The following is a 55,053-nucleotide window of genomic DNA, read 5'->3' on the forward strand; positions in this document are numbered from 1 at the left end:
CCTCCGCTATCTGGAACACGCCCTCCCCTAACCCCTCCCGCAGGCGGGAGGGGAGGTAAAAGGGTGCCCTGGCTTACGCCGGCACGGTTTCTTCTTCCACCGGCTCCAGCACGATGTGGCCGATCGCGGTGTTCGAGCAGGGGATGTGGTAATGGCGGTGCAGCAGGCGGGTCTTTTCGCCCAGCGCGCCGCGCATGATCAGCCACATGACCATCTCGATCCCTTCCGAGCCGGTTTCGCGCAGGTATTCGATATGCGGAATCCAGCGCGCCGCGTCGGTATCGCCGATCAGCATGTCCAGGAACTTGTTGTCCCACTCACGATTGAGCAGGCCGGCGCGCTTGCCCTGAAGCTGGTGGCTCATGCCGCCGGTGCCCCAGATCTGCACGTTGAGATCTTCGGGGAAGCTTTCCACCGCGCGCTTGATCGCCTCGCCCAGCGCCCAGCAGCGGTTGCCCGAGGGCACCGGATAGGTGACGACGTTGACGGCCAGCGGGATGATCTTGGCCGGCCAGGCTTCGGGCTGGCCGAACATCATCGACAGCGGGACGGTCAGGCCATGGTCGACATCCATCTCGTTGATGATGGTCATGTCGAATTCATCGAGGATCAGGCTCTGCGCAATGTGCCAGGCCAGATCGGGATGGCCTTCCACGTCGGGCACCTGGCGCGGGCCCCAGCCTTCGTCGGCCGGCTTGTAGCTCTCGCCACAGCCGATCGCGAAGGTCGGCACGATCTTCATGTCAAAGGCAGAGGCATGGTCGTTGTAGACCAGGATGATCACATCCGGCTTCTGTTCCTTTTCCCACTGCCGGGTCCATTCATAGCCGGCAAAGATCGGGCCGAAATAATCGTCATTGGATTTGCCCTGGTCCACCGCCACGCCCAGCAGGGGCACGTGGCTGGAACCGACGCCTGCGGTAATGCGCGCCATGTCAGTTGTCCTTCCCGGTTTCCTGCGCGCGCGCGGCGGCGGCGGCCAGGTTTTCCTTGATCGAGCGATTGCCTTCGGGGCTGCGGCCGCCGTCGAGCATCATCTGGCGGTATTCCGGCCAGGTCATGTCGGTCATCGTCGAAACCGCCTCGGCAAAAGGCAGGCCATCGGACGAGAACAGCTTGGACAGGAAATAGACGTTGCCGCCCATGTCGAGCAAGGCGTTGTAATCGCGCGCGAGCAGGGCCTGCTTGGCTTCCTCGCTGATCTTCCATTCGTCGAGATAGGCGCGCTCGTCCGCCTTGAAGCGGGCGCGGTTTTCCGCCTTCATCAGGCTCATCGCGAACTGGTTGATGTGATAGCCCTTGCGCGCGCGGGCTGCCGTGTAGACGCGCGTGCCGGGAATATCGTCGAACTCGGCCAGGTATTCGTGGATGTTGAGCGGCGCCTTGGCCGGCGCTCCCTTGTCAATCGTCACAGGCCCCTCTCCTTCAGCTTTTCGTCCAGGCGCGGGAACACGCGGCGGGCATTGCCCTCGAAGATCGCGTGGCGCTGCTCGGGCGTGATGTTGAGCGCATCGACATAGCGCTTGGTGTCGTCGAAATAGTGCCCGGTCTGGGGATCGATGCCGCGCACCGCGCCGACCATTTCCGATCCGAACAGGATGTTCTTGGTCTCGATCACTTCGGCCAGCAGGTTCACGCCGGGCTGGTGATAGACGCAGGTATCGAAGAACACGTTGTTCATCAGGTGCCCGTCGAGCGCCGGCTTCTTGAGCATGTCGGCCAGGCCCCGATAGCGCCCCCAGTGATAGGGCACTGCCCCGCCACCATGCGGGATGATGAAGCGCAACGTGGGGAAGCGGCTGAACAGATCGCCTTCCAGCAACTGCATGAACGCGATGGAATCGGCGGCGATGTAATAGGCGCCGGTGGCATGCATCGCCGGGTTGCAGCTTCCCGAAACGTGGATCATCGCCGGCACGTCCAGCTCCACCATCTTTTCATAGAAGGGGAACCAGAATTCGTCCGTCAGCGGCGGATGCTTGAAGTGCCCGCCGCCCGGATCGGGGTTGAGGTTGCAGCCGATGAAGCCCAGCTCCGTCACGCAGCGTTCCAGCTCGGCGATCGAGCTGGTCATGTCCGCTTCAGGCGACTGGGGCAGCATGCACACGCCGGCAAAGGTTTCCGGATAGAGCGCCACGACGCGGGCAATCAGGTTGTTGCACGCCTGGGCCCAGGGCACGGCCACGCTCTGGTCGCCCACATGCGGGGCCATGGCGCTGGCGCGGGGGGAAAAGATCGTCATGTCCGCGCCGCGTTCCTTGATCAGGCGAAGCTGGTTGGCCTCGATCGTCTCGCGGATCTCGTCGTCGCTGATCTCGGGATAGGGCGGCGCGGCTTCGCCCGCCTTGAACGCGGCCTTCTGCTGCTCGCGCCAGGCATCATGCGCCTTGGGCAGCACGGTATAATGGCCGTGGCAATCGATGATCATGGTCATTGCGCCAGTTCCTTGGCTTTGATTTCAAAAGGGATCGGGTGGCCGGCCTGTTGGCGCTGGCGCGCCACGGTGCCGTTGGTCATCAGCGGTTCGACGCCGAGCCCGGCGAGAGTCTTGGCCGATTCCTCCATCTCGGCAGCGCGGCGTGCCCCATGCGTCGTCATCCGCTCGATGTTGTAGGCCGCGCGGGTGAACCAGCTTTCGCTCTTTTCGCTGGCATCGAGCGAGGCCAGCACTTCGTCCACCACCCCGGCGCGGGTGGCGGCGAGCATCATTTCGGCAGTCAGCGCTTCCACGCCCTTGACCATGACCGAGCGGATCATCTTGATCGCGCTGGCCCGGCCAACGTCGTCACCGACCACGCGCACATTGGTGAACCCGGCTTCCCGCAGCGCCTCTGCGGCATCCTGCGCGGCCGGGCCGGAGACCAGCAGCGGCACCTTGAGGCGCGCGGGGTTGACCGGAGCGAGCACGGCGACATCGACATAGCGCCCGCCCGCTGCTTCGACCGCCAGCGCGGCAGCGCGCTTGGTATCGGGCGCGACCGAGTTCATGTCGCAGAACAAGGCGCCCGGCGCGAGGCCGGCGGCATGGTCCTGCGCCACGGCCAGCGCGCTGTCGGCCGTCACCAGACTGAGCACCAGCCCGGCGCCACCCAGCACATCGTCGGCCGTGGCGGCCGCCACGACACCGGCTTCTTCCATAACGGCATGACGCGCGGGATCGATGTCGAACGCGCTGGCCGTGGCTTCCCAGCCAGCCGCCTTGGCAAAGGTCGATCCGGCTTCGCCGAACCCGATCAGGGCAAGTGTTCTCTCCATGGCGCACCTGTTGCGACCCTTAAGCAATGCATACAAATGCAAAGAGCGCCAGGGCCATAAGTTTATGCGAAGCCTTCCTCTGCCACCTGTCGCAGCAGCGCCAGGAACGCGGCCTGCGGCGCGGTTGGCCGCCAACCCGCCCGGTGCGTCATGCCGATGGTGCGGCGCACCGGCACCGGCGGGGGGCGCGAAGCCAGCAGGCCGACATCGAGTTCCACCGCCAGTTGCGCCGGGCTGAGCAGGGTGAGCGCGTCGGACCCCACCAGCAATTGCCGCACCGTCAGCACCGAACCACACTCGATGCCCACGTGCGGCGGGGCATGGCCGGTGGCGCTGTGCATCATCGCTTCCCAATAGTGCCGCAACGGCGTGTCACCGCCAGGCAATATCCACGGATAGTGCCGCAGCGCCGCCGGATCGAGCGGCACGCCCGCATCGGCCAGGGGATGCCCGGCGCGCATGACCAGCGCGGGGCGATCCTCGAACGCGGCTTCCTGGACCAGATCATCGAGCATCGCCGTGTCGCGCAGCGCGCCGAGCATGAAATCGATCTCGCCATCGCGCAGCGGGCCGACCAGTTCGGCATGGCTGCCTTCGACCACGGCCACATCCACGCCGGGATGGGCACCGATAAAGCGCAACAGCGTTTCGGGCAGCCAGCGCGCCCGCGACAGCGGCATGGCGCCGATCACCACCCGCCCCGCCGCCTTGCCCTGCCACGCCGCCACTTCAGCCAGGCCAGAGCGCAGTTCGGCCATGGCCAGGCCAAAGCCCCGCGCCCGCCGCGCGCCGGCCGGAGTGAGCAGCACGGTGCGCCCGCGCCGGTCGATCAGCCGCTGCCCCAGCGCCACGCCCAGATCGGCCACGGCACGGTGCAACGAAGCGGCGGATAGCCCGGTATCCTGCGCCGCCCCGGCATAGGAACCGGCGCGCGCCAGGGCGAGGAACGCGCGCAACTGCGTGCCGGTGACGCGCGGCGAGCCGATATGCTCGATCGCCGCTTCGGCGCGCGGGGCCAGCAGCAGGGCCGGTTCGGTCGCAGTCATGCCCCCGGCGCCGCGCTCGAACAGCAGGCAGCCCAGGTCTGCCTCCAGCCGGGCGATGGCTTGGGTCAAGGCGGGCTGGGTCAGGTTGATCGCCCGCGCCGCGCGCGTCACGCTGCCGTGCCGCACGGTGGCGGCGAACGCGGCAAAGTGCCGGATGTTGAGCGCGGGATCGGAACGGTTCATCCATCCACGCTTAGCATTTCCTTATGACACACGCCAAACATTGCATTTGGCGCTGCGCCGCCCCGGTTCCACATGCAGCACATTGCCATGCTTTGTAGGGAGACAAGCGCCATGTCCGGTATCGTCGTGCAGCACATCGAACGGGCCGATCCCGCCGTGATCGACGGCCTGGCCGCCTGCGGCGTCGCCACCGTGCATGAAGCGCAGGGCCGCACCGGCCTGCTCGCCAGCTATATGCGCCCGATCTATCGCGGCGCGCGCATTGCCGGCTCGGCCGTGACGATCAGCGCCCCTCCGGGCGACAACTGGATGGTCCACGTGGCGATCGAACAGCTCAAGGAAGGCGACATTCTGCTGCTCGCCCCAACCTCGCCCTGCGAAGACGGCTATTTCGGCGATCTGCTCGCCACCTCGGCCCAGGCGCGCGGCTGCCGCGGCCTGGTGATCGATGCCGGCGTGCGCGACGTGCGCGACCTGACCGAGATGCAGTTCCCGGTGTGGTCCAAGGCGATCTATGCCCAAGGCACCGTCAAGAACACGCTGGGTAGCGTCAACGTGCCGGTGGTATGCGCCAATTGCGCGGTGAACCCCGGCGACGTGATCGTGGCCGATGACGACGGCGTGGTCGTGGTGCCGCGCGAAAAGGCCGCCGAGGTGCTGAAAGCCGCGCAGGCGCGCGAAGCCAACGAAGGCGAAAAGCGCGAGAAGCTGGCCAATGGCGTGCTCGGGCTGGACATGTACAAGATGCGCGAACGGCTGGAGAAGGAAGGCCTGAAGTACGTTTGAGGTTGGAGCGCACATGAAGCCCCCTCCTCTTCGCAAGGAGGGGGTTGGGGGTGGTGCGAGACCTTGCGCCAGATTTCCACCACCCCCCGACCCCCTCCTCTGAAGAGGAGGGGGAGATGAGCTTCTCCTTCTTCGCCACCTCTCCTTCCTCCCCCGCACCCAAGGAGCAAGACCCATGACCACCGGTATTTCCGCGCCCTGCATGTGGATGCGCGGCGGCACGTCGAAGGGCGGCTATTTCCTGAAAGACGAGTTGCCCGCCGACGTGGCCACGCGCGATGCGTTCCTGCTCTCGGTGATGGGCTCGCCCGATCCGCGCCAGATCGACGGGATGGGCGGCGCCGATCCGTTGACCAGCAAGGTTGCGGTGGTCAGCAAGTCCGCCCGCGAGGGGATCGATGTCGATTACCTGTTCCTCCAGGTCTTCGTCGACCAGGCAATCGTGACCGATGCGCAGAATTGCGGCAATATCCTGGCCGGCGTTGGCCCCTTTGCCATCGAGCGCGGGCTGGTGGCGGCGACCGGTGACGAGACCCGCGTGGCGATCTTCATGGAAAACACCGGGCAAGTGGCCGTGGCCACGGTGCAGACGCCGGGCGGCACCGTGACTTATGCTGGCGATGCCGCGATCGATGGCGTGCCGGGCACCCATGCCCCGGTGCCGCTGGAATTCCGCGACACCGCCGGGTCCTCGTGCGGGGCGCTGCTGCCCAGTGGCAACGCGGTGGACGTGATCCAGGGCGTGGCCGTGACGCTGATCGACAATGGCATGCCCTGCGTGGTGATGAAGGCGCAGGACCTGGGCATCACCGGCTATGAAGACCGCGAGTGGCTGGACAATGCCACCGACCTCAAGGCGCGGATCGAGGCGATCCGGCTGGAAGTCGGCCCGCTGATGAACCTGGGCGACGTGAAGGAAAAGTCCGTGCCCAAGATGATGCTGGTGGCTCCGCCCAAGCATGGCGGCGCGGTAACCGTGCGCAGCTTCATCCCGCATCGCGCCCATGCCACGATCGGCGTGCTCGGCGCGGTTTCGGTGGCGACGGCGTGCCTGCTCGAAGGCTCTCCTGCGGCCGAGGTGGCGCAGGTGAGCGAGGGCGCGCGCAAGACTTTGTCGGTGGAGCACCCGACCGGCGAAATGAGCTGCGTGCTGGAAGTGGATGACAGCGGCGCGGTGAAGACCGCGGCCCTGCTGCGCACCGCGCGCAAGCTGATGGACGGGGTGGTGTTCGGGTAACGCTGCCCCTGGCTTCCGCCCTTCGACAAGCTCAGGGCGAACGGAGTGCGAGATTTTCAGATGGGATGCCGTTCGGGCTGAGGGCGAACGGTGGCGTGAAATTGAATTGAGAGAATGCCGTTCGGGCTGAGCCTGTCGAAGCCCGGGAGCCTGGCACAACAGCAAAAGGCAAGGATGACATGACCGACCGTATCGTTTCCTGGCACGGCAATCCGTCGAAGCCGCGCTACACGCCGCCGGCCGGCGCGATCGACGCGCATTGCCACGTGTTTGGCCCGATGGCGCAGTTTCCATTCAGCGCCAAGGCCAAGTACCTGCCCGAGGATGCCGGGCCGGACATGCTCTTTGCCCTGCGCGATCACCTGGGTTTCGACAAGAACGTGATCGTCCAGGCAAGCTGCCATGGCACCGACAACGCCGCCACGCTCGATGCCATTGCCAAGTCGAACGGCAAGGCGCGCGGCGTGGCCGTGGTCGATCCGGCGATTTCGGAAAGCGAGCTGGCCGCGCTGCACCAAGGCGGCATTCGCGGCATCCGCTTCAATTTCCTCAAGCGCCTGGTGGACGATGCGCCCAAGGACAAGTTCCTCGAGGTGGCCAAGCGCCTGCCCGGGGGCTGGCACGTGGTGATCTATTTCGAGGCGGACATTCTCGAAGAACTGCGCCCGTTCATGGACGCTATCCCCGTGCCTCTGGTGATCGACCACATGGGCCGGCCGGACGTGACCCAGGGACCGGACGGCGCGGACATGAAGGCGTTCCGCCGTTTCCTCGATTCGCGGCCCGACATCTGGTTCAAGGCCACCTGCCCCGACCGGCTCGATCCTTCCGGCGATCCGTGGAACGCCTTTGCCGAGGCCGTGGCGCCGCTGGTGGCCGATTACCAGGACCGCGTGCTGTGGGGCACCGACTGGCCGCACCCCAACATGCAGGATGCCATTCCCGATGACGGGCACCTGGTCGACATGATCCCGCGCATCGCCCCGACGGCAGACTTGCAGCGCAAGCTGCTGATCGACAACCCGACCAGGCTCTATTGGGCGGATTGACCAAAAGGGGGCGATCACCTCGCCCCCTTTTTTTTCATGCTCAGAACGTGTAGCCCACGGTCAGCACCGCCGAGCGTGCCTCACCGGGCACGGCCCAGCCGTTGTTGCGGATCGAGGTGTAGTACTTCTCGTTCGTGAGGTTCTGCACGTTGACCTGCGCGGTGATGCCGTTGTCGAGCTTGTAACCCAGGCTCACGCGGTGGGTGAGATAGGACGGCGCCTTGTACATCGTCGCCCCGGTGGCGTTGGTGAGGTACCAACTGCCCTGGTAGGTCAGGCCATAGCCGGCCTCCAGGCCGAACGGCAGGTGATAGCTGGTATAGAGGCTGCCCGACCAGGTGGGCGTGTTGGTCAGCGGGTTGCCCGCCTGGGTATCGCTGGTGGGGCAGGTCACCGTGCCGCCGGTCGGCAGCGTCTGCGTCGCGCCCAGGTGGGCCTTGCAGTAGTTGGAAATCGACTGCTTGACCACGCTGTCGAGATACATGGCATTGGCAAAGATGGTCCAGGCCGGAGTGATCTTGCCCGAAAGGCCGAGCGACACGCCATCGACCTGGCTGCGCCCGTCGAGCACATTGGTGGTGCCGACCAAGGGATCGTTGGCGGCAACCGGATAGTTGGTGCGCGCGTTGCGGAACACCGAGGCGGTCAGTTGCAGCTTGCCCTGGGCCAGATCGATTTTGCCGCCCAGCTCGAAATTGGTCGCGGTCTGCGGGGCGACGTTGCAGGGATCGCCCAGCAAGGTGGTGCTGGTCACGCCGCAGCCGCTGCGCACGGTGGACGAGGCGGGCGTTTTGCTGTTGCCATAGGCGACATAGAGGCTGGCATTGGCGGCCGGCTTGTAGACCAGGCCGACGCGATAGCTGAACAGGTCGTCGGTGTTGTTCTGCGCCGCGCCGGTGGTGACCGCGCCGCTCACCGCCACCGTATCGGCGCGATAGCGGGCGCGGTTGTTTTCCCAGCGGATGCCGCCGTTCACTTCGAAGCCGCCGCCCAGCTTGATCGCATCGAAGGCATAGAGCGCGATGTTGCGGGTGGAGCCGGTGCCCAGTGCGGTGGTGATGTAGTTGATCGGGCCGGTGTAGACCGGGTTGGGATTGGCGATCGAGATCGGCGTCATCGTGGGCGTGGTGCCATCGGCATTGCGCAACCCGCTGCCCGACGAAACGTCGTAGTCTTCCTGCGAATAGGCCGCGCCCAGGTTAAGCGTGTGCTCCAGCCCCATCGTGGCAAAGCGGGCCGACAGGTCGAACTGATCGTACCAGATCGAGGTGTCGGTCAGGCGGAAGGTGCCGCGCGGGCCGCTGGGGTAGAACGTGCCGGCCGCCTGGGTTGACGAACAGGCCGTCGCCGCGCCGGTGGCATTGGCCACCGTGCCATTGGCCAGGCACCAGGTGCCCTGCGGCGGATCGACATACGTGTCCTGCTTGACCTTCTGATAGCGCGCCAGGTTGCGGATCGAGACAGCATCGGAGAAGCGATGGTCGAGGATCGCGGTGGCCTGATCAATCGTCTGTTCCTGGCGGTCGTAGTTCTTGTAGCCGTAATAGCCGGCATAGCGGGCGCCGGGCAGCAAGCTGCCATAGACCGCGTAATAGGGCACACCATATTGCGGGATGTTCTTGTCCTGCTGGTGCAGATAGAGCAGCGTCAGGCTGGTGTCGCCGGTCAGGCCGAACTTGACCGAGGGCGCCACGCCCCAGCGGCGGTTGTGTTCAAAATCGCGGCCCGGCACGTCGGCGCTGTGGCCCATGGCGTTGAGCCGCACGGCCACGTCATCGCCCAGCTTCCAGTTGCTGTCCACCGTGCCGCGCCAATAGTTGGCCGTGCCCACCCCGCCCTGCACGGTGGTGAGGTTTTCGTCCTTGGGCCGCTTGGTCACCAGATTGATCGTGCCGCTGATCGAGCCCGACCCGCCGAACACCGAGTTGGCGCCATTGGTCACTTCCACCTGTTCGATGTTGAACAAGTCGCTGCGCGAATATTGCGCGCTGTCGCGCACACCGTCGATCTGGATATCGGTGTTGGCGCTTTGCCCGCGCAAGTTGATGCTGTCGCCATAGCCACCGCCACCTTCGCCCGCGCCCAGGGTAATGCCCGGCAGGATCGAGAGCGCATCCTTGAGCGAAAGCAGGTTCTGCGCTTCGAGCACGGCGCGGCCCACCACGGTCACCGTCTGCGGCGTATCGAGCAGCGGGCGGACATACTTGGGCGACTCCGCCCGCTCCACCTTGATCGGTGCTTCGGCAATCGCGGTGTCGGTCACGGTCACGCCGCCCAGCACGGTCTGCGCGCTGTCCTGGGCCTGGGCCGGCACGGCCGCGATCACGCCGATGCACCCGGCGGCCAGGAACGCGGGGCGGGCAAGCGGGCGCGACGCGGCGGCGTGGCGCACCCCTGAACGGCGGGCGAGGGGCCGGGCTGGATTGGGCTGCGACGGGCTGGTCATGGTTGGATTTCCCCTTGTGCGCGGACGGGCCGTGTCGACCCTGTCCGGATGCGCGACGCTTTATTGCGATTGATTTTCATAAGCAACCATGATGATAATGATTCGCATTTATTTGTATTGCCCGGCGATTGGCAGGTGACAGCTGGCGCGAGCCGTGTCAGGCTGAGAGCGCCATGAGCCCAACCCCGCCCCCAAGCGACTCTCCCGAACGCGCCTCTCTGGCGATTGGCCTGCGCCAGGCCAGCACCGAATTGACCCTGTCCACACCGGGGCCGGGCCTGCACGAGTTCACGCGCGAAGCGACGGCCTGGGTGGCCGCGCAAGGCATGGCCAGCGGGCTGCTGACGGTGTTCTGCCGCCACACGTCCGCTTCGCTCTGCATCCAGGAAGATGCGGCACGCGAAGTGCGCGGCGACGTGCTGCGCTGGCTGGACCGGATGGCCCCGGAAAACGCGGGCTATGCCCATGACGATGAGGGGCCGGACGACATGCCCGCCCACCTCAAGAGCATTCTCACCGGGGTTTCGCTGTCGATCCCGCTGCTGGGCGGCAAACTTGCGCTGGGCACGTGGCAGGGGCTCTATCTGTGCGAACACCGCCGCCAGCCCCATCGCCGGCAGGTCGTGCTGCATCTGCTGGGCGCCTGACCATGGCGGCGCCGTTTTCCCTGGCCTTCACGGCCCGGCCCGAGCACATCGACGAGCTGGGCCATGTCAACAACGCCGTCTGGGTGCAGTGGATGGAAGCCATTGCCACCCGCCATTGGGAAGCCGTGGCGCCGGCCGAGCACCAGGCCGCCTATGTCTGGGTCGTGACCCGGCACGAGATCGACTATCGCGGCAACGTGCGCGAGGGCGAGAGCGTGACGGCCACCACCTTCATCCCCGATCCGCCCCATGGCGCGCGGTTCGACCGCCGCGTGGATTTCGCCGACGCGACGGGCAAAGTGATCGTCAGCGCCCGCACAACCTGGGCCTTGATCGACAAGGCCAGCGGGCGGCTGGCCCGCATTCCGGCAGACGTGGCTGCGCCGTTCTGGGATGGAGCTGCGGCTTAGGTTGCTGCCCTGGTGCAGTGATTGGGGTGCGGCTGAAAGTGGTGGGAAGCGGCCTTTGCTCAAACCACTGAGCGGGGCCCCGCGTCAAGCCCGGGGCGACGTTAAAACATTAAGATAAAAAGCTTTTCCCGTCGCGTCGGACTTGATCCGGGGTCCAGGCTTCCACCTCGTGCAGGGATCGAGGGCATTGCCGGCCTTCAAGCTGCCCCCCCCCGATCACGTCCGGGGCGCCGCCTTGGCGGCTTGAGCACCATGCGATCGCCCGCTCAGATCACCTGGCGCATGCGATCGGCGGCATTGCGCGCGAGCAGGGCGCAGGCTTCCTGTGGGGGCAAGGCCGGCCAGAACAGGTGGCCCTGCACCAGTTCGCAGCCGGCGGCGTGCACCAGGCGGCGTTGCAGTTCGGTTTCCACGCCTTCGGCCACCACTTTCATGCGCAGCGTCTGCCCGAGGGCGACGATCGCCCCCAGGATCGATTGCGCATCGTGGTCGGTCTCGATGTTCTGCACGAACGAGCGATCGATCTTGATGCGGTCGAACTGGAACGAGCGCAGATAGCTGAGCGAGGAATAGCCGATTCCGAAATCGTCGAGCGCGATGCGGAAGCCCATGCCCTGCAACGTGCGCAGCGACTGCGCAACATGCTCGCTGCGGTCGAGCATCACCCCTTCGGTCACTTCCAGGATCACCCGGCGCGGAGAAATGCCGGTTTCCTCCACCAGCGCCTGGATCGTTTCGACAAAGCCCTGCGCCATGATCTGGATCGGCGAGAGGTTGATCGAAATGTCGCAGGCGGGCCAATCGCGGCACTGCGTGAAGACGCGGCGCAGCATCCATGTGCCCAGCGGCACCATCAGCCCGGATTGCTCGGCAATCGGCACGAACACGCCCGGCCCGATGTCGCCGCGTTCGGGATGCGGCCAGCGCAGCAAGGCCTCGAACCCTTCGATCTGCCAGGTGGACAGGTCCACGATCGGCTGGAAATGGGCCTGCAATTCGTCGTTCGCGATCGCCCGGCGCAGTTCCAGTTCCAGTTCGCGTGCCAGCCGTTCGGTGGCATCCATGCCGTTGGTATAGCAGCGATAGCGGGCGCGCCCGCCCTGCTTGGCGCGGTAGAGCGCAATGTCGGCGCGGCGCAGCAGTTCGGCCGCATCCTCGGTCTGGCCCGGCCCCCAACTGATCCCGCAGGAACAGGTCACGCCCAGGCTGTGCCCGGAAATGATGAACGGCTCGGCCATCAGGCCCACCACCTGCCGCCCCAGCGCGTTGGCGGCGCCCAGCCCACCGGTGGTGCGGCGCAGGACGACGAATTCGTCCCCGCCGAAGCGGGCGATCAGGTCGGTCTGGAGCAGCCCGTCGCGCAGGCGCCGCGCCACCTGGGTGACCAGTTCGTCGCCCACGTGGTGACCCATGGTGTCGTTCACGGTCTTGAACGCATCGAGATCGATGTAAGCGACGAACACGTCACCCTGCCCGCCCTGCGCGCGCTGCCGGATCGCGCACGCCAGTTCCTCGCGCAGTCGCTCGGCAAAGTGGAGGCGATTGGCCAGGCCCGACATCGGATCGTGCAGCGCGTTGTGCTGCGCCTGGGCCTCGCTGAGTTGCAGGTGCTGCGTGGTCTCGCGCATGCGCCGTACGATCATCACGCCCCCGGCCAGAACCGCCAGGAACAGGAAGATCCAGGTGGCCAGCAGGGGCGCCGTGCCGCGCCAGATGGTCGGCCCCGGCAATTGCGGTGTCCACACGAAATAGCCGACTCGCGAACCGTCGGCGCTGAAACGCGGCAGGACATTGAGCGAGATGCCCGGCGGCACGCTGCGCACGAAGCGGAAATCGGGCAGCAGGAGATCGGCGCCGAGCGCGCGCATGACCGCTGCATCGATCACGCGCGTGGTGACGAGATAGCGCGGCTCGGCCGTGAGCAGGGCATAGTCGCGATCGGGCACAATCGCGGCCACGGTCAACAGCATGGGCCTGCCGTCTTTCCACACCAGCGTCGACGCCCAGCGCGAGAGTGGCGCGCCGCGCCGATCTTCTGGCCACAGCGTGTCACCAAGCCGGGCGAAGCGCGCCACCGTGCCATAGACCCGGGCATTGCTGCGGGCCTTGGCCAAAGTGGCTTCCACCTGCCAGCGCGCCTGCGCATAGGGATAGTCCGGCGCGGGACGCCCCTCCTTCCACGCGCGCACCAGGGTTCCGTCGTGATCAACCAGCATGGTTTCGGCAGCGCCCTGGTTGGTCCACGGGAACATGCCGAGTTCGCGATCCATCCACGCGATATCGTTGTCGAGCACGGCGTGGCGCATCGAATCGTCCCACACCAGTTGCCCGGTCTGACCGATGATGACCGTGCGCACCCGGGTATCGAGATAGCGCGCCACCATCTCGCGCTCGTCCTTGCGCGTAAATGCATCGGCAACGTGGATGGAATGATTGAGAGCCGCCATCAGGGCGCCCGACAGGGCCAGCAGCGCCGCGAAGGTGGCACCGACAATCCAGCCTGTGCGCTGTTCCTCGCTCAACCTACCTGTCCCCCGGCCCCGTGAAGCTGGCACGGCCCGCACCAACCTATTAGGAAGCGTGGAGGAATATTACCAAGAAATGGTTAGCAAGGCCGCAGCCGGCACAAATTCGCGACAGCCGTCATCCTGTCTCTTTGGGAACCAGCACCCCGATCCGTCGTTAAGCCGGCATACAAGGATGCCAATCCGCGCCACCGTGAAACACGGGGCGCCCCGTTCCAGGAGCCTCCCATGCTGTTGACCATCGCTCTCGTGCTGCTCGTGCTGTGGGCGCTGGGTGTGTTCGCCTTCAAGGTGACCGCCGGCGTCATCCACATTCTGCTGGTCCTTGCCATCATCGTGGGTCTGGTGCAGCTCTTCACCGGTCGTCGAACCGTCTGACCGGACACGCCGCGCCCAAAAGTTTGGTCCACGGCGTGAAACCTTCCCTTTTTGCCGCCCACAAGCGGCCTTGCCATCGCGCTTTCCTCCGCCTAAAAGTTAGCCAACCTAACTTATTGGATCGGAGAAAGCGCGATGCGCGAACGCCTTCAGCATTACATCGACGGCCAGTGGGTCGATAGCCAGGGTGGCCGTCGCCATGAAGTGATCAACCCGGCGACCGAGGAACCGTGCGCCGCGATCACGCTGGGCACCCCAGCCGATGTCGATGCCGCCGTCGCTGCCGCCCGCCGCGCCTTCAAGACGTTCAGCCGCACCACGCGCGAGGAACGGCTCGCCCTGCTTGGCCGCGTGGTGGAAGAATACAAGAAGCGCATTCCCGACCTTGCCCACGCCATGGCCGAGGAAATGGGGGCGCCGCTCAGCTTTGCCAGCACCGCCCAGGTCGGCGCGGGCATCGGCGGCTTCATGGGCACGATCGCCGCGCTCCAGAATTTCCAGTTCGTGGAAGACAACGGCGCGTTCAAGGTGGCCTATGAACCGATCGGCGTCGTCGGCCTGATCACGCCCTGGAACTGGCCACTCAACCAGATCGCGTTGAAAGTGGCGCCGGCCCTGGCGGCGGGCAACACCATGGTGCTCAAGCCGTCGGAAGAATGCCCGACCTGCGCCGCGATCCTGGCCGAAGTGATGGATGCCGCCAGCGTGCCGCCCGGCGTGTTCAACCTGGTCCAGGGCGATGGCCCCGGCGTGGGCACCGCGATCAGCAGCCATCCCGATATCGACATGGTCAGCTTCACCGGTTCGACCCGCGCCGGGATCATGGTGGCCAAGGCGGCGGCCGACACTGTCAAGCGCGTGCACCAGGAACTGGGCGGCAAGTCTCCCAACCTCGTGCTGCCCGATGCCGATTTTGCCAGCCAGCTTCCCGCCACGGCCTCTGGCCCGCTGGTCAATTCGGGGCAGAGCTGCATCTGCCCCTCGCGCATCCTCGTCCCGCGCGAGCGCCAGGCCGAAGCCGCCGCGTTCGTCAAGGCGATGTACAGCGCCGCCAAGGTGGGCAATCCGCTGGAAGAAGGCGGCCACCTCGGCCCGGTGGTCAACAAGGCGCAGCATGACAAGATTCGCGGCCTGATCCAGTCCGCGATCGATGAAGGCGCCACGCTGGAATGCGGCGGCCCCGATCTGCCGGCCGAAGTCAACCGCGGCTATTACATTGCGCCGACGCTGTTTTCCAACGTCACGCCGGACATGCGGATCGCCAAGGAGGAAATCTTCGGCCCGGTGGCGACGATCATTCCCTACGACAGCCTGGACGAAGCGATCGAGATCGCCAACGACACCAGCTATGGCCTGTCGGCCTGCATCACCGGCGATCCGGCCAAGGCCGCCGACGTGGTGCCGGCGCTGCGCGCGGGGATGGTGGCGATCAACAACTGGGGGCCGACGCCGGGCGCGCCGTTCGGTGGCTACAAGCAATCGGGCAATGGCCGCGAGGGCGGGCTCTATGGCCTGAAGGACTTCATGGAAATGAAAGCAATCAGCGGCCTGCCGGCCTGATGACGTGAAAAAGGCCGCTCCCTGCCGGGGGCGGCCTTTTGCTGTGTCACACCAGGATTTTCAGGCCGATTCGAGGCCAGCCTGCAACGGCACCTGGCGCACCCGCTTGCCGGTGGCGGCAAAGATCGCGTTGGCCACGGCCGGGGCAATCACGGCGGCGGGCGGCTCGCCCATCCCGCCCGGTGCGTTGTCGGTCGGCATCACGTGCGTGATCACGCGGGGCGCCTCGTTCATGCGCAATGGGCGCACGTCGTTGTAGTTGGATTGGGCAATCCGCCCCTTGTCCAGCGTCACCCCGCCATAGAGCGCGGCGGACAGGGCAAAGATCACCCCGCCCTCGATCTGGGCCTTCACGCCCAGCGGGTTGATCGCCGGCCCGCAATCGACCGCCACGGTCACCTGCGGCACGGCGATCTGCCGCTGCGCGTCCACTTTCACGTGCGCCACGGCCGCCAGGCAGGTATCCCAGATGTGCAGCACGGCCAGGCCCAGCCCTTCGCCCTTGGGCAAGGCCTTGCCCCAGCCGGCTTCGGCCGCCGCCTTTTGCAGCACGGCGCGGGCGCGCGGATCGATGATGCGGGCCAGGCGCCAGGCCAGCGGATCCTGCCCGGCTGCCAGCGCCAATTCATCGGCAAAGCTTTCGATCACGAACGTGTTGCGCAGGCCGCCCACGCCGCGCCACCAGCCGGTGGGCATGGCGCTTTCGACCTGCTTGAACGTCACCAGCCGCGCCTTGGCCGGATAGAGCGGGGCAGTCGCGCCATCCACGGCATCGTCGTCCACGCCGTTGAACTTGTCCCCGAGGAAGCGCGCCATCACCGCCGAACCGGCGATGCGATGCTCCCACGCCGTGACGTTGCCGGCGGCATCGAGGCTGGCGCTGATGCGGTCTGCATAGGCGGGGCGCACCATGTCGTGCTGGATGTCTTCCTCGCGCGTCCACACCAGCTTGACCGGATAGGGCACCTTGGCGGCCAGGCTGACGGCGCGCTCCACCATGTCGGTTTCCAGCCGCCGGCCAAAGCCGCCACCCATCAGGAAATTGTGCAGCCGCACCTTGTCTTCGGCAACGCCGGCCACGCGGGCGGCGGCAGCGCGGGCATCGCTGGGCACTTGCGTGCCGGTCCACACTTCCACGCCCTGCGGCGTGACATGGGCGGTGCAGTTGCCCGGCTCCATCGTGGCGTGGGCCAGGAACGGCTGGTGATAGAGCGCTTCCACCGTCCTGGCCGCGCCGGTCCGCGCGGCGGCCAGATCGCCTTCCGCCTTGGCCGTCACGCCCGGCCGGGCCACGGCGGCGGTCAGCGCGGCATCCACCTGCGCCTGGTCCAGCCCGGCGTTGGCGCCCTCGTTCCAGCGCGGCGCGGCCGCTTCCAGGCCCTTCTTCGCGGTCCACAGGCTGTCGGCAGTGACGAACAGGCAATCGTCGAGCGCCACCACATCGGCCACGCCGGGCACGGCCCTGGCGGCGGCGGCATCATGACCGGCCAGCTTGCCGCCGAACACCGGCGACTGCGCCAGCGTGGCGATTTTCATGCCCGGCACCTGGACATCGATGCCGAACGGCGCCGTGCCGCGCACCTTGCCGGCGCTGTCCAGCCGGCGCTGGTCCCTGCCGATCACTTTCCAGGCCGAGGGCGGCACCGGCACGGCATCGGTGGGCACGCGCGTGGCGGCATCGGCGACCAGAGCGGCAAAGGCCAGGCGCTGGCCCGTGGCGGGATTGGTCACCGCGCCATCGGCCAGGGTGAGGCCATCGGGCATGACTTTCCAGCGCCGCGCCGCCGCATCGACCAGCGCCATGCGCGCATTGGCAGCCGCCTGGCGCAGCGGCTTCCACAGCTCGCGGATTGAGGTCGAGCCGCCCGTGGTCGTGTCCACCGGCGCAAAGCGGGCGCGGTCTGCCTCGGGAATCGACACGTCGATCGCGGTGGGCGCAAGGCCCAGTTCCTCGGCCACCAGCATGGTCAGGGCGGTCATGATGCCCTGGCCCATCTCGGTCTTGGGCAGGGCCAGCGAGACTTTGCCATCGGCCAGCACGGCGAGGTAGCCGTTGGCGGAAAGCTGGGCCGGCGCGGTCGACAAGGCGCGGTGCAGCGGCACGACGAGCGCGCCGGCGAGCACGGCCGAGCCGGCCAGGAAAGCGCGGCGCGAGGTGGCGGGGGAAATGGTCATGGCCATGCGCCTCACGCCTTGATCGTGTCGGCGGCGCGATGGATCGCGGCGCGGATGCGGTTGTAGGTGCCGCAGCGGCAGATATTGCCGCTCATGCCTTCATCGATGGCGGCATCATCGGGCGTGGGATTGGCCTTGAGCAGCGCCGCGGCCGCCACGATCTGGCCCGGCTGGCAATAGCCGCACTGCACCACGTCCAGCTCTTCCCAGGCCGCCGCCAGGGCTTTGCCCAGCGGTTGCCCGGTCAGGCCGGCGATCGTGGTCACGGCCTTGCCGGCGACGGCCGAAACCGGCGTCTGGCAGGCGAACTGGCGCTCGCCATCGACCAGCACGCTACACGCGCCGCACAGGCCCGCTCCGCATCCGAACTTGACGCCGGTGATCCCGGCAATGTCGCGCAAGGCCCACAGCAGCGGCATGTCATCGGCCACGGCGAGGGAACGTTGCTGGCCGTCGATCGTCAGCGAAACGGGCATGGGCAGTGCTCCGAAGGTATCAGTGCAGCGTCTTGAGGTAGGCAATCACGTCGGCGCGCTTCTTGGCATCGGGAATGGCCACGACCATGCGCGTACCAGGCACCAGCTTGCCCGGCGCGGTGAGGAAGGTGTCAAGCGTCTTGGGATCCCAGGTCTTGCCCGAGTTCTTGAGCGCGGTGGAATAGGCGAACTGGGTGGAACCAGCCTTGCGCCCGACCACGCCCCACAGGTTGGGCGCGGCAAAGCCCTTGGCCCCGGCGGTGTTGACATGGCACATCTGGCACTGCTGCTTGAACGTGGCAGCGCCAGCAGCAGCGTTCTGGGCCTGGGCCGCAGGCGCCGTCACGGCTGCGGCCAGGCCAACCAGGGCAGAAACAAACAGGGGGATGCGACGCATTCTCGATCGTCCTTCAGGTGTTGATCGCAAGACATTCCGGCTCCCGCTCGGCGCCGGAATCAAAAAGTGGGATCGAAGGCGGCCGGCCCGCACGGACCACCGCCAGCGGCATCGTTGTGCACGATCGGCCGGCAAAGGTCCATCGATTCAGGCGGCCAGCCATGGCTTGCCGCCCGTCACACCCCCAGCCGGTCACGCAGCGTGTACCACAGCGATCCCAGCGTGGAGAGCGGCGCGCGGAAGCGCTGCCCGCCCGGAAATGGCGGATGGGGCAGATCGGCAAAGACATCGAACCGGGCATGCTGCCCGCCGATCGCCTCGGCCAGCAGGCGCCCCAGCAACTGCGTGGTCGTCACGCCATGGCCGCTGTCACCATGCGAATAATAGATACTGGGCGAAAGGCGGCCGATCTGCGGCATGCGGCTGAGCGTCATGGCAAAGGTGCCGCTCCACGCGAAATCGAGCTTCACGTCCTGCAACTGCGGGAAAGTCTTGACCAGGCCGGGGCGGATCTTGGCCTCGACGCTGGCCGGATCCTGCCCGCCATAGACGATGCCCCCGCCATAGAGCAGCCGGCCATCGGCGGTGCGGCGGAAATAGTCGAGGATGTAGTTGGCATCCTCCACGCAGGCGTTGCTGGGCAGCAATTGCGCGGCAAGATCCCCCAGCGGCTCGGTCGTCACCACCTGGCTCGACACCGGCATGATCTGGCCAAACAGCTTGGGCTGGGTCTTGCCGAGATAGGCATTGCCGCAGACCACCAGCGTTTGCGCGGTAACGACGCCTTGCGCCGTGGTCACGCGGGGCTGCGGGCCGCTGTCATCGATGGTCAGAACGCGGCTATATTCGAACAGGCGCCCGCCCAGCGCCTCGAACGCGGCGGCTTCGCCCAGCAGGTAGTTGAGCGGATGGAAATGGCCACGCAACGGATCAAGAATGCCGCCGACGTAGCGATCGCTCCGGACATGGGCACGCAAGGCTGCGCGGTCCAGCACCTGCACATCGCCATGGCCATGCGCGGCCCAGACCTTTGCCTCTTCCTCCAGGCCACGCATCTGCTTGGCCGTCAGCGCCACGCCCAGCCCGCCATCGACCAGATCACAGGCAATGCCGTATTTCGCCACGCGCTGGCGGATGATGTCGGCCCCTTCCAGCGCCACTTTGCCCAGTTCGCGCGCCACGTCCGGGCCGTGCCGCGCCTCCAGCACATCGAGCCCGCGCGAATAGCCGTTGATCAGTTGCCCGCCGTTGCGGCCCGATGCGCCCCAGCCCACGCGCTCGCTTTCCAGCACGATCACGTCCACGCCGCGCTCGGCCAGTTCCAGCGCCACCGACAGGCCGGTGAAGCCCGCGCCGATCACGCAGACCGTGGCGTGATGCGCGCCTTGCAGCACGGGCCGCTGCGGCGCGGGATTGGCACTTGCAGCATACCAGGTCGGCATGCCGGCATAGCGCGCAGAGGGGCGCCGGCCCTGTACCACCATGTCCATCACAGCAATCCCAGGTAGGTATCGTACTCAAAGCGGTCGATCTGGGCCAGGAACGCCGCGCGGTCCTGCTGCTTGCAGGCCAGGAAGATGTCGCGGAAGCGCGCCCCGAACATCTCTTCGGCCCGCGCCGAAGCGGCAAAGGCCGCCTGGGCCACGCCCCATTCCACCGGCAGCGGCGCGCCTTCGCCCGGATGCAGCGGGTCTTGCGCGGGCGGAGGCATCACGCCTTGTTCGATGCCCTGGAGCATGGCGCCGAGCATCGCCGCCATGGCGACATGCGGGTTCACGTCCGCCCCGGAAATGCGATGTTCGATCCGCGTGGCCTTGGCATCGCCCACGATCACCCGCACTGCGGCCGAGCGATCGTCGATCCCCCAGCTTGCCGAGACCGGCGCATGGACATCGGGGCGGAAGCGGCGGAACGAGTTGTAGTTGGGGGCAAAGGCCAGCATCGTTTCGGGCATGGCCGCCAGCAGGCCGGCCACCGCATGCAACAGCGTGTCGGCCGGGCCACCTTCGGGCCGGGCCAGCACGTTCTTGCCCGCGCCATCATTCAGGCTGGCGTGGATGTGCATGCCGCTGCCCGAGCAATCGCCATAGGGCTTGGCCATGAACGTGGCGCCCAGGCCATGGTGCGCCGCTAGGGCGCGCACGATCCGCTTCATCAGCACGGTATCGTCGGCGGCCGCCAGCGCGTCGGCGCGGTGCAGCAGGTTCAGTTCGTATTGCCCCGGTCCGGCCTCGCTGATCACGGCGTCGGCGGGAATGCCCATGGCGTGGGCCAGCTCCATGATCTGGTCGAACAGCGCGGCATGGGCGCTGAGCGCCGTGGTCGACAGCGTGTCATTGCGGCGCAGGTTGCCGTCGGGCGGCACCGGCACGCCGTTGTCCAGGCGATAGAGATAGAATTCCAGTTCCGTCGCGACCACCGGCGTCAGCCCGCGCGCGGCATAGCGCGCCAGCAGGGCCTGGAGCATGCCGCGCGGATCGGCCACGACCGGGCCGCCGTCCTTGTCCACCATGCCCAGGAAGACTTGCGCGCTGTCCTCGCCCAGCCAGGGCGCCTTGCTCCAGCGGCCCGCCACCGGCCAGCACAGCCCATCGGGATCGCCCGTGCCAAAGGCAAGCCCGGCGCCGGCGACGTCACAGCCCCAAGCATCCAGGGCAAAGACCGACAGCGGCATCGGCAGGCCCTTGGCGGCCAGGGCCAGCGCCTTGTCGCGCACCAGCCATTTGCCCTTGGGCGCGCCGTTCACGTCGGTTAGGAATGCCTCCACCCGGGTCACTTCGGGATGGGCAGCCAGCCAGTCGGCAAAGGACGATGCGGTTTCTTGTGTCATGGTGTGATCACATATGAAAACACCCGCGCCCTGTCCAGCCCGGATCGTACCATGCAGATGGGCTTTTCCGGGCGATCCGGTCCTTTTCCTGCCGTACAAGCTACAAGGCAATGCGCCGACGCACCTTGCACGGCGCGCCACAATGACTATTAGTGATCACACATTGCAAAAGCCGGATCGACCACAACCATGACCTCTGCGCCCCCTACCCTGCCCACCCGCCTGCCGGCCCACCACGTGATCGGCGGCGCCCAGGTGCCGGCCGCCACGGGCGCCACGCTGGACACCGTCAACCCCGGCACGGGCCAAGTGATCGGCACGTTGCCGGCCGGTGACGCGCAGGACGTGGACCGTGCCGTGGCCAGCGCGCGCCAGCGCTTTGAAAGCGGCCAGTGGCGCGACATGAAGCCGGCCGAGCGCAAGAAGCGCCTGCTCGCGCTGGCCGACAAGCTGGAAGCGGCGGCGGAGGAATTCGCGGTTCTCGAAACGATCGATTCGGGCAAGCCGATCAGCGACACCCGCAATGTCGACGTGCCCCTCGCGCTGGGCACCCTGCGCTTTTACGCCGAGGCGGTGGACAAGGTCCATGGCGAGGTCGGCCCCACCGGGCCGGACAAGTTTTCCTATGCCGTGCACGATCCGCTGGGGGTGATCGGCGCGATCGTGCCGTGGAATTTCCCGCTGCTGATGGCGATGTGGAAAATCGCCCCGGCGCTGGCAATGGGCAATTCGATGGTGGTCAAGCCTTCGGAGCTGTCCTCGCTCACCGCGCTGCGCTTTGCCGAACTGGCGCTGGAGGCAGGCCTGCCCGATGGCGTGCTCAACGTCGTCACCGGCACCGGACAGGATGCCGGCGCCGCGCTGGCCCTGCATCCCGACGTGGACATGATCACGTTCACCGGCTCCGGCCCGGTCGGGCGGCAGTTGATGCGCTATTCGGCCGACAGCAATCTCAAGCGTGTCAGCCTGGAGCTGGGCGGCAAGAGCCCGCACATCGTCTTTGCCGACTATCCCGATCTCGATCGCGCGGCAGCAGCGGCCGCCTGGGGCATCTTCTACAACCAGGGCCAGGTCTGCACCGCCGGATCCCGCCTGCTGGTGCAGCGTTCGATCCATGCCGAGTTCGTGGAGAAAGTCCTGGCCGTGGCCCGGACCATCCGCCCCGGCGATCCGCTCGATCCGGCCACGCAACTGGGTGCGGTGATCAGTGAAAAGCAGATGGAAGGCGTGCTCACCCGCATTGCCCGCGCCCAGCAGGAAGGCGCCGCGCTGCGCCTGGGCGGCAGCCGTGCCCGCGTCGAGACCGGCGGCTTCTACCTCGATCCCACGGTGTTCGACAGTGTCAGCAACGCCAGCAGCCTGGCGCAGGAGGAAGTGTTTGGCCCGGTGCTGGCGGTCGTGCCGTTCGACACGCCCGAAGAGGCCCTGGCTCTGGCCAACGACACCGACTATGGCCTTGCCTCGGGCCTGTGGACCGGATCGATCGACGTGGCCCACGCCTTTGCCCGCCGCCTGCGCGCCGGGCTGGTGTGGATCAACGGCTGGGACGCCTGCGACATCACCATGCCGTTCGGCGGGTTCAAGCAATCCGGCTTTGGCCGCGACCGCAGCCTTCACGCGCTCTACAAATATGCCGACATGAAATCGGTGACGATCTCGCTGTCGCAAGGTTTTCCCGCATGAGCCGCCCGCTGCTGGGCGTTTCGTGCTGCCTGCGTCCGGGCGATGCCGAACCGGTGCATGGCGTGATCGACCGCTATCTGCGCGCGCCGGCCAGCCATGCCGATGCCGACGTGGTGCTGGTGCCCGCGCTGCCAGGCCTGACCGACTGGGCCAGCCTGGCCAGCCGGCTCGATGGCCTGCTGCTCACCGGCAGCCCGTCGAACATGGAGCCTTGGCGCTATGGCGGCAGCCAGGGCGATGGCCCGTTCGACCCCGCGCGCGACACCGCCACGCTGGCGCTGGGCGATGCCATGCTGCGCGCCGGCAAGCCGGTGTTCGGCATCTGCCGGGGATTCCAGGAATTGAACGTGGCGTTTGGCGGCAGCTTGCAGACCCTGCCCACCGACGGGCCGGTGGCCCACCACGCGCCCGACGGCGTCAGCCTGGCAGAGATGTTTGCCGCCACGCATCCCGTGGCGCTCAGCCCCGGCGGCATCCTGGCACAGGCACTGGGCGAAAGCATCACCGTCAACACCGTGCACTATCAGGGCGTGAAGGACCTGGGCCAGGGCCTGCGCGTGGAAGCCACCGCCGCCGATGGACTGGTCGAGGCGTTTTCGGCGCAAGTCGGCGCCGCCCCGGTGCTGGCCGTGCAATGGCACCCGGAATGGGATGCCGACAGCAACCCGGCCTCGGCCTGGTTCTTCCAGCGGCTCGGCCAGGCCCTGCGCGGCAATTGACGCTGCGGCAAGCGAACGAGCATATTAGGCGTTGACCGCAAGGCAGCTCGCGCATAGGTGTGATCGCAGATAACGGGGGAATCCCCGGCAACGACAACAAGGCGCCCATGACAAGCAAGGGCGCCACGCAGGCAGGCATATTCACACCACCGCTGCGGATGCCGTTCCAACGGCATCTGTGGCCAGCTTTGGTTATGCGCTGATGTTTTTGGGGAAATTGCCACCGATGGGGATCATGCTGCGATGAACAGCGCATGGAACAACAGCGCATCCGGCAGCAGGGCTTCCTTCCTTGCCGTGATCACCGCGCCCGCCGCCTGGATCACCCTGTTCTTCGTGATCCCGCTCAGCGTGATCTGGGCCTACAGCTTTGGCCGCACCCTGGGCCTGACCGAAGTGGCGGTGACCGGCACGCTCAGCAACTACGTGCGGGTGTTCGATCCGGTCTACCTGCTCATCTTTGCCAAGTCGCTGGTCTTTGCCGGGCTGACCACGGCGGTGTGCCTGGTGATCGGATTTCCCTATGCCCTGGCGATGACCTTTGCCTCTGACCGGGGCAAGATCCTGCTGCTGCTCGGCATCATGCTGCCGTTCTGGACCAACCTGCTGGTCCGCACTTATGCGCTGATGGCGGTGATGCGCACCGAAGGCTACATCAACGATGCGTTCGGCCTCGTCGGGCTTGGCCCGTTCGAGATGCTGCACACCAATTTCGCAGTGATCGTCGGCCTGGTCTATGTCCACCTGCCTTTCATCATCCTGCCGCTCTATTCCACGCTCGATCGCATGGACCGCTCGCTGATCGAGGCCAGCCTCGACCTGGGCGCCGGGCACATCGCCACGATCTTCAAGGTGATCATTCCCATCGCCAAGCCGGGCATCCTTTCGGCGATCATGCTCACCTTCATTCCCGCGCTCGGCTCCTACCTCACGCCGGACCTGCTCGGCGGGCCGGACAGCCAGATGATCGCCAGCGTGATCGAACGCCAGTTCAAGCGCGCCAACGACTGGCCGTTCGGCGCTGCGCTGTCGTTCATGCTGATGTACCTCACGCTGCTGGCGATGGGCCTGCGCGCGATCCAGGATCGCCGCGCCGCCCGCACCCGCAGCCAGGGAGATGCCTGATGGCCAAAGCTCTCGATGCCAAGCCCGGCCCGCTCGAATACAGCCGCCGCTGGCCCTTGCGCCTGTGGGTTGGCGCGGTGATCCTGTTCCTCTACCTGCCGCTGGCCAGCCTGGTGGTGTTCAGCTTCAACGACAGCCGCCGCACCATCCGCTGGGAGGGCTTCACGCTCGACTGGTATGGCACGATGTGGAACGATTCGGCGCTGATCGATGCCTTTACCAATTCCCTGACCATCGCGTTCATCTCGATGCTGTTCAGCGTGGTGCTGGGGGCGCTGACCGCGATTGCCCTGTGGCGCTTCCGCTTTCCCGGCAAGGGCCTGTTCGATGGCGCGGTGACGCTGCCGATCGTGGTGCCGGAAATCTGCATGGGGGTGGCCATGCTGGTATTCTTTGGCCAAATCGTGCCCTGGCCGCGCGACCTGGTCTGGCCATTCGACCTGGGCGCGATCATCATTGCCCACATCACGTTCAGCTTCCCCTTCGTTGCCGTGGTTGTCCGCGCCCGCCTCGCGAGCTTCAACCGCGAGATGGAGGAAGCCGCGCGCGATCTGGGCGCCAGCGAGCTGCGCGCGCTGTGGGACGTGCTGCTGCCCCATGTGCGCCCGGCGCTGATCTCGGGCGGGCTGCTGGCCTTCACGCTCAGCCTCGACGATTTCGTGATCACCTTCTTCACCTCTGGCCCCAACACGGTGACTTTTCCGGTGAAGATCTATTCGATGGTGCGCTTCTCGGTCACGCCCGAGGTCAACGCCGCCTCCACCGTGCTGATGCTCATCACCATTGCGCTGACCGCCATCGGCATGAAGCTCCAGGGCCGCGACCTGGCCCAGGGCCATTGATCTGACACAGGATTTCCCCATGACCCAGCCTCTCATCCAGTTCGAGAACGTGACCAAGCGGTTCGGCTCGTTCATCGCGGTGGACGATGTCAGCCTCGATATCCAGCGCGGCGAGTTCTTCTCGCTGCTCGGCCCCTCGGGCTGCGGCAAGACCACGCTGCTGCGCATGCTCGCGGGCCTGGAAATGCCCAGCGAAGGCCGCATCCTGATTGATGGCGTGGACATGAGCGCCACCCCGCCCAACCGCCGCCCGGTCAACATGGTGTTCCAGTCCTACGCCGTGTTCCCGCACCTGACGGTGGCCGACAATGTCGCCTATGGCCTCAAGATCGACCGCGTGGCCAAGGACGAGCGCGAGGCCCGCGTGGCCGAGGCGCTGCGCCTGGTGAAGCTCGACGAGTTCGGCCACCGCAAGCCGGACCAGCTTTCGGGCGGCCAGCGCCAGCGCGTCGCACTCGCCCGCGCCCTGGTGAAAAAGCCCAAGGTGCTGCTGCTCGACGAGCCGCTGTCGGCACTCGATGCCAAGCTGCGCGATGCGATGCGCGCGGAACTGGCGCAGATCCAGCACGATGTCGGCGTGACGTTCGTGATGGTCACCCACGACCAGGACGAGGCCCTGGCCATGGCCAGCCGCTGCGCCCTGATGAACCGGGGCCGCCTGCAACAAGTGGCGGCGCCGGGCGATCTCTACGAATATCCCGCCAACCGTTTCGTGGCGGACTTCATCGGCACGATCAACATGTTCGAGGGTCGCCTGAGCGTAGACGAGCCCGACCATGCCGCCGTTACCGCGCCCGAACTGCCGGCGCCGATCTATGTCAGCCATGGCGTGACCGGCGCGCCCGACACGCCGGTGTGGGTGGGCATCCGCCCAGAAAAGATCGCCATGACCCCGGCGCACGAAGGCCGCCCGGCCGGCCCGGCGGCGTGCCCGGATGCCAATGTGCTGGCCGGCACGATCGTCCGTTCGGCCTATCTCGGCAGCGAAACGCTCTACGATGTCGAGGCCGAAGGCGGCGCCACATTCAAGGTGGTGCGCACCAACGGCGAACGCACGCTTGCCCCCAGCCTGCCGGTGGGCGAAGCGGTGTGGCTGAGCTGGACGCCCACTGCGCCGGTCGTGCTGCTGGGCTGAACCACAGCGGCGGGCGCCCGCGGATTGTCACTTCTGTTATGGTTTAGAGTGATCTAGAGCCGGGATGACGTTTCAATGAAACGCCATCACGCTCTAGATATCTGTGGTCGTGCTATTTTTGACAAAAACCGGTTCCCACTTTTTGTCATCACACTCTAGAGCCGGGATGATCCAGGGGAGAAGACCGATGAAACGCCTGCTTGTGCCCGCCTTGCTGCTGTTGCTCGTGCCCACCGCCCACGCCCAAGAAGCGGTGGTTGCCGCGCCCGATGCGGAAAGCCTGTTCACCAGCCCCGATCCTGCGCTCAACCGCAACAAGCAGGCCGCGCTGCACATCGTCAAGGATCTGCTCGAATGCGGGCAGTGGGACAAGGCCGGGCAATACCTGACCCCGCGCTATATCCAGCACAATCCGATGGTGCCGTCGGGCCGGGACACCGTGGTCCACTTCTTTACCGAAGTGGTCAAGGTCAAGCCCAAGGCCTGCCCCGCGCGCATGACCACGCCGGTGGTTTCCGTCACGGCAGAGGCGGACCGCGTCGTCGTCAGCTTTGCGCGCACGCTCAAGGATCCCAAGGATTCCGCCAAGACCTATACCACCACCTGGTTCGACATGTGGCGCTTTGTCGATGGCAAGGCCGACGAGCACTGGGACGGCGCTACGCTGGGCGATGTCGCGCCCTGAGCGCCGGTGCAGGGTCTGAACGGCTGACCGTCAGGAGAGGCGCGCTCTCCCGACGGCGACACCCGAGGTCTCAGAGCGGGTTATCGAGCTTGGTCACCGCTTCGTTGCTCTTGCGCTGCGTGGTGTGCAACTGGCGCGGCTGGGCGAAGCTGGCCAGAACCTTGGGATCGCGACCATAGATGTCGGCAAAGCTGCGCATCACGCCGTTCACGTCGCGCGCCACGGTGAAATAGGTGATGTAGACCGGAAACGGCTTGGTCATCGGCACCTTGGTATACTTGCCCGAGAGGTTGTATTCGACCGCCGTTTCCTTGGGCAGGTCGGCCCCCAGGATGGCCATGGTCATGGCCAGTTCGGTGGCGCGTTCGGCGCGGATGCAGCCGTGCGAGAGCGCGCGGTTTTCCTGCGCGAACAGGTTCCGGTTGGGCGTATCGTGGATATAGATGGCAAACTCGTTGGGCATGTCGAGCTTCACGCGGCCCAGCGAATTGTTCTCGCCGGGTTGCTGCACGACCTGGATCGTGCCGTCGGACAATTGCTTGACCGCATAGTTGAGCCGCTTGGCCTTGGCCGGATGAGCCAGCAGGTCTGCGCCCAGCCCTTCGCCCTTCACGATTGACTGCGGCACCGTCCAGGTGGGGTTGAACACCACGTTCTCGACCATCTCGGCCAGTTGCGGCGTGGCGGTCTTGCCCGGCTTGCCCACGATGGCGCGATAGGTGGTGATGATCTGGTTGTTCACCGTCAGCCGCAGCATCTGCTCGGGCACGTTGATCATCAGGTATTGCAGGCCCAGATCGCGCGCCAGCCAGCGCCAGCGGTCCATGTTGGCGCGCACCAGGGCGAGCTTGGCCGGATCCTTGGTGGTCTGGAGCAACTGGCGCAGCAGCGCATAGTCCGGATGGGTGGGCAGCAGGCTGCGCAGCGTCCCTTTCACGTCATGCGTTTCGGTGGCTTGGGCGAGCAAAGCCGAATTGGGATGCAGGTCCTGGTCGGGGTCCACGGCGAACCACTGCTCGCGCGCGGTCATCGGGGTGCGCCCGTCGCGCAGGTCTTCGGCCAGCCACACGAAGAGCTTGCTGGCAAGCTGGTTGAGATCGTCGCCCTCGCCCTTGGCGATCGCGGCGGCCAGGGCGGCCGGCTGATAGTCGCGTGCGAACAGGCCTTCGCTGCCGATGCCGCGAATGGCAGAGAGCAAGTCCTTGGCGTCCTGCAAGGTCCACGCTGCCACCGGCGGCGGCGCTTCCACTTCGGGCTGGGCCGGCGGCGGCGTGGGCACGGCGACGGCGGAGGGGCTGGCACTCGGCGCAGGGGCCGGCGTGGCAGGGGCGCTGGGCACCACGGTGGGAGCCGGGCGCGGCGCGCTCTGGGCCTGCGCGGTCAGGTCGACCGGCCCCTTGCTGTCCTGCGTGCGGGCGAAAGCGGGCGCGGAAAGCGTGTTTCCGGCAAGCAGGGTGGCCAGGGCCAGCGTCGGCACGCCCATAAGGCGCGCACGGTTGCGGCGCAGCGGCCAGGTCTTGCGGGGGGTCATCGGTTCGAAATTCCCTGTTGCCATTCGGTTGCACGCACTTGGTGCACGGTTCATCTCATGCCCCACACGGTTTCGCCAATCAAGCAAGCAGGCTTTCGCCAACCTGAATCCCATTGGCATGCAGAGCAATTCTTTGCCGAAAACGTGCAGCGCGGCGTTCGTTTCCGGATTTTGGTCCGACCCGGTCATAGCAAGTCCGGTCGGGCGCCGCTATGGGCGATGCCATGCATGGCCCGCGCCCCCTTTTGCCCATCCTGATGACTCTGGCGGGCCTCGCCAGTTTCAGCGTGATGGACGGCACGATGAAGGCCGCCGCGCTCGCACTCGGGGCCTTTGCCGCGATTTTCTGGCGCAGCACCGTCGGCGCCCTGGCCATCGCGCCGCTGTGGCTGCGCGAAACCGTGACGCAGCGCGGCGGACGCCTGCCGCCACGCCCGGCCCTGCGCGTCCATGTGCTGCGCGGGGTGGTTTCGGCAGCCATGGCGATCCTGTTCTTCGATGGCGTGGTGCGCATGCCGCTGGCGCAAGGCATGGCGCTGTCGTTCATTGCCCCGCTGATCGCGCTCTATCTCGCTGCCTTCACGCTGGGCGAACGGCTCAGCCAGCGGGCCGTGTTCGGATCGCTGCTGGCGCTGGTGGGCGTGGGCGTGATCGCGGCCGATCAGCTCGGCGCCACGCCCGGCCCACAGGCCTGGCGCGGCTTGCTGGAAATCCTCACCTCCGCCGTGCTCTATGCCATCACGCTGGTGCTGCAACGGCGCCAGGCGCAAATGGCAACGCCGGTTGAAGTGGCCTTTTACCAGAGCGTGGTGATCGCGCTGCTGCTCGCCCCGCTCGCGGTGGTCTGGGCGCCCTGGCCCACGCCCGGCCAATGGGCGCTGGTCGTGGCCGGCGCGCTGCTCGCCGCGCTGGCGATGATGCTGCTCGCCTGGGCCTATGCCCGCGCCGAAGCGCAAGTGCTGGTGCCGCTGGAGTATACCGCATTCATCTGGGCGGCGGTGGTCGGCTGGGTCGCCTTTGCCGAGCCGGTCACGCGCGGCACGATCGCGGGGGTCACCCTGATCGTGGCCGGCTGCGTGCTGGCCGCCCGGCGCGATGATCCCCCGCCCGAAGTGATTTGATTTAAATCGACGCTGCCTTTTCGTCGGCGTCGGCCTGGGCCTTTTCCTGTGGGGTGCATTCGCCCACGCGGTTGGACTGGGTGGCCACGTGCATGCGCATCTGCTTGCCGCCCGGGCCGCTGCCGGTCATGTCCATGTCCATGGTGAAGTGGTCGCCGCCATAGGTGCCCTTGAGCGTGATCGTCTGGTTCGCGCCGCCGTGGCCGCAGTTGAGCACGCCGTCGATCTTGCCATCGGCCATGGTGAAGGTCTTGTAGCGGCAGGTCTTGTCGGCCTGGCCGAAGAAATCGCCGTCGGGCCGCGCGGCCTTTTCCTTGGTCAGGCACGAACGCTCGGCACGGGCGCGGCCCAGCGAATCCTTCATGCTGGCGACCATCTCGGCCGGCATGCCGGGCATGTCGATGTCGATCGCCTTGACCTGGGTGCTCCACGCCCCCGGCTGGAACTTGACCCCCGCGCTCGCCACTTTGGCCGCCACTTCGCCGGCATCGGCATCCTTGGCCACCACGGCCGGCTCCTTCTTGCAGCCGGGCAGCAGCAGGGCGAGCGCCAGCAGCGCGGAGCCGGTCGCCAGATGGGCAGGCAGGGTCTTGGCAATCATCGTCACTCTCCCGATGGGGACAGCGACGCTATCACGCCGATCCGGCCATGGCCATGGCCCGGCGCCGTGGCATCCCCCGATCGGGTGATGGCAAAAGGGCATAAGAGGCTGACCGAAAAGTCGGGCGGCGGAGGTTTGGCGAGGGATTTTGGGTCACCACAAGAAGGCTGAGAGCCCAGCGATGCTGGAAGCATCGTGGCGAACAGCCGACGCCGTGGTGGCGCAAAAGACCCGCCAAACCGACCCGCAGGACTTTTCGGTCAGCCTCTAAGGGAACCGGCCGCCGGCAATTGCATATGCCCTGCGTGTTCCCCATATGTTGCCCATGGCCGAAATCATCATCCGCAGGGGGCTGGAAGAGCCCGACACATCCGGCAACTTTGTGCCGCACAAGCCCCAGCGCCCCGAGAAGCTGGAAGCGGGGCGCCCGTTCAAGGTGGTGTCGGACTATCAGCCCGCCGGCGACCAGCCGACCGCGATTGCCGATCTCGTGGCCGGCGCGCGCGAGGGTGACCGCACGCAAGTGCTGCTGGGCGTGACCGGTTCGGGCAAGACCTTCACCATGGCCAAGGTGATCGAGGAATTGCAGCGCCCGGCCCTGATCCTGGCGCCCAACAAGATCCTGGCTGCCCAGCTCTATGGCGAGATGAAAAGCTTCTTCCCCGAAAACGCGGTGGAATATTTCGTCTCGTATTACGATTATTACCAGCCGGAAGCCTACGTGCCGCGGTCGGACACCTATATCGAGAAGGAAAGCTCGGTAAACGAGGCGATCGACCGCATGCGCCACTCGGCCACGCGCGCCCTGCTCGAACGCGACGACGTGATCATCGTCGCTTCGGTCTCCTGCCTCTACGGCATCGGCTCGGTCGAGACCTATTCGGCGATGGTGTTCGACCTGAAGAAAGGCGAGAGCGTCGACCAGGGCGAGATCGTGCGCAAGCTGGTGGCGCTGCAATACAAGCGCAACGACCATGCGTTCCAGCGCGGCACGTTCCGCGTGCGTGGCGACAACCTGGAAATCTTCCCCTCGCACTATGAAGACACCGCCTGGCGCGTGACCTTCTTCGGCGACGAGATCGAGGAGATTGCCGAGTTCGATCCGCTGACCGGCAAGGCCGATACGCGCCTCAACCAGGTGCGCGTCTATGCCAATTCGCACCACGTCACGCCCGGCCCCACGCTGATGCAGGCGCGCGAGGCGATCAAGTTCGAACTGGCCGAGCGACTCAAGGAGCTTCAGGCCGAAGGCAAGCTGCTGGAAGCGCAGCGGCTGGAGCAGCGCACCCATTTCGACCTGGAAATGATGGCCGCCACCGGATCGTGCGCGGGGATCGAGAACTATTCGCGCTTCCTCACCGGCCGCCTGCCGGGCGAGCCGCCGCCGACGCTGTTCGAATACCTGCCCGACAACGCCCTGCTGTTCGTGGACGAAAGCCACCAGACGGTGCCGCAGATCGGCGCGATGGCGCGCGGCGATCACCGCCGCAAGCTGACCCTGGCCGAATATGGCTTTCGCCTGCCCAGTTGCATCGACAACCGCCCGCTGCGCTTCAACGAATGGGAAGCGATGCGCCCACAGACCTTTGCGGTTTCGGCCACGCCCGGCAATTGGGAAATGGAGCAATCGGGCGGGGTCTTTGCCGAACAGGTGATCCGCCCCACCGGCCTGATCGACCCGCCGGTGCTGATCCGCCCGGTGGAAGACCAGGTGCAGGACTGCATCAACGAATGCCGCCTCACCGCGCAGAACGGCTATCGCACGCTCGTCACCACGCTGACCAAGCGCATGGCCGAAGACCTCACCGAATTCATGCACGAAGCGGGCCTGCGCGTGCGCTACATGCATTCCGACGTGGAGACGCTGGAGCGCATCGAACTGATCCGCGATTTGCGCCTGGGCGTCTATGACGTGCTGGTGGGGATCAACCTGCTGCGCGAAGGGCTCGACATTCCCGAATGCGGGCTGGTGTGCATTCTCGACGCGGACAAGGAAGGCTTCCTGCGTTCGGAAACCTCCCTGATCCAGACGATCGGCCGTGCCGCCCGCAACGTGGACGGGCGCGTGATCCTCTATGCCGATCGCATGACCGGCAGCATGGAGCGCGCGATCGCCGAAACCGACCGCCGCCGCGAAAAGCAGCAGGCCTACAACGAAGAGCACGGCATCACCCCGGCCACGATCAAGCGCCAGATTGCCGACATCATCGCCGATACCGCCAGCCGCGATGGCGTGCTGGTCGATCTGGACGATGACAGCACCAACAACCTCGTCGGCCACAACCTGCGCAGCCATATCGAGGACCTGGAAAAGCGCATGCGCGCCGCTGCCGCCGATCTGGAATTCGAGGAAGCCGGCCGCCTGCGCGACGAAATCCGCCGCCTGGAATCGACCGAGCTTGGCCTGCCCGAAGGCGATCGCAAGGCCCCGGTGGTTGGCCGCAGCAACGAAGGCAAGCCGGGAACGCGCAAGATGCGCTACGGCAAGACGCAGAAGAAGTGGGGGAAGTGAGGGGAGTGATGGGTTTGCAACATGCCCTCCCCAACCCCTCCCGCAAGCGGGAGGGGCTTTGATCCTCCCTGCGCAAAGCGGGGAAGGTGCAGCTACATCTGCACACACCTGTAATCTCCGGTGCCGCGAAGATAAAAAACAACAAGTCTGGTACTGTTTTCAGAAGCCGGTCAAAACGGGCAGATGCTTCACTTTTCTTGTCTCGAAACCGAGAAAATCTGGAACGGCCAGCGTAGCCGCAAACTGCCAGGCGAAATCCAGAATCGAGCCTTGGACAAACTGCGCATGCTCAACCGCGCACGCACATTCGACGACCTGCGCAACCCGCCATCCAACCGCCTTCACGCCTTGAGCGGCGATCGCGCAGGCCAACATTCCATTTCCATTAACATGCAATGGCGCATATGTTTCGTCTGGAAGGACGGAAACGCTCACAATGTCGAAATCGTCGACTATCATTGAATCCGACTGGCTGCATAACAGCCACGCTGGCGAACTGCTGGCGCGCGAGTTCATGGAACCCCTTGGCCTTGCTGCCGCCGCCTTGGCCGTCGACATTGGTGTGCCGGCTTCGCGGATAGAGGATATGGTGCACGGTAAGCAGCCTGTCGACGCCGAACTGGACCTGCGCCTGTCCCGCTACTTCGGCATGTCGGAGGGCTTCTTCCTTGGTTTGCAGGCGGATTTCGACCTGCTCGAGGCCAAGCGCGCGCATCACGACGCCATCGACCGTATCGTCCCCCGAGCCGCCTGAACAATCCTGCATTGCACCACGCGAGACGCCGCGATAGCACCCGCCCCATGATCTCGCGTCGTCCGGTCTCGCTGCTCGCCCTGCTTGCTCTTGCTGCCTGCTCGCAAAAGCCGCCTGTGCCGCAGGACAGTGGCACGCCGCTCAACGCCGTGCGCGTGCCGCTGCCGGAAAGCCAGCCTTTGCCCGCAGCACCCGCCGGCAACGAGAAGCCGATCTGGGCCGGCGCGCCCGGTGGCGACAGCGTGCGCTATGGCGCGCCGGGGGCTGGCCCCGATCTCTCGCTGGCCTGCCGCCAGGGGGTGCTGGTGGTGACGCGGCATGTGCCGGCCGAAGTGGGCGCGCAGGCCTTGTTCGCCTTGCAAGGGCGCAAGCGCATCGTGCGGCTGGCGGTGGATGCCACCGCCGTGCCGGGATCGCGCGGCTATCTCTGGCAGGGCAGCCTGCCGGCGGGCGATCCGGCGGCCGACGTGTTCGAGGGTCCGTTCGTGGGCACGCTGCCCGATGCCGGCAAGATCAGCGTACCGGGCAGCGACCTGGTGCGCGCGCTGATCCGCCGCTGCGGTGCCCGCCCGGCCACGGGGGCGGCACCCGCCGCACCCCAGGCGCAGGAATAAACCTCAGAGCCTGCCGAACTTGTCTTCGTAGGCGGCGGTATCGCCGCTGCTCAGCAGCTTGGCCTGCTCCACCCAGTTGTCGCGCGTGGGGCGGCCGGCAAAGGCGCCGAGTTGCGCATCGATCCGCGCCACGTCTTCCTCGCTCCAGCCAGCGATCTGGTCGAAGCGGGTCACGCCGAGGCTGGCCAGCAGCGTCTTGAGCTTGGGGCCAAGGCCCTTGATCCGGGTGAGATCATCGCCCCCGGCATCGGTGGCAATCTCGACCGGCGGCGGCGCGGGGGAGGCGATCGTGGCGGCGGGGGGCGCATCGATCAGCGCGGTGTTGCGCTGGGCAGGCGCCGCGCCTTCCGAGAGCACGTCGTTGAATTCGCGGCGCTCGGGCGCCTTGCCGGCGCGGCGCAGCAGCAGGATTGCCACCACCAGCAGGAGCGCCACGGCGCCGGCCACCAGCGGCCAATTGGCCTCGATCAGTTGCAGCATTGTCTAAAGTTCCATGTCAGCAAAGCGACTGGAACCGCCATGGCAACAAGCGCCGCGCGGGGCAAGCGGGCGGAGCACCGCAGCGCCCCGCCCCATCATGCTCAGGCCGGCTCGGCCACCAGCGCCGCGGCCTTCTTGCGGCGGCGCCAGGCATGCAGCAGCGGCTCGGTATAGCCGCTGGGCTGGGCCACGCCCTGGAACACCAGGTCGCAGGCGGCGCGGAAGGCAAAGCTTTCCTCCCAACGGCCGGCCATCGGCTCATAGAGCGGGTCGCCCGCATTCTGGGCGTCCACCTTGGCGGCCATGCGCTGCAAGGCGTCCATCACCTGATCGCGGGTGCAGACGCCGTGGAGCAGCCAGTTGGCCAGGTGCTGGCTGGAAATGCGCAAGGTGGCGCGGTCTTCCATCAGGCCGACATCGTCGATGTCCGGCACTTTGGAGCAGCCCACACCCTGGTCGATCCAGCGCACGACATAGCCGAGCAGGCCTTGCGCGTTGTTGTCCAGCTCGGCGCGGATGTCCTCGTCCGACCAGTTGGCGCCATCGGCCAGGGGAATGGCCAGCAGCGCGTCGAGCGACGGCAGCGGGCGCGCGGCAATGTCCGGGCGCAGGCCGAACACGTCCACTTGGTGGTAATGCGTCGCGTGCAGCGTGGCGGCCGTGGGCGACGGCACCCACGCGGTGTTGGCGCCGGTGCGGGGATGGCCGATCTTTTCCGCGACCATCGCGTGCATGCGATCGGGCGCGGCCCACATGCCCTTGCCGATCTGCGCCTTGCCGGAAAGCCCGCAGGCCAGGCCGATGCCGACATTGCGCGCTTCATACGCCGCGATCCAGCCCGACTGCTTCATCGCGCCCTTGCGGATCATCGGCCCGGCCTGCATCGAGGTGTGGATCTCGTCCCCCGTGCGATCGAGGAAGCCGGTGTTGATGAACACCACGCGGTCCTTCACCGCCGCGATGCAGGCAGCCAGGTTGGCGCTGGTGCGGCGCTCCTCGTCCATCACCCCCACTTTCAGGGTGTGGCGGGGCAGGCACAGCAGGTCTTCCACCGCATCGAACACGTCGTTGGCAAAGCCGACTTCCTCCGGCCCGTGCATCTTGGGCTTGACGATGTAGATCGATCCTTCGCGGCTGTTGCGGAACCGGCCCAGGCGCATCACGTCGTGCATGGCGATGGCCGAAGTGATCACCGCGTCCATGATGCCTTCGGGAATTTCGCTGCCATCGGGCAGCAGGATCGCCGGGTTGGTCATCAGATGGCCGACATTGCGCACGAACAGCAGGCTGCGGCCTGGCAGGGTGAAGTCAGCGCCATCGGGCGAAGTCCAGGCGCGATCGGGTTCGAGCGTGCGGCTCTGCGTCTTGCCGCCCTTGGTGAAATGCGCGGTGAGATCGCCGCGCATCAGGCCCAGCCAGTGGCGATAGGCGACCAGCTTGTCTTCCGCATCGACCGCCGCGATTGAATCCTCCAGATCGACGATCGTGGTCAGCGCCGCTTCCAGCACGATGTCGGCAAGGCCAGCCGCATCGCTGGCGCCAACCGGATGGCCGCGATCGAGCACCAGTTCGATATGCAGGCCATTGTGGCGGAACAAAAGGCCGCCTGCCTTATGGCCCACCCACTGCGCCGGATCGGCCAGCGTGGGCACGCCCTGCCCGTCCCAATCGGACCAGGAACCCTGCGCCAGCGGCAGCGTGGCATCGAGGAACGCGCGCCCGGCCGCGATCACCCCCGCGCCGCGCGCCGGGTCATAGCCGCCCGGCCGGGCCGGTGCCGCATCGAGCGCATCGGTGCCGTACCAGGCATCATAGAGGCTGCCCCAGCGCGCATTGGCGGCGTTGAGCAGGAAGCGGTCGTTGAGCACCGGCACGACGAGTTGCGGCCCGGCCATCGTGGCGATTTCCGGGTCGACCCCCTGGGTGCCCACGGCAAAGGGCGCCGGTTCGGGCACGATATAGCCGATCTCTTCCAGAAACGCGCGATAGGCCGCCGGATCATGCGGCTGGCCGCGCCGGGCGAGATGCCAGGCATCGATCGTCGCCTGGATCGTCTCGCGGGTTTCCAGCAGGGCGCGGTTGACCGGGGCAAACCGAGCCACGAGCGCGGCAAACCCGCTCCAGAACGCAGTCACATCCAGCGCCAGGGGCGCCAGCACGTCGGTTTCCAGGAACGCAGCCAGCGCGGCATCCACCTGCAACCCGGCGCGCAGCGTGCGGGGGCGCAAGTCGGCAATTTCGGTAAACTCACCCATGGTCATATGCCTTTGTCATCGAACAGTGTTATCGAAGCGGGCATGGCAAAACCGGCCTGCGAACCGATACTTGCGAGAGTACCGGGCCTGTGCCGACTTGCCAATTGAACCTGGGGAGGAACGGCCCTGTTGTGCCTGATTCGGCGCCGCTTGGCAACGGGGGTTCACCCGGCCCGCACAACCGGCTAGGCATGGTTGCCGATGCAACAGCTTTCCGCTTCCGAACAGGCGCTGCTCGCCCCGATCGCCGGCGCCCCGATGCTCGACCAAGTGTTGGCGTGGAGCGCGATCAACACCGGCACGCGCAACCTGGCGGGCCTGGCCATGCAGGCGCAGGTCCTGGCCGATGCCTTTGCCGTGCTGCCCGGTACGGTGGACCTGCACGCCCCCGCGCCGGTGGAAACGGTGGCGGCCGATGGCACGGTGGGCCTGCTCGACCATGGCGCCCACCTGGTCGTGCGCGTCCGCCCCGATGCGCCCCGGCGCTATCTGTTGACCGGGCACATGGACACCGTGTTTCCCGCCCACGACCCGTTCCAGGCCACCACCTGGCTGGACGAGACGACGCTGGGCGGACCGGGCGTGGCCGACATGAAAGGTGGCATCGCGGTGATGCTCGCTGCCTTGCAGGCGTTGGAGGCCAGCCCGGTGGCGGCAGCCGTCGGCTATGACGTGCTGATCAACGCCGACGAGGAAACCGGCAGTCTTTCGTCCGCCCCGCTGATCGCGCGGCTCGCCACCGGCAAGGCTGCGGCGCTGACCTATGAGCCGTCCGCCCTGCCCGATGGCACGCTGGCCGGCGCGCGCGCGGGCAGCGGCAACTATTCGGCGGTGGTCACCGGCAAGTCTGCCCATGCCGGGCGCAATCCCGATGACGGGCGCAATGCCCTGGTCGCGGCCGCCGATCTCGCCTTGCGCCTGAAAGCATTGCATCGGCCGGGGTTGTCGGTGAACCCGGCGCGGATCGATGGCGGAAGCGCCAACAACGTGGTGCCCGACAAGGCCGTGCTGCGCTGGAACATCCGCCCGGCGAACGAAGCCGATGCCCAGGGCTTTGCGGTGGCGCTGGGCGCGGCCGTGGCGGACGTGGAACGCCTGCACGGCGTGGCCATCCATGTGCACGGCGGCATCAGCCGGCCGCCCAAGCCGTTGACCCCGCCTGCCCTGGCTCTGTTCACGCTGGTGCAGAGCTGCGGCGCAGCGCTGGGCCAGACGATCGGCTGGAAAGACACTGGTGGGGTGTGCGATGGCAACAACATCGCCGCGCTGGGTGTGCCGGTGGTGGATACGATGGGCGTGCGCGGCGGATCGATCCATTCGCCGCACGAATTCCTGATCGTGCCCTCGCTGGCCGAGCGCGCGGCGCTGTCGGCGCTCGTCCTGCACCGGCTCTCGGGGGGAGAATAGGGCTTCATGACGTTCCGCATCCGCGCCGCGCGCGTCAGCGATCTTGAGGCCATGTACGAGATGGCCAAGCTCGGCGGCAGCGGCTTTACCAACCTGCCCGCCGACCGCGACACCTTGCGCGCCAAGCTGGAGCGCGCGGCGGGATGCCTGGCGGATTCGCGCGAAAGCCTGCCCGATGGGCCGGGCGACGAACTGTTCGTGGTCGTGCTCGAAAATGCGGCCACCGGCGAATTGCGCGGCACGGCGCAGATTTTTGCCTGCGTCGGGCGCAGCGGGCCGTTCTATTCCTATCGCCTCACCACGCTGACCCAGCATTCCAAGGAACTGAACCGCACGTTCCGCGCCGAGATGCTGCATCTCGTCACCGATCTGGAAGGATCGAGCGAAGTTGGCGGGCTGTTCCTCCATCCCGGCGAGCGGGCCGGCGGCCTCGGCCTCTTGCTCGCGCGCAGCCGCTACCTGTTCATCGCCATGCACCGCGCGCGGTTTGGCCCGCGCATCCTGGCCGAGTTGCGCGGCGTGATCGACGAGCGCGGCGGATCGGCGTTCTGGGACGCGGTGGGCGGCAAGTTCTTTGGCATGGGCTTTCAGGAAGCCGATCATTTCAACGCCTTGAACGGCAACCAGTTCATTGCCGACCTGATGCCCAAGCATCCCGTCTATGTCGCCATGCTGCCGGAAAGCGCGCACACGGCGATCGGCATGCCCCATCCCAATGGCCGGCCGGCCATGCGCATGCTGGAAGCCGAAGGCTTCGCCTATGAAGGCTATGTCGACATTTTCGACGGCGGCCCCACGCTCAGCGCGCGCACCGACCAGGTGCGCTCGATCGCCGGGGCGCGCTCCGCCACGGTGGCCCAGGTGGCCGCGCCCGAAGGGCATGGCGCGGCCCAGCGCGCGCTGGTTGCCACGGGGCGCCTGGCTGATTTTCGCTGCACGCTGGGTGAAGTGACGCAAGGGCCGGATGGCCTGGTGCTCGATCCGGTCGCCGCCGCCGCGCTCGATGTGCGGCCGGGCGATACGGTGTGGCACGTCGAACGCTGAAGGACGAACGATGGCATTGGTGGAAATCAACTTCGACGGGCTGGTCGGCCCCAGCCACAACTATGCCGGGCTGAGCCTGGGCAACCTGGCCTCGGCCAACCACGCGGGCCAGGTGTCCTACCCCCGCGCTGCCGCGCTCCAGGGGCTGGGCAAGATGCGCCACAATCTGGGGCTGGGCCTGGTGCAGGGCCTGTTCGTGCCGCTGCCGCGCCCCAATCCGGCGTTCCTGGGCGCCCTGGGCCTGGCCGATCGCGACCCGGCCGACGAAGCCGAGCGCCGGTTGCGCGCTGCCGCCTGGTCGGCCAGCGCGATGTGGACGGCCAATGCCGCCACGGTCAGCCCCGCACCCGATACGGCCGATGGCCGCTGCCACCTCTCTGCCGCCAATCTCGTGACCATGCCGCACCGCGCGCAGGAATGGCCGGACACGGTGCGCCAGTTGCGCCTGGCCTTTGCCAGCAGCGCGCACTTTGCCGTGCACGATGCCGTGCCGCCCTGCTTTGGCGATGAAGGCGCGGCCAACCACATGCGCATGACCACGCGGCACGATGCGCCGGGCCTCGAAATCTTCGTCTATGGCCGCCCCGGCGGCGCCTTTCCCGCGCGGCAACACGAGCAGGCCAGCCGCGCCGTCGCCCGCGTCCACGGCCTCGATCCGGCGCGCTGCCTCTTCGTGGAGCAGGCCCCCGAGGCGATCGCGGCCGGCGCTTTCCACAACGACGTGGTGGCCGTGGCCAACGAGCGTGTGCTGTTCACCCATGAACAGGCCTTCGCCGATCCCGACGGCACTTACGCAGCGATTCGCGCGGCCTTGCCCGAAGCGGAGATCGTCGTCGTACCGGCCAGCGCCGTCAGCCTGGCCGACGCGATCCGGTCCTACCTGTTCAACGCCCAGTTGCTCACGCTGCCGGGCGGCGAAATGGCGCTGGTGATCCCGCTGGAAGCCTGGGAAACGCCATCGGTGCGCCAATGGCTCGATACCATGCTGGCCGGCAACGGGCCGATTCGCCAGGTGCTGCCGGTCGATGTGCGCCAATCCATGGCCAATGGCGGTGGGCCGGCCTGCCTGCGGCTGCGCGTAGTGGCCGATCCGGCCACGATCGATCCCCGCTTCCTGCTCGATGCCGCGCGCCTCGATCATCTGGAGCAGGTGGTGGCCAGCCACTGGCCCGAACAGATCGATGCGGCCGATCTTGGCCAGCCCGCCCTGGCCCGCACCGTGGTTGCCGCGCGCGTCGCACTGCTCGACGCGCTCGGCCTGCCGGAACTGCATTGAACCGAGCGGCGTTGTCTTTGGCAAACGCCGAGCTGTCGCCGCCCTTTACAATGAAGCGGGTGTTAAGCTTTAATACGCCAGCAAACATCGGATTGGCATGAAGGTTGCTGATCACGGTGGCGAGAACGGGATGGCGACAGGTCCGGCGGATCGCAAACCCAGGCTGGAGATTAGGGACAACGCATGCTCCGCAAGATTGGTCGCCTCTTCCTGATCAAGAATCGCTTCGAGGCGTTTGCGGTGATCTATGCGCTGGCGCTGGGCGCGGTGGAGCGTGGGCAGGCCTATCTCACCCGTTTCCCCGGTTTCGGTGGAAAATTGCTTTTCCTGGCAACGACTTGCGCGGTATTCATGGCAGGCGCCAAGATTCTCGACTGCCTGCGGTTCGAGCAGGCCCGCGCGGCGCAGAAAGCCGCCGAGGCAGAGCCGCCAGAGGGCAACACCGCCTGACCCGATCGACGGAAATCGCCCCTCTCCTGCCGCCAGGAGAGGGGCTTTTTCATGGCTGCTCAGGCCGCGATGCGACGATCGCGATCGCAATTCCCGGGCGGATCGAGATCCAGCGCATAGCCCAGCGTCGGCGCCACGCCATCGCGCGCAAGGCTGGCACCGGGGCGAATCTCGCCGGTGGAGCGGAAGCCGAGCTTGGCCAGCACGCGCCCCGAGGCCGGGTTGTCGAGGAAATGGCGCGCCGCGACGCGGCGATGGCCGAGCGTGGCGGCGAGGCTCAGCAGGGCGCGCGCCGCCTCGGTGGCGAACCCCCGCCCCCAATGCGACCGCGCGATCCAGTAGCCCAGCAGGGGCGGCGCGCCGGCCGGGCCATGCTCGTCTGGCATCAGGCCGACGCAACCGATCAATTGCGCCCCTTCCGCGCCGGGCAGGGTCACGAAGAAATGGGGGTGGTGGCCATCCTGCGCCCGCGCGGCAAAGGCGCGGGCGTCTTCGGCACGATAGGGCCAGGGCGCACGCGCGAGATGGCGCACAACGGCTTCGTCATCGATCAGATCGAACAGTTCGGCCCAGTCTTCCGGCCAACCCGGCCGCAGGAACAGCCGCTCGCTGCGAATGAACATCGGTAGTCTCCAGTCAACCGCTCCCTTTCGCCGGATGCTTATGCACTTTCCGGTGACAAGGATATTGCGTGGTGCGCCAAGTGCTTCGATTTTCGAGGCAAACGGCGCCGTTGCGGATGAGGGAGACAAAGAAAAAGGGAGATGGGGCAAGGCCCCTCTCCCTCGTTCAGCCGGCGCGAAACCGGCGGGGCCATCCCATCAGGATGGCCCATGGCATGACCATCCGCTTATTCGGCGGCTTCGGCCATCACGTCGACCGACACGTACTTGCGGCCAAGCTTGCCAGCGTGGAAACGCACGCGGCCGTTGGCAAGCGCAAACAGGGTGTGGTCCTTGCCGAGGCCAACGTTGGCGCCGGGGTACACGCGGGTGCCGCGCTGACGGATGATGATGTTGCCGCCGACCACGTCCTGGCCGCCGAACTTCTTCACGCCAAGGCGCTTGGACTGCGAGTCGCGACCGTTGCGCGACGAGCCGCCTGCTTTCTTATGTGCCATCTCTGCTTACTCCGAACTGGCGCTCAGGCGACCGACACGATGCGCAGCAGGGTCATCTGCTGGCGGTGGCCGTTCTTGCGGCGATAGTTGTGACGGCGGCGCTTCTTGAACACCACGACCTTTTCCGACTTGGCCTGGGCGATGATTTCCGCCGAAACGGTCACAGCCGAAGCATCGGCCAGTTCGCCATCCTTGCCAGCCAGCAGGACGTCACCGAGGGTGATGGTTTCACCGGCTTCACCAGCCAGCTTTTCCACCGCGATCTTGTCTCCGGCGGCCACCCGATACTGCTTGCCGCCCGTGCGCACAATTGCGAACATGGTTCTGCTATCCGTTTCAAATGCCTGGCCCACCAAGCACCCCGATCGGCCAATTCCGAATCGCGGACAGCGGGCAATGTGCCGGTTCCCCGCAATCATGCGAAGCCCCGGAAAGAGCGGCGCGGATAGTCCAAGCGGGGGGCTGTGTCAACGCCGGAGCGGCGGGAAATGCATGGAACAGCGCTGGCCCGGCTGGCCATCGGCCCTGCACATGCTATGGCACCGCCATGGCCCGCCTGTCCAATCGCTTCGCTGCCGTGCAACGGCTTTCGCTTCTTGGCCTCGCTGCGGCGCCCGCCCTGGTGCTGGGCGGCTGCGCCAATGATCGTGGCCGCTTCCCGTCGCTGGCGATTCGCCCGGCCGAGCGCGCGTTCTACCAGGCCCAGCCCGCACCGGCTGCTGCCACCCCGGCCCAGCCCGCCCCGATCCCGGCCGATGCCACGCTGACGCAGCGCCTGGCCGCACTGGAAACCCGCGCACGCGAAGCAGACGCGCGCTTCGTGGCGCTGGTGCCCGAAGTGACCCGCACGGTCAGCCGCGCGCGTGGCGCCGCGACCGGCAGCGAGACGTGGAATCTGGCGCAAGTCGCGCTCGCCCGCCTCGAATCGGCACGCAGCGACACCGCCATCGCCCTGGCGGACCTGGATCAACTGGCGGTAGAGACCCAGATCGCCGCAGTGGACAAGCCTGGCCCGGACGCTGCGAACGTCAGCAACGCGCGCGATTCGGTTGCGGCCAGAGTGGCGCAGCAGGATAGCGTGCTCGCGCAACTGAAGGGGTGATTCCTACCACCGCGCGCGGTCGGCAAAGTCCTCGCTGCGCGGTTCGATCCAGCGCCAGCCCTGCGCGGTCTTTTCCCGCTTCCAGAACCAACTGTCGCTTTTGAGGTGGTCCATCACGAAATCGGTGGCGGCAAAGGCATCGCGGCGATGGCGCGCGGCGGCGGCCACCAGCACGATCGGATCGCCCGGCCGCATCACGCCATGGCGATGGAGCACCAGCAGCCCCTCCAGGCTCCAGCGCCCCAGCGCGGTGGCCGCCAGCGCTTCCATGCCCGGCAGTGTCAGCGGCGCATAGTGGCGCAGTTCCAGCGCCTCCACCCCGTCGCCACCGCGCACCTGACCCAGAAAACTGACAACCCCGCCAGCGCTGCCGAATCGCCCGGTAAAGGCGGAGAGCAGCGCGGCGGGGTCAAACGCCGTATCGGTGAGGCGGACGTCTGCCGTCATCGCCGTGCGGGCGCCCGGCGATCAGCCAACGAACGCGCGCTCGATCACGAAATCGCCCGGCTTGGCATTGGAGCCTTCGACAAAGCCCATGCCTTCGAGCAGGGCGGCGAAATCCTTGATCATTTCCATCGAGCCGCACAGCATCACGCGGTCGGTCGCCGGATCGAGCTTGGCTTCGCCGGGGATGCCGTCGAACAGCGCGCCGCTTGCGATCAGCTTGTCGATGCGCACGTTGTTCCTGAACGGCTCGCGCGTGACGGTGGGCACATAGTGCAACTGCTGCGCGGCCTGCTCGCCGACCAGCGGGTCTTCGGCAAAGCCGCTCGACAGTTCCTCGTGGAACGCCAGCTCGCTGACCTTGCGCACCGAGTGCACGACGATCACTTGCTCGTAGAACTCATAGACGTCAGGGTCGCGCGCCAGCGACAGGAACGGCGCCAGGCCGGTGCCGGTCGAGAACATGAACAGGCGCTTGCCCGGCAGCAGGGCATCGGTCACCAACGTGCCGGTGGGCTTCTTGCCCAGATAGATCTGGTCGCCGGGCTGGATCTTTTGCAGGCGCGAGGTCAGCGGGCCATCGGGCACCTTGATCGAGAGGAACTCCAGTTCCTCGGCCCAGGCCGGGCTGGCCACCGAATAGGCGCGCAGCAGCGGGCGGCCGTTGTCGCCTTGCAGGCCGATCATCACGAATTCGCCGGAGCGGAACCGGAACGAGGCCGGGCGGGTGATGGTGAAGCTGAACAGGCGCTCGTCCCAGTGCTTGACCGTCAGCACGGTTTCCACCGTGGCCGCGGCCGTGGGTTCGAGCGTGGCGACTTCCACCTGGGGTTCGGACATCGAAAGGGCTTTCCTTGGCAAGCGGCCCCTTATCCCCGCCGGGATCAGGCCATGGGGCCGGGCAAGCTGGCCCGGCAAGCGCCGCCCCCATAGGGATTGGGGGCCGCGCTGTCAAAAACCGCCGCTGCGAAAATAGCTTTCAGGGCCTAAAGCGGGATGGGGGCAATCTCCCCCTCCTCTTCAGAGGAGGGGGTCGGGGGGTGGTGGATGCGTCGCGCAAGGTTTCGCACCACCCCCAACCCCCTCCTCTGAAGAGGAGGGGGCTTTAAGCTCTATCCCCCGCTAGCCCCTAGCCCCCGCTGACCGGCGGGAGGAACGCCAGTTCGTCACCCTCGGCCAGGACCATGGCCTCGCTTTCGCCAACCAGTTTGCCGTTGAGCGCCCAGCGCACCCGCTCGCCCAGCAGGTCGAGCGCCAGGGCGGGATCGAGACTGGCCAGGACATCGGCGAGCGGCCCCGGCGTCACCGCCAGTTCGGCGCAGCCGGCGCGGTCTTCCAGGCGGCCGAGGAACACGAGCTTGGCCATCGCACTCATCCGCCGGTCATCGACATGTGGCGCGAGACCGCCGGCGCAGCGCCGGGGCGATCGATGGCGAAGGCATGCCGTTCCTGCTTTTCGCCCATGGCGCGGGCAAAGGCATCGGCCAGCGCGGCATCGGGATCGGCCGAGCGCAACGCGGCGCGCAAGTCCACGCGCCCTTCCCCGCCCAGGCACATGTAGAGCTGGCCCGTGGCCGTGACACGAACGCGGTTGCAGGTGGCGCAGAAATTGCCGGTCAACGGCGTGATGAAGCCCAGCCGGCCGCCGGTTTCCGCCACATCGACATAGCGTGCCGGGCCGCCACTGTTGTGCGCGCTGGGCACCAGCGTCCAGCGCTGTTCCAGATCGCGGCGCACGGCATCGAGCGGCAGGTAGTGATCGATGCGATCGCCATCGACGTCGCCCAGCGGCATGACTTCGATCAGCGTGACATCGTGCCCCTGGCCATGCGCCCAGGCGACGAGATCGGGCAGCTCGCCCTCGTTCACGCCCTTGAGCGCGACGGCATTGAGCTTGACCTTGAGACCGGCGGCGCGCGCCGCCTCCAGCCCTTCGAGCACCTGTGGGAGGCTGTCGCGCCGGGCCAGCGCGGCAAAGCGATCGCGATCGAGCGTATCGAGCGACACGTTGATTCGCCGCACGCCGGCCAGCGCCAGGTCTTCGGCAAATTCGGCCAGCCGCGTGCCATTGGTGGTCAGCGTCAATTCGCGCAGGCCACCCTCGCCCAGATGGCGGCCGAGCGCCCGCACCAGATCGACCATGTCGCGCCGCACCAGGGGTTCCCCCCCGGTCAGGCGCAGCTTGGTCACGCCGCGTTCGATGAAGGCCCGGCTGAGGCGATAGAGTTCTTCCAGGCTCAACACTTCGGCGCGGGGCAGGAAGGTCATCCGCTCGGGCATGCAATAGGTGCAGCGCAAGTCGCAGCGGTCGGTCACCGAGAGGCGAAGATAGGTTATGGCCCGCGCGAAGCGGTCAACCAGAGGCGCGGGCGCTGTCATCGCTCGAGATATACGAAGTCCCGAGGGTAGGATTCAAGGCTTGCGCCGGCATCGACGAAAAGAGTTTGCCCGGTCACCGCCCGCGCCGTGGCGAGATAGTGCACCGCATCGGCGATTTCGTCCGCGCCGGGCAGGCGCTTCAACGGCATGATCTCTTCCAGGCGGTGCCACTGCTCGGCATCGTAATCCTGCGTCGGCAGGATCAGGCCCGGCGCCACGCCGTTGACCCGCACACGCGGCGCGAGTGCGCGCGCCAGGGTGCGCACGGCGGCATGCAGCGCCTGCTTGGACAGGGTATAGCTGAGCTGGTCGGGCACCGGGTTCTGCACCCGCTGGTCGAGAATGTTGACCACGGCACCGGCCTGATCGCCCAGCGCCTCGGCAAAGGCGCGGGTCAGGAGCAGCGGGGCAAACAGATTGACGCCAAAGTGCCGGTCCAGCGCATCGGGCGCGAGGCTGGCAATGGTATCGTCCTGGAACAGCGACGCGCAGTTGACCAGGAGGCACGGCGGACGGCCGGCCCGGGCGATCACGTCGGCCAGCATCGCGGCGGGAAAGGCGCTGTCGCCCAGGTCACCGGCCACCGGATGAACGGCGGCGCCCAGCCATTGCAACTGCGCGGTGAATTCAGGATCGAACGTGTGGGCGTGGTGCGCGTGGAGCGCGAGGTCCCAGCCCTCTTGCGCCAGCTTGCGGGCAATTGCCGCCCCGATCCGGCGCCACCCGCCGGTTACCAGCGCAAGCGGGCGCGGCTCGCTCATCCGCGGCGCGCGCGGGTGAGCGTCATGCCGATATCCTCGCCAGCCTCGCTGATGGCCAGCTTTACGATCTTCACTTCCACTTGCTGCACGCGCGCATCCTGAACGAACAAGGTTTCACAGATGTGGTCTGCAACCGATTCGATCAGTTGGAAATGCACCTCTTTGGGCAAACCGTCGCTCGCCGCATGCTTGAGGTCCATGTAGTTCTTGCTCGCCGTCAGCGGGCAATCGGGCGTGTAGCGATCCTGCGGACGCAGCCAGGCACGGATGGAAATCCGCAGGGGCTGCGGACGGCCGGTCTCTTCCGAATAGATCCCGGTGAGGACATCGGTGTGGACATTGGCGACTTCGAGGATCAGGCTGTCAGACACGCGCGCGCCCTTGGCACTTGGCGCCGCGAATGTCCAGCATCAGCCGTGCTTATGGGGTTTTGTGCCGAAACTTCGTTTCGGCATTGCGGCACCAGCCCACTCCCGTCCCGAAGGCACCGAAAACGTCCGGGGGACGTTTTCGCTGAGGGGGCCGATCTCCCAACGATAGTACCCTATGGGAGGTCGGGTGGGGGAGTGGGCTGGTGCCGTCAGTCGCTCAGTCGCCGTTCTTCCAGCGCGCAAAGATCGCCGTGGGCAGAACCCGCCCGCCCGGCCCTTCTTCGGCAAGCGCAAGGTCGCCATGTTCGATTTTGCCCGGCAGGTGCCCCAAGGCCTCCGCCAGCAAGCCACCGATCGCCAGGCTCGACATGCGCACGGCATAGACGGTCAGGAACAGGAAGCGGCTGTTCGCATCGAGCAGCCTGGCGCAATCGGCGATCAGGCCGGGCAGGCTTTCCTCCAGCCGCCAGACTTCGCCCTCTGGTCCACGCCCGAACTTGGGCGGATCGAGGATGATCCCGTCATAGCGCTTGCCGCGCCGCACCTCGCGCGCGGTGAACTTGGCCGCATCGTCCACGATCCAGCGCACTGGGCGGCCATCCATGCCGGAAAGCGCGGCATTGGCACGGGCCTGGGCCACCGACTTCTTGGAAGCATCGACATGCGTCACCGAACCGAAGCGCGAGAGCGACAGCGTGCCGACGCCGGTATAGCCGAACAGGTTGAGCGTGCTGGCTTCGCTCTGGCCGTCCAGCCGCTCGCCCATCCAGTCCCACACCGGGGCCATGTCGGGGAAAAAGCCGAGGTGGCGAAACGGCGTGCAACTGGCGGTGAACCGCACGTCGTTCCACGCCAGCGGCCAGCCTTCGCGCGACACGGGCCGATCGAATTGCCAGCGGCCCCCGCCATCCTCGTCCGAACCGGGCACGAATTCGCCATCGGCCTGCCAATCGGCAAGCGCGGGCGCCCACATCGCCTGGGGCTCGGGGCGGATGAAGCGATGGGGGCCATAGCGCTCCAGCTTGCGGCCATGGCCCGAATCGATGAGGGCGAAATCCCCCCAGGGCGATCCCACCATCACCTGCGGCGCAAGCGTCAGCGTGGCCATCAGGCGTCCTTCCGCCCGCTCTTGGGTGTCGCCCGCTCGGCCACATAGGCGGCCACGGCCTCATAGGTGCCGGGCAGATGATCGCAGCGTTCCTGCCGCTCGAACAGATCGCCCACGCGCGCGGGCAGCGGCGGGCGCACGCCGGTGGCGCGCTCCACCGCATCGACGAACTTGGCCGGGTGCGCGGTGGCAAGCGTCACCACCGGCACGTCGGCCGGCAGGTCTTGCGCCGTGCGCGCGGCGTGGAGGCCGATGGCGGTATGCGGATCGAGCACTTCGCCGGCGGCTTCATAGGCCCAGCGCATGGCCTGGGCCATCTGCCCGGCATCGCAGCGCGCGCTGGAGAACAATCCGGCGATCGCCTCGCGCTGGGCATTGGTGAGTTGCAGCGCCTTGGTGGCATCGAACTGCTGCATCTGCGCGGCAAGGGCAGCGGCATCGCGCCCGCAGGCGTCGAACAGCAGGCGCTCGAAGTTCGAGGAGACCTGGATGTCCATCGACGGCGCCGCAGTGGGCGTCACCGTGCTGGCGGAATAGTCACCCGCCGACAGCGCGCGATGCAAGATGTCGTTGATATTGGTGGCCACGATCAGGCGTTCGACCGGCAGGCCCATGCGCGCGGCGACATAGCCGGCGAAAACGTCGCCGAAATTGCCGGTCGGCACCGAGAACGCCACCTTGCGGTGCGGCGCGCCAAGCTGGAGCGCGGCGGCGAAGTAATAGACCACCTGCGACATCAGCCGCGCCCAGTTGATCGAGTTGACCGCAGCGATCCCGAACGTGCCGGTCATCGCGGCATCGTTGAACATGCGCTTCACCATCGCCTGGGCATCGTCGAAGCTGCCGTCGATGGCGATGTTGTAGACATTGGGCGCGAGCACCGTGGTCATCTGGCGGCGCTGCACGTCGGACACGCGGCCTTCGGGATGCAGCATGAAGATATCGACCTTGGCGCGCCCGGCCACCGCGTCGATCGCGGCCGAGCCGGTGTCGCCCGAGGTGGCGCCCACGATGGTCAGGTGATCCTCGCGCCGGCCGAGGAACTCCTCGAACAGCAGGCCGAGCATCTGCAAGGCCACGTCCTTGAACGCCAGCGTCGGGCCGTGGAACAACTCCAGCACCCACTGCCGCTCGTCCAACTGCTTGAGCGGGGTGACGGCAGCATGGGCAAACCGGCCATAGGCCTGGGTGGTCAATTCGCGCAGGCGTTCGGGCGTGAGGCTGTCGCCCACGAAGGGCGCCATGATCCGCGCGGCGAGTTCGGCATAGGGCAGGCCGACCATGGCGGCGATCTCGTCATGGCTGAACTGCGGCCAGGCTTCAGGCACGTAGAGCCCGCCGTCGGACGCCAGGCCCGCCAGCGTGACGCCTTCGAAATCGAGCGAGGCGGCCTGGCCCCGCGTGCTGACATACTTCATCGCCAATCCCCATGCGCCGCGCCCGCCGCATGGGGCACGCCCGATCGATATAGGGGGCGCCTAGCGGCTCGGGGCGGATGTGACAACCGCCGCGGCGCCTTTCGCGCGCCGGCGCAGGGCCAGGGCATAGATCACCAGGGCCACCCCCGCGAACAGGAACCACTGCACGGCATAGGCCAGATGGTTGTTGGGAATGTCGGAGGGATCGGGCGCGGCATTGGCTGCCAGCCCGGCCAGCGGCGGATCGGCGACCAGGCGGGTGATCTTGTGAAACGGAGCGATTCGCCCGCTGACCCGGCCGCCATCCCATTGCGGCGGGTGCGGATCGGGCGACCAGCCGAGCTGGACCAGCGCGGGCAGGCCGCCCGGCGCCTGGCAATGGGCGATGTGGACATAGCCCCCCTCGCCCGCCGCATTGCGCCCGGCGACCGAGTCCCACAGCCCGGGCTCGACCCGGCAATCGAACGCGGCGCGGCGATAGAGCACCGCCGTGCCATCGCCCGCCACCGGAAAGGCGACGGGCGCCGGATCGGTCAGCGCGGCGGCATAGCGGGCCAGCAGATGCTCCTTCTGCCCCTTGCGCTGCAATTGCCAGAAGCCCAGCCCGATCATCGTGGCAACGGCCAGCAGCACGATCACGGTGGGCACGATCGGCAGGCGGCGCATCATGGCTGCTTTCCCCCTTGCTCTTGCCCCTGCATTCTGGCGGGCACGCGGGCGGCGAGCACGGCTGCGCGTGTCGCGCGCACGGCCAGGCCCACCAAGAGCGCGCTCGCCGGCCCCCAGACCAGCGGGTAGACCCAGAGCGGCAAGCGCCAGATATCGTCGACGCGCAGCGCCGAGAAGACCAGCAGCGCGACGAGCGGAATCACCACCGGGTAAAGCGCGCGGCCACTCGCTTCATGCTCGGCGAATGGCTGGCCGCAGGCACGGCAATGGTCAGCCAGCTTGGGCGGCTCCCACACCCGCCCGGCCCAGACCATGCCGGGGGCGCCACAGGCCGGGCACCGGCCATGGCGAGCGACCTGCCACCAGCGCGGCGCCTGAGACGGACGGTCGATGCGATTGTCCTGCATGCCTTGCGGGATAGCGGCCCCGGCCGGGCCGGTCCAGCACCTACTCCAGAGCCTAAGCCGCGAGCGGCAGGCGCAGCGTGGCGGTCAGCCCGACGATCGCCCCGGCCTGCCAGCGGTTGGCCAGCGCCAGCGAGCCGCCATGCTGGTCGGCAATGGCGCGCGCCAGAGTGAGGCCCAGACCGGTGCCTCCGGTGGCGGTGTTGCGCGAGGCTTCCAGCCGGGTGAAAGGCTCCATCATCCGCTGGATCTCGCTTTCTGGAATGCCCGGACCATCGTCCTCGATGCGCAGCACCGCCTCCGCGCCCTCGCGCGCCAGCGAGACGCGCGCCCTCTGGCCATAGCGCAAGGCGTTGGACACCAGATTGCGCATGGCGCGGCGCAGCCACGTGGCGCGCAGCGGGAGAACGATGCGCACCGTGTCTTCCAGCGTCACATCCTCGCCCATGTCCTCGTATTCGCCCATCACGTCGGTCACGAGGGCTGACAGCTCGGTGGTTTCCAGCGGGTCCGATGGGCGGCCGACGCGGGCCAGCGAGAGAATGTCGTCGAGCGAGCGGTTGATGTCCTCGATCGTGGCGGCCATCCGCGCCCGCTCGGTCTCGTCCTCCACCGCCTCGATCCGCACGCGCAGCGCGGCCAGCGGCGTCTTGAGATCGTGCCCGATCGCGCCGAGCATCACATCCTTTTCATCGAGCAGGCCGATGATCCGCCCTTCCATGGCGTTGTGCGCCACGATCAGGCGGCGGATGTCGTCCGGCCCTTCGGGTTCCAGTTGCCCATCGGCGTTGCGCTCGCGGGCAAAGGCCTCCACCCGGCTGGTCAAGGCCTTGAGCGGGCGGGCAATGCGCCGCAGGATCAGCGCCACGGCGCCCACCAGCACCAGATAAAGCAGGATCGTCTGCAACAGCAGCGAGAGGATCACCTGGCGTTCGTTGGCCGGCGCCAGCATGCGCGCGGTGAGCCAGGTGCCGTCAGGCCGCTGGATCGAGGCGATGATCAGGTGCGCTTCGGGGCGACGATCACCAAAGCTTTCCAGCCGCTTGCTGACATTGCCGAACCACGGGCCGATCACCGCGTCGCTGCGCGGGTCACGCTCCACGACCAGCACCTGGCGGTGGACCATCCCCTGGGTTTCGAGCACTTCGTGCAGCGCGGTGGCGACATCGGCGCGGTCGCGGTCTCCCTCCTGCGCCGGCGACCGGCCATCGACGCGCACGCGCAACGGACGCGGCAGGCGCCACATGTCATCGGGCGGGGGCGGCCCGTGCGGACGACCATCGGGCGCATGGTTTTCGCGCGGCGGCTGGCCGATCAGGCGGAACGCCGCCTCGTTGACGGTCAATTGCACGCGGCGTTCGTTCTGTTCGCGCCAGATCAGCGCGGCCGAAAGGCCCTGCGCCACCAGCAGCGCCAGCGCGATGGCCAGCAGCATCTGCCCTTGCAGGCTGCGCGGCGCGCGCGACACGGTCCAGGCCGGCAAGCGCAGCATCAATCGCGGCCCGCCACCTTGCGCACTTCGGCGGCCAGCATGTAGCCACCGCCCCACACCGTCTGGATCAGTTGCGGGTTGCGGCTGTCTTCCTCGATCTTGCGCCGCAGGCGGCTGATCTGGTTGTCCACCGCCCGATCGAACAAGTGCGCCTCGCGGCCCTGGACCATGTCGAGCAGCCGGTCGCGATCGAGCACCTGGCGCGGGTGATCGAGAAAGGCCATCAGCAGGCGGAATTCGGCCGAGGAAATCGCCACGACGGCGCCTTCGCGGTCGGTCAGGCGGCGCTTGAGCGGATCGAGCGTCCAGCCTTCGAATTCATAGGCCAGTGCCTCGGGCACCTCGGCCGGCACCCGCGCACTGCGCCGCAGAACCGAGCGGATGCGCGCGACCAGTTCGCGCGGATCGAACGGCTTGACCACGTAATCGTCGCCGCCGATTTCCAGGCCGACGATGCGATCGGTGGACTCGCCCTTGGCCGTGATGAAGATCACCGGCACGGCGCGGCTTTCAGCCAGGTGCCGGCACAGCGACAGCCCGTCTTCGCCGGGCATCATGATGTCCAGCAGCACGAGGTCGAACGCCTCGGTCGCGATTCGCGCGCGGGCTTCCACCGCGTTGCCCGCCTGGGTCACGGCAAAGCCCTGGCGGACAAGATAGTCCGCCAGAACCTCGCGCAGGGCTGCTTCGTCATCGACCAGAAGGATGCGGGTTGCCGCGGCCTCGCTCATGCCTGCCCTGCCTGGTGATCAGTTGCCGGCCGGAGGCGGCGGGGGCGGCATGTCGTCGCCATCGCCCACTGGTTGGCCCGGGGGCGGTGGCGGCGGATGGCCTTCCATCCCTCGCGGCCCCCAGCGGTGGCCGCCATGGCCAAACGCGGCACGGAGTTCTTCGCGGGTAAGCTTGCCATCATGATTGGTATCGGCCTTGTCGAATTGCGCCTTGACTGCCGCATCATACGCAGCGCGGGTCACCGCGCCATCCTTGTCGCGCAACGCCTCGTGCAAAACCGGGCCGAGACCAGCCAGGCCCATCGGCGGCGGGCCGCGATGGTCATGAGGACGGGGTCCATCGGGACGGGGACCACCTTCGCCCGGCGGCGGAGGCGGCAGAGCTTCCCCGTCACGATCGGCCATGGGCGGCATGCCATGGTGCATCATGCCCGGCTTCATCGCGCGATGGTGGGCCACGAACTCATCGCGGCTGATCATGCCGTCATGGTTGGTATCGATCGCGTCGAAGCGCTGGCCCAGCCGGGCATCCCGGTCGGCCTGGTCGATCCTGCCGTCCTTGTTCACGTCCATGCGCTGCCACAGGGCATCGGCTTGCGCCTGCGCCTGCGCCCAGGTGATCGTGCCATCACCCATCGGCGCCGGGCGGGCCTGGCCCGGGCGCGGCGAAGCCGGCTCAGCCGGCGCCGCCGCATAGAGTGCAGTGGTGCCAGCCACGGCGACGACCGTCGCACACAGGCCAAGGACACGCTTCTTCATGTCGGCAAGCTCCCGAAAACAAAGGCCGAGCGCACTGGAACGGAGGCGACGACCCGAAAATGGGGGGTGAGGAAACTGCGGCGCCGCCATGCCGAAAGAGGCTAGGGACTAAGGGGGGAGGGACACCCCTTCCGGCCGTGGGGACTGAAGTGGCGGGCACCGCAGCTTCCATGCCCATGGTATAGGCGCCGGATGTCGCGCGAGTATGTCGGGACAGGGGGTATTTTGTCGCCAATTGTCGCATCATTGCATAGACTGGCGACGAGTCCCCCAAACCGATAAATTCATGGAAATTCAGATGACTGAACATCCAATCGGGGTTGCCAACCAGCGGCAGGTCGCGGTTTTGCGCCCGATCGGAGGGCAGGCGCCGCAACAGCCCTGAAACATGGCCGTTACATTCCCCTGCCCGCCCTGCCCCTGCCCGACGGGGATATCAGGCCGCGCCCATCACGAATGCATTGAGCTTGTTGCCATCCGGATCGCGGAAATAGGCCGCATAGAAACCACCCTCGCCGCGCGGGCCCGGCGCACCTTCGCAGCGGCCGCCATTGGCCAGGGCCAGGGCATGAAGCCGGTCGACCTGCGCCGGATCCTTGGCCTCGAACGCCACCATCACCCCGTTGCCGACCGTGGCCGGCTGGCCGTCGAACGGCTTCAT

At 67.0% G+C, this 55,053-nt stretch carries 56 protein-coding genes (1 of these 56 cut by a window edge); 23 read left to right on the forward strand and 33 right to left on the reverse strand.

The features are described 5' to 3' along the window. Positions 1 to 73: 73 nt before the first annotated feature. The 5 genes from IE191_RS12805 to ligR form a co-directional block, all read right to left on the reverse strand. A complete protein-coding gene (locus tag IE191_RS12805; RefSeq protein ID WP_191324758.1) occupies positions 74 to 934 on the reverse strand; it encodes a class III extradiol dioxygenase subunit beta in 861 nt (286 codons plus the stop codon). Position 935: 1 nt separating this feature from the next. Next, positions 936 to 1,412 (reverse strand): protocatechuate 4,5-dioxygenase subunit alpha, encoded by a 477-nt coding sequence (ligA, locus tag IE191_RS12810; RefSeq protein ID WP_229815335.1) that lies wholly within the window; start codon positions 1,410 to 1,412, stop codon positions 936 to 938. Then, a complete protein-coding gene (locus IE191_RS12815; RefSeq protein WP_191324759.1) occupies positions 1,409 to 2,434 on the reverse strand; it encodes an amidohydrolase family protein in 1,026 nt (341 codons plus the stop codon). The genes ligA and IE191_RS12815 overlap by 4 nt, the downstream gene beginning before the upstream one ends. Then, entirely contained in the window at positions 2,431 to 3,255 is an 825-nt protein-coding gene (locus IE191_RS12820; protein ID WP_191324760.1) for an NAD(P)-dependent oxidoreductase, read from the reverse strand. The genes IE191_RS12815 and IE191_RS12820 overlap by 4 nt, the downstream gene beginning before the upstream one ends. A 62-nt stretch (positions 3,256 to 3,317) precedes the next feature. After that, entirely contained in the window at positions 3,318 to 4,484 is a 1,167-nt protein-coding gene (ligR, locus tag IE191_RS12825) for an aromatic metabolism transcription factor LigR (RefSeq protein WP_191324761.1), read from the reverse strand. Between the two features lie 111 nt (positions 4,485 to 4,595). Between ligR and ligK the strand changes: the two genes are divergently transcribed. The 3 genes from ligK to IE191_RS12840 all read left to right on the forward strand — a co-directional run bounded on the left by ligK (position 4,596) and on the right by IE191_RS12840 (position 7,556). Continuing rightward, a complete protein-coding gene (ligK, locus tag IE191_RS12830) occupies positions 4,596 to 5,270 on the forward strand; it encodes a 4-carboxy-4-hydroxy-2-oxoadipate aldolase/oxaloacetate decarboxylase (protein ID WP_191324762.1) in 675 nt (224 codons plus the stop codon). A gap of 175 nt (positions 5,271 to 5,445) precedes the next feature. Further along, on the forward strand, positions 5,446 to 6,507 hold the full coding sequence (locus tag IE191_RS12835) for a 4-oxalomesaconate tautomerase (protein ID WP_191324763.1): 1,062 nt from the start codon (positions 5,446 to 5,448) through the stop codon (positions 6,505 to 6,507). A gap of 179 nt (positions 6,508 to 6,686) precedes the next feature. Further along, positions 6,687 to 7,556, forward strand: a complete 870-nt coding sequence (locus IE191_RS12840) for an amidohydrolase family protein (protein WP_191324764.1) — start codon at positions 6,687 to 6,689, stop codon at positions 7,554 to 7,556. A gap of 40 nt (positions 7,557 to 7,596) precedes the next feature. Here the strand turns inward: IE191_RS12840 and IE191_RS12845 are convergent, their stop codons facing one another. Beyond that, positions 7,597 to 10,002, reverse strand: a complete 2,406-nt coding sequence (locus IE191_RS12845) for a TonB-dependent receptor (protein ID WP_191324765.1) — start codon at positions 10,000 to 10,002, stop codon at positions 7,597 to 7,599. A 230-nt stretch (positions 10,003 to 10,232) separates the two neighbouring features. Between IE191_RS12845 and IE191_RS12850 the strand changes: the two genes are divergently transcribed. Both IE191_RS12850 and IE191_RS12855 read left to right on the forward strand, forming a co-directional pair. After that, positions 10,233 to 10,649: a secondary thiamine-phosphate synthase enzyme YjbQ gene (locus IE191_RS12850; protein ID WP_191324822.1), complete on the forward strand. Its 417-nt coding sequence runs from the start codon at positions 10,233 to 10,235 to the stop codon at positions 10,647 to 10,649. A 2-nt stretch (positions 10,650 to 10,651) separates the two neighbouring features. Then, positions 10,652 to 11,059 carry an acyl-CoA thioesterase gene (locus tag IE191_RS12855; RefSeq protein ID WP_191324766.1) on the forward strand — a complete coding sequence of 136 codons (408 nt, stop codon included), beginning with the start codon at positions 10,652 to 10,654 and terminating at the stop codon, positions 11,057 to 11,059. A 266-nt stretch (positions 11,060 to 11,325) separates the two neighbouring features. Here IE191_RS12855 and IE191_RS12860 read toward each other — a convergent pair whose 3' ends face one another. After that, a complete protein-coding gene (locus tag IE191_RS12860; protein WP_229815336.1) occupies positions 11,326 to 13,581 on the reverse strand; it encodes a putative bifunctional diguanylate cyclase/phosphodiesterase in 2,256 nt (751 codons plus the stop codon). A 231-nt stretch (positions 13,582 to 13,812) separates the two neighbouring features. On the opposite strand from IE191_RS12860, the gene IE191_RS12865 reads away from it, so the two are divergent. Both IE191_RS12865 and IE191_RS12870 read left to right on the forward strand, forming a co-directional pair. Next, the gene (locus IE191_RS12865) at positions 13,813 to 13,962 is read left to right on the forward strand and encodes a lmo0937 family membrane protein (RefSeq protein WP_168556836.1); all 150 of its coding nucleotides are present in this window, start codon (positions 13,813 to 13,815) and stop codon (positions 13,960 to 13,962) included. Positions 13,963 to 14,097: 135 nt separating this feature from the next. Next, entirely contained in the window at positions 14,098 to 15,522 is a 1,425-nt protein-coding gene (locus IE191_RS12870; RefSeq protein ID WP_191324767.1) for an aldehyde dehydrogenase family protein, read from the forward strand. Positions 15,523 to 15,582: 60 nt separating this feature from the next. Here the strand turns inward: IE191_RS12870 and IE191_RS12875 are convergent, their stop codons facing one another. The 5 genes from IE191_RS12875 to IE191_RS12895 all read right to left on the reverse strand — a co-directional run bounded on the left by IE191_RS12875 (position 15,583) and on the right by IE191_RS12895 (position 21,400). Then, the gene (locus tag IE191_RS12875) at positions 15,583 to 17,697 is read right to left on the reverse strand and encodes a xanthine dehydrogenase family protein molybdopterin-binding subunit (RefSeq protein WP_229815338.1); all 2,115 of its coding nucleotides are present in this window, start codon (positions 17,695 to 17,697) and stop codon (positions 15,583 to 15,585) included. Between the two features lie 11 nt (positions 17,698 to 17,708). Beyond that, positions 17,709 to 18,173, reverse strand: a complete 465-nt coding sequence (locus IE191_RS12880) for a (2Fe-2S)-binding protein (RefSeq protein WP_191324769.1) — start codon at positions 18,171 to 18,173, stop codon at positions 17,709 to 17,711. Between the two features lie 19 nt (positions 18,174 to 18,192). Next, on the reverse strand, positions 18,193 to 18,570 hold the full coding sequence (locus IE191_RS12885) for a c-type cytochrome (RefSeq protein ID WP_191324770.1): 378 nt from the start codon (positions 18,568 to 18,570) through the stop codon (positions 18,193 to 18,195). A gap of 176 nt (positions 18,571 to 18,746) precedes the next feature. Next, on the reverse strand, positions 18,747 to 20,060 hold the full coding sequence (locus IE191_RS12890; protein ID WP_229815340.1) for an NAD(P)/FAD-dependent oxidoreductase: 1,314 nt from the start codon (positions 20,058 to 20,060) through the stop codon (positions 18,747 to 18,749). Then, positions 20,060 to 21,400, reverse strand: a complete 1,341-nt coding sequence (locus IE191_RS12895) for a glutamine synthetase family protein (protein ID WP_191324771.1) — start codon at positions 21,398 to 21,400, stop codon at positions 20,060 to 20,062. The genes IE191_RS12890 and IE191_RS12895 overlap by 1 nt, the downstream gene beginning before the upstream one ends. Before the next feature lie 189 nt (positions 21,401 to 21,589). Between IE191_RS12895 and IE191_RS12900 the strand changes: the two genes are divergently transcribed. The 6 genes from IE191_RS12900 (at position 21,590) to IE191_RS12925 (ending at position 27,589) form a co-directional block, all read left to right on the forward strand. Continuing rightward, positions 21,590 to 23,083: an aldehyde dehydrogenase gene (locus tag IE191_RS12900; protein WP_191324772.1), complete on the forward strand. Its 1,494-nt coding sequence runs from the start codon at positions 21,590 to 21,592 to the stop codon at positions 23,081 to 23,083. Next, a complete protein-coding gene (locus IE191_RS12905) occupies positions 23,080 to 23,802 on the forward strand; it encodes a gamma-glutamyl-gamma-aminobutyrate hydrolase family protein (RefSeq protein WP_191324773.1) in 723 nt (240 codons plus the stop codon). Before IE191_RS12900 ends, IE191_RS12905 begins: the two co-directional genes overlap by 4 nt. Positions 23,803 to 24,045: 243 nt before the next feature. Then, positions 24,046 to 24,927 carry an ABC transporter permease gene (locus IE191_RS12910; RefSeq protein WP_191324774.1) on the forward strand — a complete coding sequence of 294 codons (882 nt, stop codon included), beginning with the start codon at positions 24,046 to 24,048 and terminating at the stop codon, positions 24,925 to 24,927. Continuing rightward, positions 24,927 to 25,769 (forward strand): ABC transporter permease, encoded by an 843-nt coding sequence (locus IE191_RS12915; RefSeq protein ID WP_191324775.1) that lies wholly within the window; start codon positions 24,927 to 24,929, stop codon positions 25,767 to 25,769. Before IE191_RS12910 ends, IE191_RS12915 begins: the two co-directional genes overlap by 1 nt. A 19-nt stretch (positions 25,770 to 25,788) precedes the next feature. Beyond that, the gene (locus IE191_RS12920; RefSeq protein ID WP_191324776.1) at positions 25,789 to 26,904 is read left to right on the forward strand and encodes an ABC transporter ATP-binding protein; all 1,116 of its coding nucleotides are present in this window, start codon (positions 25,789 to 25,791) and stop codon (positions 26,902 to 26,904) included. 187 nt (positions 26,905 to 27,091) lie between these two features. Beyond that, positions 27,092 to 27,589 (forward strand): nuclear transport factor 2 family protein, encoded by a 498-nt coding sequence (locus IE191_RS12925; RefSeq protein WP_191324777.1) that lies wholly within the window; start codon positions 27,092 to 27,094, stop codon positions 27,587 to 27,589. Positions 27,590 to 27,659: 70 nt separating this feature from the next. On the opposite strand, the gene IE191_RS12930 is transcribed toward IE191_RS12925, so the two are convergent. Further along, positions 27,660 to 29,120, reverse strand: a complete 1,461-nt coding sequence (locus IE191_RS12930) for a L,D-transpeptidase family protein (RefSeq protein ID WP_229815342.1) — start codon at positions 29,118 to 29,120, stop codon at positions 27,660 to 27,662. Between the two features lie 257 nt (positions 29,121 to 29,377). Here IE191_RS12930 and IE191_RS12935 point away from each other — a divergent pair, with 257 nt between their 5' ends. Further along, positions 29,378 to 30,241, forward strand: coding sequence for a DMT family transporter (locus IE191_RS12935; protein WP_229815344.1), 864 nt, complete (start codon positions 29,378 to 29,380; stop codon positions 30,239 to 30,241). Position 30,242: 1 nt separating this feature from the next. On the opposite strand, the gene IE191_RS12940 is transcribed toward IE191_RS12935, so the two are convergent. Next, entirely contained in the window at positions 30,243 to 30,842 is a 600-nt protein-coding gene (locus tag IE191_RS12940) for a DUF3617 domain-containing protein (RefSeq protein WP_191324778.1), read from the reverse strand. Positions 30,843 to 31,167: 325 nt separating this feature from the next. On the opposite strand from IE191_RS12940, the gene uvrB reads away from it, so the two are divergent. The 4 genes from uvrB to IE191_RS12960 all read left to right on the forward strand — a co-directional run bounded on the left by uvrB (position 31,168) and on the right by IE191_RS12960 (position 34,722). Continuing rightward, entirely contained in the window at positions 31,168 to 33,354 is a 2,187-nt protein-coding gene (uvrB, locus tag IE191_RS12945; protein WP_191324779.1) for an excinuclease ABC subunit UvrB, read from the forward strand. 285 nt (positions 33,355 to 33,639) lie between these two features. Beyond that, positions 33,640 to 33,816, forward strand: coding sequence for a type II toxin-antitoxin system RelE/ParE family toxin (locus tag IE191_RS21425; RefSeq protein WP_444544243.1), 177 nt, complete (start codon positions 33,640 to 33,642; stop codon positions 33,814 to 33,816). Then, complete coding sequence (locus tag IE191_RS12955) at positions 33,791 to 34,108, forward strand: HigA family addiction module antitoxin (protein WP_191324781.1); 318 nt, start codon at positions 33,791 to 33,793, stop codon at positions 34,106 to 34,108. The genes IE191_RS21425 and IE191_RS12955 overlap by 26 nt, the downstream gene beginning before the upstream one ends. Positions 34,109 to 34,155: 47 nt before the next feature. Beyond that, the gene (locus IE191_RS12960; RefSeq protein WP_191324782.1) at positions 34,156 to 34,722 is read left to right on the forward strand and encodes a hypothetical protein; all 567 of its coding nucleotides are present in this window, start codon (positions 34,156 to 34,158) and stop codon (positions 34,720 to 34,722) included. A 3-nt stretch (positions 34,723 to 34,725) separates the two neighbouring features. Here IE191_RS12960 and IE191_RS12965 read toward each other — a convergent pair whose 3' ends face one another. Together IE191_RS12965 and IE191_RS12970 are read right to left on the reverse strand one after the other, a co-directional pair. Then, on the reverse strand, positions 34,726 to 35,202 hold the full coding sequence (locus IE191_RS12965) for a helix-hairpin-helix domain-containing protein (RefSeq protein ID WP_191324783.1): 477 nt from the start codon (positions 35,200 to 35,202) through the stop codon (positions 34,726 to 34,728). Positions 35,203 to 35,303: 101 nt separating this feature from the next. Beyond that, positions 35,304 to 37,457: a malate synthase G gene (locus tag IE191_RS12970; RefSeq protein ID WP_191324784.1), complete on the reverse strand. Its 2,154-nt coding sequence runs from the start codon at positions 37,455 to 37,457 to the stop codon at positions 35,304 to 35,306. Between the two features lie 201 nt (positions 37,458 to 37,658). Here IE191_RS12970 and IE191_RS12975 point away from each other — a divergent pair, with 201 nt between their 5' ends. The 4 genes from IE191_RS12975 to IE191_RS12990 all read left to right on the forward strand — a co-directional run bounded on the left by IE191_RS12975 (position 37,659) and on the right by IE191_RS12990 (position 41,634). Then, a complete protein-coding gene (locus IE191_RS12975) occupies positions 37,659 to 38,864 on the forward strand; it encodes a hydrolase (RefSeq protein WP_191324785.1) in 1,206 nt (401 codons plus the stop codon). Between the two features lie 6 nt (positions 38,865 to 38,870). Then, positions 38,871 to 39,908: an arginine N-succinyltransferase gene (gene astA, locus IE191_RS12980; protein ID WP_191324786.1), complete on the forward strand. Its 1,038-nt coding sequence runs from the start codon at positions 38,871 to 38,873 to the stop codon at positions 39,906 to 39,908. 10 nt (positions 39,909 to 39,918) lie between these two features. Next, positions 39,919 to 41,184 carry an N-succinylarginine dihydrolase gene (locus IE191_RS12985; RefSeq protein WP_191324787.1) on the forward strand — a complete coding sequence of 422 codons (1,266 nt, stop codon included), beginning with the start codon at positions 39,919 to 39,921 and terminating at the stop codon, positions 41,182 to 41,184. A gap of 183 nt (positions 41,185 to 41,367) precedes the next feature. Next, on the forward strand, positions 41,368 to 41,634 hold the full coding sequence (locus IE191_RS12990) for a hypothetical protein (protein ID WP_191324788.1): 267 nt from the start codon (positions 41,368 to 41,370) through the stop codon (positions 41,632 to 41,634). A 59-nt stretch (positions 41,635 to 41,693) separates the two neighbouring features. On the opposite strand, the gene IE191_RS12995 is transcribed toward IE191_RS12990, so the two are convergent. The 3 genes from IE191_RS12995 to rplU all read right to left on the reverse strand — a co-directional run bounded on the left by IE191_RS12995 (position 41,694) and on the right by rplU (position 43,074). Further along, positions 41,694 to 42,257, reverse strand: a complete 564-nt coding sequence (locus IE191_RS12995; protein ID WP_191324789.1) for a GNAT family N-acetyltransferase — start codon at positions 42,255 to 42,257, stop codon at positions 41,694 to 41,696. Between the two features lie 227 nt (positions 42,258 to 42,484). Continuing rightward, positions 42,485 to 42,754 (reverse strand): 50S ribosomal protein L27, encoded by a 270-nt coding sequence (gene rpmA / locus IE191_RS13000; RefSeq protein ID WP_171795508.1) that lies wholly within the window; start codon positions 42,752 to 42,754, stop codon positions 42,485 to 42,487. 23 nt (positions 42,755 to 42,777) lie between these two features. Continuing rightward, the gene (gene rplU, locus IE191_RS13005; protein WP_191324790.1) at positions 42,778 to 43,074 is read right to left on the reverse strand and encodes a 50S ribosomal protein L21; all 297 of its coding nucleotides are present in this window, start codon (positions 43,072 to 43,074) and stop codon (positions 42,778 to 42,780) included. 227 nt (positions 43,075 to 43,301) lie between these two features. Between rplU and IE191_RS13010 the strand changes: the two genes are divergently transcribed. After that, positions 43,302 to 43,856 carry a hypothetical protein gene (locus IE191_RS13010; RefSeq protein ID WP_191324791.1) on the forward strand — a complete coding sequence of 185 codons (555 nt, stop codon included), beginning with the start codon at positions 43,302 to 43,304 and terminating at the stop codon, positions 43,854 to 43,856. Positions 43,857 to 43,859: 3 nt separating this feature from the next. On the opposite strand, the gene IE191_RS13015 is transcribed toward IE191_RS13010, so the two are convergent. The 14 genes from IE191_RS13015 to IE191_RS13080 all read right to left on the reverse strand — a co-directional run. After that, positions 43,860 to 44,303 (reverse strand): molybdenum cofactor biosynthesis protein MoaE, encoded by a 444-nt coding sequence (locus tag IE191_RS13015; protein WP_191324792.1) that lies wholly within the window; start codon positions 44,301 to 44,303, stop codon positions 43,860 to 43,862. 21 nt (positions 44,304 to 44,324) lie between these two features. Then, complete coding sequence (locus IE191_RS13020; RefSeq protein WP_191324793.1) at positions 44,325 to 45,140, reverse strand: ferredoxin--NADP reductase; 816 nt, start codon at positions 45,138 to 45,140, stop codon at positions 44,325 to 44,327. 289 nt (positions 45,141 to 45,429) lie between these two features. Continuing rightward, positions 45,430 to 45,666, reverse strand: a complete 237-nt coding sequence (locus tag IE191_RS13025) for a MoaD/ThiS family protein (RefSeq protein WP_191324794.1) — start codon at positions 45,664 to 45,666, stop codon at positions 45,430 to 45,432. A gap of 5 nt (positions 45,667 to 45,671) precedes the next feature. After that, positions 45,672 to 46,679 (reverse strand): GTP 3',8-cyclase MoaA, encoded by a 1,008-nt coding sequence (gene moaA, locus IE191_RS13030; RefSeq protein WP_191324795.1) that lies wholly within the window; start codon positions 46,677 to 46,679, stop codon positions 45,672 to 45,674. Then, positions 46,676 to 47,440, reverse strand: a complete 765-nt coding sequence (locus IE191_RS13035) for an SDR family oxidoreductase (RefSeq protein ID WP_191324796.1) — start codon at positions 47,438 to 47,440, stop codon at positions 46,676 to 46,678. Before IE191_RS13035 ends, moaA begins: the two co-directional genes overlap by 4 nt. Then, a complete protein-coding gene (locus IE191_RS13040; RefSeq protein ID WP_191324797.1) occupies positions 47,437 to 47,811 on the reverse strand; it encodes a dihydroneopterin aldolase in 375 nt (124 codons plus the stop codon). Before IE191_RS13040 ends, IE191_RS13035 begins: the two co-directional genes overlap by 4 nt. 217 nt (positions 47,812 to 48,028) lie before the next feature. Beyond that, positions 48,029 to 48,919 (reverse strand): class I SAM-dependent methyltransferase, encoded by an 891-nt coding sequence (locus tag IE191_RS13045; protein ID WP_191324798.1) that lies wholly within the window; start codon positions 48,917 to 48,919, stop codon positions 48,029 to 48,031. Continuing rightward, a complete protein-coding gene (gene thrC / locus IE191_RS13050) occupies positions 48,919 to 50,337 on the reverse strand; it encodes a threonine synthase (protein WP_191324799.1) in 1,419 nt (472 codons plus the stop codon). Before thrC ends, IE191_RS13045 begins: the two co-directional genes overlap by 1 nt. A gap of 60 nt (positions 50,338 to 50,397) precedes the next feature. Beyond that, complete coding sequence (locus IE191_RS13055) at positions 50,398 to 51,006, reverse strand: SURF1 family protein (protein WP_308432907.1); 609 nt, start codon at positions 51,004 to 51,006, stop codon at positions 50,398 to 50,400. After that, complete coding sequence (locus IE191_RS13060) at positions 51,003 to 51,413, reverse strand: DUF983 domain-containing protein (RefSeq protein ID WP_191324800.1); 411 nt, start codon at positions 51,411 to 51,413, stop codon at positions 51,003 to 51,005. Before IE191_RS13060 ends, IE191_RS13055 begins: the two co-directional genes overlap by 4 nt. Positions 51,414 to 51,465: 52 nt before the next feature. Beyond that, positions 51,466 to 52,902, reverse strand: a complete 1,437-nt coding sequence (locus IE191_RS13065; RefSeq protein WP_229815345.1) for a sensor histidine kinase — start codon at positions 52,900 to 52,902, stop codon at positions 51,466 to 51,468. Continuing rightward, the gene (locus IE191_RS13070) at positions 52,902 to 53,633 is read right to left on the reverse strand and encodes a response regulator (protein ID WP_191324801.1); all 732 of its coding nucleotides are present in this window, start codon (positions 53,631 to 53,633) and stop codon (positions 52,902 to 52,904) included. Before IE191_RS13070 ends, IE191_RS13065 begins: the two co-directional genes overlap by 1 nt. Positions 53,634 to 53,651: 18 nt before the next feature. Further along, positions 53,652 to 54,392: an EF-hand domain-containing protein gene (locus tag IE191_RS13075; protein WP_191324802.1), complete on the reverse strand. Its 741-nt coding sequence runs from the start codon at positions 54,390 to 54,392 to the stop codon at positions 53,652 to 53,654. A 436-nt stretch (positions 54,393 to 54,828) separates the two neighbouring features. Continuing rightward, a protein-coding gene (locus IE191_RS13080) for a VOC family protein (protein ID WP_191324803.1) crosses the window boundary here: on the reverse strand, positions 54,829 to 55,053 show its 3' portion. It continues 153 nt past the right edge of the window; 225 of the gene's 378 nt are visible here — the last part of the coding sequence; its start codon lies beyond the right edge, outside the window; the stop codon is at positions 54,829 to 54,831.

It is taken from the genome of Novosphingobium pokkalii (genome assembly GCF_014652855.1).
Lineage (GTDB): Bacteria > Pseudomonadota > Alphaproteobacteria > Sphingomonadales > Sphingomonadaceae > Novosphingobium > Novosphingobium pokkalii.

Bases quoted from the DNA above. Each gene is read 5' to 3' on its own strand.
- IE191_RS12805 (WP_191324758.1), bottom strand. From the start codon at position 934: ATGGCGCGCATTACCGCAGGCGTCGGTTCCAGCCACGTGCCCCTGCTG.
- IE191_RS12815 (WP_191324759.1), bottom strand. From the start codon at position 2,434: ATGACCATGATCATCGATTGCCACGGCCATTATACCGTGCTGCCCAAG.
- IE191_RS12820 (WP_191324760.1), bottom strand. From the start codon at position 3,255: ATGGAGAGAACACTTGCCCTGATCGGGTTCGGCGAAGCCGGATCGACC.
- ligR (WP_191324761.1), bottom strand. From the start codon at position 4,484: ATGAACCGTTCCGATCCCGCGCTCAACATCCGGCACTTTGCCGCGTTC.
- ligK (WP_191324762.1), top strand. From the start codon at position 4,596: ATGTCCGGTATCGTCGTGCAGCACATCGAACGGGCCGATCCCGCCGTG.
- IE191_RS12835 (WP_191324763.1), top strand. From the start codon at position 5,446: ATGACCACCGGTATTTCCGCGCCCTGCATGTGGATGCGCGGCGGCACG.
- IE191_RS12840 (WP_191324764.1), top strand. From the start codon at position 6,687: ATGACCGACCGTATCGTTTCCTGGCACGGCAATCCGTCGAAGCCGCGC.
- IE191_RS12845 (WP_191324765.1), bottom strand. From the start codon at position 10,002: ATGACCAGCCCGTCGCAGCCCAATCCAGCCCGGCCCCTCGCCCGCCGT.
- IE191_RS12855 (WP_191324766.1), top strand. From the start codon at position 10,652: ATGGCGGCGCCGTTTTCCCTGGCCTTCACGGCCCGGCCCGAGCACATC.
- IE191_RS12865 (WP_168556836.1), top strand. From the start codon at position 13,813: ATGCTGTTGACCATCGCTCTCGTGCTGCTCGTGCTGTGGGCGCTGGGT.
- IE191_RS12870 (WP_191324767.1), top strand. From the start codon at position 14,098: ATGCGCGAACGCCTTCAGCATTACATCGACGGCCAGTGGGTCGATAGC.
- IE191_RS12875 (WP_229815338.1), bottom strand. From the start codon at position 17,697: ATGACCATTTCCCCCGCCACCTCGCGCCGCGCTTTCCTGGCCGGCTCG.
- IE191_RS12880 (WP_191324769.1), bottom strand. From the start codon at position 18,173: ATGCCCGTTTCGCTGACGATCGACGGCCAGCAACGTTCCCTCGCCGTG.
- IE191_RS12885 (WP_191324770.1), bottom strand. From the start codon at position 18,570: ATGCGTCGCATCCCCCTGTTTGTTTCTGCCCTGGTTGGCCTGGCCGCA.
- IE191_RS12890 (WP_229815340.1), bottom strand. From the start codon at position 20,060: ATGGACATGGTGGTACAGGGCCGGCGCCCCTCTGCGCGCTATGCCGGC.
- IE191_RS12895 (WP_191324771.1), bottom strand. From the start codon at position 21,400: ATGACACAAGAAACCGCATCGTCCTTTGCCGACTGGCTGGCTGCCCAT.
- IE191_RS12900 (WP_191324772.1), top strand. From the start codon at position 21,590: ATGACCTCTGCGCCCCCTACCCTGCCCACCCGCCTGCCGGCCCACCAC.
- IE191_RS12905 (WP_191324773.1), top strand. From the start codon at position 23,080: ATGAGCCGCCCGCTGCTGGGCGTTTCGTGCTGCCTGCGTCCGGGCGAT.
- IE191_RS12910 (WP_191324774.1), top strand. From the start codon at position 24,046: ATGAACAGCGCATGGAACAACAGCGCATCCGGCAGCAGGGCTTCCTTC.
- IE191_RS12915 (WP_191324775.1), top strand. From the start codon at position 24,927: ATGGCCAAAGCTCTCGATGCCAAGCCCGGCCCGCTCGAATACAGCCGC.
- IE191_RS12920 (WP_191324776.1), top strand. From the start codon at position 25,789: ATGACCCAGCCTCTCATCCAGTTCGAGAACGTGACCAAGCGGTTCGGC.
- IE191_RS12925 (WP_191324777.1), top strand. From the start codon at position 27,092: ATGAAACGCCTGCTTGTGCCCGCCTTGCTGCTGTTGCTCGTGCCCACC.
- IE191_RS12930 (WP_229815342.1), bottom strand. From the start codon at position 29,120: ATGACCCCCCGCAAGACCTGGCCGCTGCGCCGCAACCGTGCGCGCCTT.
- IE191_RS12935 (WP_229815344.1), top strand. From the start codon at position 29,378: ATGACTCTGGCGGGCCTCGCCAGTTTCAGCGTGATGGACGGCACGATG.
- IE191_RS12940 (WP_191324778.1), bottom strand. From the start codon at position 30,842: ATGATTGCCAAGACCCTGCCTGCCCATCTGGCGACCGGCTCCGCGCTG.
- uvrB (WP_191324779.1), top strand. From the start codon at position 31,168: ATGGCCGAAATCATCATCCGCAGGGGGCTGGAAGAGCCCGACACATCC.
- IE191_RS21425 (WP_444544243.1), top strand. From the start codon at position 33,640: ATGCTCAACCGCGCACGCACATTCGACGACCTGCGCAACCCGCCATCC.
- IE191_RS12955 (WP_191324781.1), top strand. From the start codon at position 33,791: ATGTCGAAATCGTCGACTATCATTGAATCCGACTGGCTGCATAACAGC.
- IE191_RS12960 (WP_191324782.1), top strand. From the start codon at position 34,156: ATGATCTCGCGTCGTCCGGTCTCGCTGCTCGCCCTGCTTGCTCTTGCT.
- IE191_RS12965 (WP_191324783.1), bottom strand. From the start codon at position 35,202: ATGCTGCAACTGATCGAGGCCAATTGGCCGCTGGTGGCCGGCGCCGTG.
- IE191_RS12970 (WP_191324784.1), bottom strand. From the start codon at position 37,457: ATGGGTGAGTTTACCGAAATTGCCGACTTGCGCCCCCGCACGCTGCGC.
- IE191_RS12975 (WP_191324785.1), top strand. From the start codon at position 37,659: ATGCAACAGCTTTCCGCTTCCGAACAGGCGCTGCTCGCCCCGATCGCC.
- astA (WP_191324786.1), top strand. From the start codon at position 38,871: ATGACGTTCCGCATCCGCGCCGCGCGCGTCAGCGATCTTGAGGCCATG.
- IE191_RS12985 (WP_191324787.1), top strand. From the start codon at position 39,919: ATGGCATTGGTGGAAATCAACTTCGACGGGCTGGTCGGCCCCAGCCAC.
- IE191_RS12990 (WP_191324788.1), top strand. From the start codon at position 41,368: ATGCTCCGCAAGATTGGTCGCCTCTTCCTGATCAAGAATCGCTTCGAG.
- IE191_RS12995 (WP_191324789.1), bottom strand. From the start codon at position 42,257: ATGTTCATTCGCAGCGAGCGGCTGTTCCTGCGGCCGGGTTGGCCGGAA.
- rpmA (WP_171795508.1), bottom strand. From the start codon at position 42,754: ATGGCACATAAGAAAGCAGGCGGCTCGTCGCGCAACGGTCGCGACTCG.
- rplU (WP_191324790.1), bottom strand. From the start codon at position 43,074: ATGTTCGCAATTGTGCGCACGGGCGGCAAGCAGTATCGGGTGGCCGCC.
- IE191_RS13010 (WP_191324791.1), top strand. From the start codon at position 43,302: ATGGCCCGCCTGTCCAATCGCTTCGCTGCCGTGCAACGGCTTTCGCTT.
- IE191_RS13015 (WP_191324792.1), bottom strand. From the start codon at position 44,303: ATGACGGCAGACGTCCGCCTCACCGATACGGCGTTTGACCCCGCCGCG.
- IE191_RS13020 (WP_191324793.1), bottom strand. From the start codon at position 45,140: ATGTCCGAACCCCAGGTGGAAGTCGCCACGCTCGAACCCACGGCCGCG.
- IE191_RS13025 (WP_191324794.1), bottom strand. From the start codon at position 45,666: ATGGCCAAGCTCGTGTTCCTCGGCCGCCTGGAAGACCGCGCCGGCTGC.
- moaA (WP_191324795.1), bottom strand. From the start codon at position 46,679: ATGACAGCGCCCGCGCCTCTGGTTGACCGCTTCGCGCGGGCCATAACC.
- IE191_RS13035 (WP_191324796.1), bottom strand. From the start codon at position 47,440: ATGAGCGAGCCGCGCCCGCTTGCGCTGGTAACCGGCGGGTGGCGCCGG.
- IE191_RS13045 (WP_191324798.1), bottom strand. From the start codon at position 48,919: ATGGCCACGCTGACGCTTGCGCCGCAGGTGATGGTGGGATCGCCCTGG.
- thrC (WP_191324799.1), bottom strand. From the start codon at position 50,337: ATGAAGTATGTCAGCACGCGGGGCCAGGCCGCCTCGCTCGATTTCGAA.
- IE191_RS13055 (WP_308432907.1), bottom strand. From the start codon at position 51,006: ATGATGCGCCGCCTGCCGATCGTGCCCACCGTGATCGTGCTGCTGGCC.
- IE191_RS13060 (WP_191324800.1), bottom strand. From the start codon at position 51,413: ATGCAGGACAATCGCATCGACCGTCCGTCTCAGGCGCCGCGCTGGTGG.
- IE191_RS13065 (WP_229815345.1), bottom strand. From the start codon at position 52,902: ATGCTGCGCTTGCCGGCCTGGACCGTGTCGCGCGCGCCGCGCAGCCTG.
- IE191_RS13070 (WP_191324801.1), bottom strand. From the start codon at position 53,633: ATGAGCGAGGCCGCGGCAACCCGCATCCTTCTGGTCGATGACGAAGCA.
- IE191_RS13075 (WP_191324802.1), bottom strand. From the start codon at position 54,392: ATGAAGAAGCGTGTCCTTGGCCTGTGTGCGACGGTCGTCGCCGTGGCT.